This window comes from Staphylococcus sp. GDB20D11A (assembly GCF_016893255.1).
Lineage (GTDB): Bacteria > Bacillota > Bacilli > Staphylococcales > Staphylococcaceae > Staphylococcus > Staphylococcus aureus.
Genome location: NZ_JAFEPJ010000011.1, coordinates 57,672 through 115,342, shown reverse-complemented (window position 1 = coordinate 115,342; position 57,671 = coordinate 57,672). Strand labels below are relative to the sequence as shown.

Genomic DNA, 57,671 nt, shown 5'->3' with positions numbered 1-57,671 from the left:
ACAAAATATCGTAGCGATTAATTTTATAAACCATCAATTAGGATTTGATGTTTCATGGGGCGAGTGGTTCTTATATGCAGCGCCTTGGTCCATAGTTATGTCTATAGCTTTATATTTCATCATGATTAAAGTGATGCCTCCAGAAATTAATACAATAGAGGGTGGCAAAGATTTAATAAAAGAAGAATTGCATAAACTTGGCCCCGTTAGCGCACGTGAATGGCGTTTAATTGTTATATCGATGTTATTATTACTGTTTTGGTCAACTGAAAAAGTATTACATCCGATTGACTCTGCATCCATTACTATTATTGCTTTAGGTGTTATGTTAATGCCGAAAATTGGTGTCATGACATGGAAACATGTTGAAAATAAAATACCATGGGGAACAATTATCGTGTTTGGTGTAGGTATTTCACTAGGTAACGTTCTTTTGAAAACAGGTGCAGCTCAATGGTTAAGTGATCAAACTTTTGGTGTTTTAGGTTTAAAACATTTACCTATTATCGCGACAATTGCACTTATCACGCTTTTTAATATATTGATTCATTTGGGCTTTGCGAGTGCAACAAGTTTATCATCAGCGTTAATACCTGTTTTTATTTCGCTAACCTCTACGTTACACTTAGGAGACCAGTCTATAGGATTTGTTTTAATTCAACAATTTGTTATTAGTTTTGGTTTCTTATTACCTGTTAGTGCACCTCAAAATATGTTGGCTTATGGCACTGGTACTTTTACAGTTAAAGATTTCTTGAAAGCAGGTATACCATTGACAATTGTAGGGTATATTCTAGTGATAGTTTTTAGTATGACTTATTGGAAATGGTTAGGTTTGCTTTAATTAAAAATATAAATAAGAATCTAGGTTATTTTAAAGTGACAAAAAGCTTAATAAAATAAAAAGATAATTGAAGGGTGTTTTGTTTATGGCAATAGCTGTGTTATTAAATCGTATGTTTCGAACAGAACATAATCCGTTATTTGAATATATTTATCAACAAAAAGATGATATTGATGCTTGTTATTTCATTATTGCAGAAGAGGATATGAGTACAGCATCTGATTTGAAAGCACAATTTTATCGCGGTACTTTGCAGCGCTTTTACCAATCGTTGCACGCAGAAAAGCTCACACCTTATGTAATGTCTTATGACGATATCATTTCATTTTGTAAAGAAAACAATATATCTGAAGTAGTAGTAGCAGGAGATATCATGAGTTATCATCTTGAAGAATACGATATTTTACATCAACGTTCTCAATTTGATCAAGCAGAAATTACCGTTACATTAGTACGTGGTAATCATTATTTTAAAGCGAGTAAAACGATGAATAAACAAGGTGAACCATACAAAGTGTTTACAAGTTTTTATAAAAAATGGCGACCGTATTTGAGAATTAGAGATGTATATCACTACGACTTAAATGAGTTAATTGACATTGTAATTGCAGCTCCTAATAATTTAAAAGATGTCCAAATAGATGCTGGTTCATCACAAGCGCATGAACAAGAAAAATGGCAACAATTTTTAGAACATGATATACAGAATTATGAAAATGGCAGAGAATATTTACCAGAAATATTAACAAGTCAATTAAGCATTGCCTTAGCATATGGCTTATTAGATATTATTGAAATTTTCAATGATTTGTTATCACGATATGAAGAAGATGAGTCAAACTATGAAGCGTTTATTCGGGAGCTCATTTTTAGAGAGTTTTATTATGTTTTAATGACACAATATCCGGAGTCTGCACATCAATCTTTTAAACCGAAATATCGTCATATTAATTGGTCTGAAAATGAAGCGGATTTTAAAGCTTGGTGTGATGGTCAAACGGGATTTCCAATAATTGATGCAGCAATGATGGAATTGAGACAAACAGGTTTTATGCATAATCGTATGAGAATGGTTGTGTCTCAATTTTTAACAAAAGATTTATTTATAAATTGGACATGGGGAGAGGATTTCTTCAGAAAGTATCTTATAGATTATGATGCAGCATCAAATGTTCATGGTTGGCAATGGTCTGCATCTACTGGTACGGATGCGGTGCCGTATTTTAGAATGTTTAATCCAATTAGGCAGAGTGAACGCTTTGATCCTAAAGCATTATATATCAAAACATATCTTCCAGTTTTAAATCAAATTGATGCAAAGTATTTACATGACACACATCGAAATGAATCTGAATTATTTAAACAAGGGATTGAGTTAGGTCGTCATTATCCAAAACAAATAGTGGATCATCAAGAAAAGAGATCTCAAGTTTTAGCGACATTTAAAGCATTAGACTAATTGATCTGATTTGATGGTTCAACTAAAATAAAACAAGCTAACTAAGACATGTTTTGCCATAGTTAGCTTGTTTAAATTGTTCTATCGGAATATGTCAGTAAACATAGTGAAATATAGCAAGACATATTCCAAAAATGTAATGATATAAATATACTTTAGTCTTATTTTTATATGTTGAGGAACATCCCATTTAGGATATTGTCGTTCGAAATAAATCATTTGTTGAACAAAAACGCCTATACCTAGCGGAAATAACATCAGCAGAATACTTCTTGTGTAACTTAAACCAATATCATGCCATAGGTGTCCAATAATCATTTGAAGAACGATGATTGATATCATAAAAACGGTTATATCTAAAGTCACTTTTTCAATCTAACTCCTTTTCCAAATAATAAAATAGCTGCTTGCATCATAACCATAAAGCATACAAATATTGCTGTGTCGATTGTTAAACTTTTTAGAATGTGATTTAAGACGCGTATAGGTTCATTAAAGAAGTATACGGAATGTAAGCGTAAGAAACGTCCGATGTAAATGCCGAAGCCATTTAAAAACATAAGAATTACAACAATTATTCTATTAAGCCATGGATGCGAAGTAAGCGTTAAAATTTCAAAATAGATTAAAATCATTACATAAATTGCTAAAAAGACACCTAACAGTAAATAAGTAAAGTACTTCCATTCAAATAAGTTAAGCCCTGCATAAAAGTTAAATTGAAATTGGTTTAGATGAATTAAATCAGTTACCATATAAAATGTGTTAGGTAAAAGTAATACAAATATAAAGCTATATATGACGAAGAGCGGCCATTCATATTTTTTATTGGGTCTAAATAAACGCAAAAGTAGGCTTAGCTCAAAAGGTATATATGCTAAAAATAAATTTAATGTCATAAATTGATATATTTTATTCTCAAATAGTGACGCAATAAATAATACTAAAAAGTAAATTCTAGCGATGTATCGTGAATTCATAAATGATATACACTACTTTCTAATGAAAAAAGTTATTCATATTAATGTGGTAATTATAATTACATTCAAAACTTTATTTAAAGGTTTATTTACTATAGAAATGTCTAAACCAAAGTGCGAATGCATTTATAATTAAACACTTATGATAACGTTTGAGTTGATGTGTTTCAACTAAAAAGTAATGTCTTATTGTGGATCAAGTAAATTTAAACCAACTGAATCATTGAATGTACGTTGAATATCCATATCTGTAACGGTAAGCACAATTTCAGCAGTTGCAGAAACAATTGCTTTAGCGAGATGTCCGCTAAAAGTTTCATATGATTGCGTACCAAATGTTGCATGTAAATGTGCAAAATGTCCATTATCTAGACGAGAAATATTACCTAATAAGCTCGTCAATTCCAGTGGCTCAGTAATATGTTTTTCTTCATATTGTTTCGTTGTTAAATTGAAAAATTTTAAAATGACGTCATCACATGCACCAATGCCGCTGACAGATGTAAATGTTAAGTCTTGGTCATCTGCAAAGGTTGTTATACATTCAATGATGTCTTCTCCTTTTTCTAACACTAGTAGTATAGTATGATTACTTTTTTGCAATTTCATATGATCAATCCCCTTTATTTTAATATGTCATTAATTATACAATTAAATGGAAAATAGTGATAATTACAAAGAAAAAAATATTGTCAATTGTAGCAATATTGTAATACAATATAGAAACTTTTTACGAATATTTAGCATGAATTGCAATCTGTCGTGGAAAAGAAAAATAACAGCTTTAAGAGTGACAAGTAGAAAAAAGAGGTGAGCAAATGAATAAACAGATTTTGGTATTATATTTTAATATTTTCTTAATTTTTTTAGGTATCGGTCTAGTGATACCAGTCTTACCTGTTTATTTAAAAGATTTGGGGTTAACTGGTAGTGATTTAGGATTATTAGTTGCTGCTTTCGCCTTATCTCAAATGATTATATCGCCATTCGGTGGTACGTTAGCTGATAAATTAGGAAAGAAATTAATTATATGTATAGGATTAATTTTGTTTTCAGTGTCAGAATTTATGTTTGCTATCGGTCAGAATTTTTTAATTTTGATGTTATCAAGGGTTATCGGTGGTATGAGTGCTGGTATGGTTATGCCTGGGGTGACAGGTTTAATAGCTGACATTTCACCAAGCCATCAAAAAGCAAAAAACTTTGGCTACATGTCAGCGATTATCAATTCAGGATTCATTTTAGGACCAGGGATTGGTGGATTTATGGCAGAAGCTTCACATCGTATGCCATTTTATTTTGCAGGTGCATTAGGTATTCTAGCATTTATAATGTCAATTGTATTGATTCACGACCCTAAAAAAGTTTCGACAAATGGATTCCAAAAGTTGGAGCCACAATTGCTAACGAAAATTAACTGGAAAGTGTTTATTACACCAGTTATTCTAACACTTGTATTATCGTTTGGTTTATCTGCATTTGAAACATTGTATTCACTATATACAGCTGACAAGGTAAATTATTCACCTAAAGATATTTCGATTGCTATTACAGGTGGCGGTATATTTGGGGCACTTTTCCAAATCTATTTCTTCGATAAATTTATGAAGTATTTCTCAGAGTTAACATTTATAGCTTGGTCATTATTATATTCAGTTGTTGTCTTAATATTATTAGTTTTTGCTAATGGCTATTGGTCAATAATGTTAATCAGTTTTGTTGTCTTCATAGGTTTCGATATGATACGACCAGCCATTACAAATTATTTTTCTAATATTGCTGGAGAAAGGCAAGGCTTTGCAGGCGGATTGAACTCGACATTCACTAGTATGGGTAATTTCATAGGTCCTTTAATCGCAGGTGCGTTATTTGATGTACACATTGAAGCACCAATTTATATGGCTATAGGTGTTTCATTAGCAGGTGTTGTTATTGTTTTAATTGAAAAGCAACATAGAGCTAAGTTAAAACAACAAGATTTGTAATATCGCACATGGTTGTCATTCGATTAATGTATTTCGACAACTAAAGCATTACAAAATAAGCATCGATTTTCTTACAATTATAGTGAAGAAAAGTCGATGCTTTACATTTAAAAAGATTCGATTGACTAAATGTTCTACTCTTTATATTTAAATGTTATATGTAACAAAAAATGATTTTGAGTAATAAACATGTTACAAATATTACATTCTTTTTAAATTGCAATCCACATACCTAATTCATTAACGTTAATGTGTTAAGATGATAAAAAATGAGTAAGGAAATGTGGGTAAGGGGATGACAGTAAAAAATTTATTTTTAGGCTTTGTTGCTGTAATATTAACTGTTTGTTTAATTGGTTTATTAATATTAGCAACAAATGAAGTTGCGCTTGCTAAGGTACATAAAACGATTAATACGCTTAACGCGATAAATGTATCAACTGAAGATACTTATAAAAAGAAAATGGATATTCTCAATATTCATACTGCTAAAGCATCTGAAGTGAATGAAAATGTGAAAAAGCAAAATCATTTTAAGCATCGTGTGAATGCAAATAAATCAAATTCTTTTAACGAACAAGAGTGCCAAGTTATTGCTGATCGTTATGCAGATAAGCATATCAATGATAATTATGGTTTAGAAAGAATTTCTAAGACAAATCATGGATATAATTATGTTTATTCCAATGATAATTCAACTAGTAAGCAACATGTAAGTATTTCAAATCAAGGCATAATAACGAAATAATAGATGGAACAGTGTATTCTAATTGGATATACTGTTTTTATTTTGCAATATTTTAATTTAAAAAGGTGAAATCAACTTATAAAATGATGTAAATGTAATGTCAAAATCAACCAATCCGTAATGTATTTTAAAATGTTAATATAGTTCTGAAGAAGTATAAATGAGGTGTTGAAATGGCTAAAAATAAGAAAACGAACGCGATGCGTATGCTTGATCGTGCAAAAATTAAATACGAAGTTCATAGCTTTGAGGTACCAGAAGAACATTTATCTGGTCAAGAAGTTGCAGAACTCATACAAGCAAATGTTAAAACAGTATTTAAAACACTTGTTCTAGAAAATACAAAACATGAACATTTTGTATTTGTTATCCCAGTAAGTGAAACTTTAGATATGAAAAAGGCAGCTGCTTTGGTTGGAGAGAAGAAATTGCAACTTATGCCTTTAGATAATTTAAAAAATGTAACGGGATACATTCGTGGTGGGTGTTCACCTGTTGGTATGAAAACATTGTTTCCAACAGTCGTTGACCAATCCTGTGAAAATTATAGTCATATCAGTGTGAGTGGTGGGCTTCGAACAATGCAAATCACGATAGCGGTTGAGGATTTGATTACAATAACTAAAGGCAAAATTGGAGCAGTTATCCATGAATGATTAATAACAACAAAAAGTATGGGGCAAGATTAGGAGTGTGACAGAGATGAAATTTTTATAAAATTCATTTCTGCTACACTCCTTTTTGATTGAAATAGCATTTTACGATCATAAACAGTCATGATAATTGAGTATTTGAACATAAAAATGTAATTTTATCGTCACAATTTGATTGTTTGTGATTGTTTTTGGTAATTTATGATTGAAAAGTGAAAGCGTACTCATTATAATACAGAGTGAGATGGGGTGATGATGATAATTACAGAAAAAAGACACGAGTTAATATTAGAAGAACTTTCGCACAAAGATTTTTTGACTTTACAAGAATTAATAGATCGAACTGGCTGCAGTGCTTCAACAATACGAAGAGATTTATCTAAACTACAACAATTAGGGAAATTGCAACGTGTGCATGGTGGTGCAATGTTAAAAGAAAATCGTATGGTTGAGGCGAATTTAACTGAAAAATTAGCAACTAATCTCGATGAAAAGAAAATGATTGCTAAAATAGCAGCTAATCAAATCAACGATAATGAATGCTTATTTATCGATGCTGGTTCATCTACATTGGAGCTAATTAAATATATTCAAGCGAAAGATATCATTGTGGTAACCAATGGTTTAACACATGTAGAAGCTTTACTTAAAAAAGGTATTAAAACAATTATGCTAGGTGGTCAAGTTAAAGAAAATACACTTGCTACGATTGGTTCAAGTGCCATGGAGATATTAAGACGATATTGTTTCGATAAAGCTTTTATCGGGATGAATGGATTAGATATTGAACTTGGATTAACTACTCCCGATGAGCAAGAGGCATTAGTTAAACAAACAGCAATGTCATTAGCCAATCAATCATTTGTACTTATAGATCATTCTAAGTTTAATAAAGTATATTTTGCTCGTGTACCTTTGCTAGAAAGTACGACAATCATCACATCTGAAAAAGCATTAAATCAAGAATCGTTAAAAGAATACCAACAAAAGTATCACTTTATAGGAGGGACTTTATGATTTATACAGTGACTTTCAATCCTTCAATTGACTATGTCATTTTTACGAATGATTTTAAAATTGATGGTTTGAACAGAGCAACAGCAACATATAAATTCGCTGGGGGAAAAGGTATTAATGTCTCACGTGTTTTAAAGACATTGGAAGTTGAGTCAACTGCTTTGGGATTTGCAGGTGGATTTCCTGGGAAATTTATTATAGATTCATTAAATAACAGTGCAATTCAATCGAATTTTATTGAAGTTGATGAAGATACACGTATTAATGTGAAATTAAAAACAGGACAAGAAACAGAAATCAATGCACCGGGTCCTCATATAACGTCAACACAATTTGAACAACTGTTGCAACAAATTAAAAATACAACAAGCGAAGATATAGTTATTGTTGCTGGAAGTGTACCTAGTAGTATTCCAAGTGATGCGTATGCGCAAATTGCACAAATTACAGCACAGACAGGTGCTAAATTAGTAGTCGACGCTGAAAAAGAATTGGCTGAAAGCGTTTTACCATATCATCCACTATTTATTAAACCTAATAAAGATGAATTAGAAGTGATGTTTAATACAACAGTGAACTCAGACACAGATGTTATTAAATATGGTCGTTTGTTAGTTGATAAAGGTGCGCAATCTGTTATTGTCTCACTTGGCGGTGATGGTGCTATTTATATTGATAAAGAAATCAGTATTAAAGCAGTTAATCCACAAGGGAAAGTGGTTAATACAGTTGGTTCTGGTGATAGTACAGTTGCAGGCATGGTGGCTGGAATTGCTTCAGGTTTAACGATTGAAAAAGCATTCCAACAAGCAGTCGCATGCGGTACTGCCACGGCATTTGATGAGGACTTAGCAACACGGGACGCTATAGAAAAAATAAAATCACAAGTTACGATTAGCGTACTTGATGGGGAGTGAAAATAATGAGAGTAACAGAGTTATTAACAAAAGATACAATAGCAATGGATTTAATGGCAAATGACAAAAATGGTGTTATTGATGAGTTAGTAAATCAATTAGACAAAGCAGGTAAATTAAGTGATGTCGCGTCATTTAAGGAAGCGATTCACAATCGAGAATCACAAAGTACGACTGGTATCGGCGAAGGTATTGCTATTCCACATGCGAAAGTAGCCGCAGTTAAGTCTCCAGCTATCGCATTCGGTAAATCTAAAGAAGGTGTAGATTACCAAAGTTTAGATATGCAACCAGCTCATTTATTCTTTATGATTGCAGCGCCAGAAGGTGGTGCCCAAACACATTTAGATGCTTTAGCTAAACTATCTGGTATTTTAATGGATGAAAATGTACGTGAAAAATTATTACATGCATCGTCTCCAGAAGAAGTGTTAGCAATTATCGATCATGCTGATGATGAAGCGACAAAAGAAGAAGAGGCAGAAGCTGAAGCACAACAAGTTGCTGCTGTAGAAGCAAATCAAGACACTAATGGATCAAACGAGCCATATGTATTAGCTGTAACTGCTTGTCCAACAGGTATTGCACACACATATATGGCGCGTGATGCATTGAAAAAGCAAGCGGATAAAATGGGCATTAAAATTAAAGTTGAAACGAACGGTTCAAGTGGTATTAAAAACCATTTAACGGAACAAGATATTAAAAATGCAACAGGTATCATTGTTGCTGCTGATGTTCATGTTGAGACGGATCGCTTCGATGGTAAAAATGTCGTAGAAGTACCAGTAGCAGATGGCATTAAACGTCCAGAAGAATTAATTAATAAAGCATTAGATACAAGTCGTAAACCTTTTGTTGCCCGTGATGGTCAAAGAAAAGGTAACTCAAATGACAGTCAAGAAAAATTAAGTCCAGGTAAAGCATTCTATAAACACTTAATGAACGGTGTTTCTAACATGCTACCACTTGTAATATCTGGTGGTATTTTAATGGCAATCGTGTTTTTATTTGGTGCAAACTCATTTGATCCGAAAAGTTCAGAGTACAATGCGTTTGCAGAGCAGCTTTGGAACATTGGTAGTAAAAGTGCATTCGCGTTAATCATTCCAATTTTATCTGGTTTCATTGCACGTAGTATTGCAGATAAACCTGGATTCGCGTCAGGTCTTGTAGGTGGTATGTTAGCAATTTCAGGTGGTTCAGGATTTATTGGTGGTATTATTGCAGGTTTCTTAGCAGGTTACTTAACACAAGGTGTTAAAGCCATGACACGTAAGTTACCACAAGCATTAGAGGGATTAAAGCCGACATTAATTTATCCACTATTAACAGTGACAGCTACAGGCTTATTGATGATTTATGTCTTTAATCCACCAGCATCTTGGTTAAATCATTTGTTATTAGATGGATTAAACAATTTATCAGGTTCTAATATTGTATTATTAGGTTTAGTTATTGGCGCTATGATGGCGATTGATATGGGTGGTCCATTCAACAAAGCGGCATATGTTTTTGCAACAGGTGCGTTGATTGAAGGTAATGCTGCACCAATTACAGCTGCAATGATTGGTGGTATGATTCCACCGTTAGCAATTGCGACAGCGATGTTAATTTTCAGACGTAAATTTACAAAAGAACAACGTGGTTCAATTATCCCTAACTATGTGATGGGTATGTCGTTTATTACAGAAGGTGCGATTCCATTTGCAGCTGCCGATCCATTACGTGTTATTCCTTCAATGATGATTGGTTCAGGTATAGGTGGCGCAATTGCTTTAGGCTTAGGTTCTCGAATTACTGCGCCACACGGTGGTATTATTGTAATTGTTGGTACTGATGGTGCACACTTACTTCAAACTCTTATTGCACTTCTAGTTGGTACATTAGTTTCAGCATTAATTTATGGACTTATTAAACCAAAGTTAACTGAAACAGAAATCGAAGCTTCAAAATCAATGGACGAGTAGTTTTAATGATTTAAAGTGATTGTTAGCAAAGAGCTTCATATTAAGTTGTAAGTTCAATGAATATATGTTAGTTTTATATATCGTGTTAACGGTAGCTTATACAAAGCTGTAAAAACACTTTCTATTAATTCAGTTTTTATGAATTGATATGAAGGTGTTTTTATTTTTAGATAAATGAATGAAGAAATAGATACCACAAATTTATAGACTTTTTTAATATTTTGCAAAAAGTTATGCCAAACGAAGCAGATATAGTAAAATATGAGTGTCTTAAAGTGAAAATTTATAAATAAAGAAGGGTTTATACGTGTCAGAATTAATTATATATAACGGCAAAGTTTATACTGAAGATGGCAAAATCGATAATGGTTACATTCATGTGAAAGATGGACAGATTGTTGCAATTGGAGAAGTAAATGATAAAGCAGCGATTGATAATGATACGACAAATAAAATTCAAGTGATTGATGCAAAAGGTCATCATGTAGTGCCAGGTTTTATCGATATACATATTCATGGTGGTTATGGACAGGATGCAATGGATGGGTCATACGATGGCTTAAAATATCTATCCGAAAATTTGTTGTCTGAAGGGACGACATCATACTTGGCCACTACAATGACGCAATCGACTGATAAAATAGATAAAGCACTTATAAATATTGCTAAATATGAAGTGGAGCAAGATGTTCACAATGCAGCGGAAATTGTAGGTATACATTTGGAAGGGCCATTTATATCTGAAAATAAAGTTGGTGCTCAACATCCGCAATACGTTGTACGCCCATTTATCGATAAAATTAAACATTTTCAAGAAACTGCTAACGGACTAATAAAGATTATGACGTTTGCACCTGAAGTTGAAGGTGCAAAAGAAGCGCTTGAAACGTATAAAGATGACATTATTTTTTCAATTGGTCATACAGTGGCAACATACGAAGAAGCAGTTGAAGCTGTTGAGCGAGGAGCTAAACATGTCACGCACTTATATAATGCAGCGACGCCATTCCAACATAGAGAACCAGGTGTTTTTGGAGCAGCATGGTTGAATGATGCTTTACATACCGAAATGATTGTTGATGGCACACATTCTCATCCGGCATCGGTTGCAATTGCTTACCGTATGAAAGGTAATGAACGTTTTTATTTAATTACCGATGCAATGCGTGCAAAAGGTATGCCTGAAGGAGAATATGATTTGGGTGGTCAAAAAGTAACTGTTCAATCGCAACAAGCACGTCTTGCAAATGGTGCGCTTGCTGGTAGTATTTTAAAAATGAATCATGGGTTACGTAACTTAATATCATTTACAGGTGATACATTAGATCATTTATGGCGTGTAACAAGTTTAAATCAAGCCATTGCATTAGGTATCGATGATAGAAAAGGTAGTATTAAAGTAAATAAGGATGCAGATCTTGTTATTCTAGATGATGACATGAATGTAAAATCTACAATAAAACAAGGTAAGGTTCACACATTTAGCTAATAGATAATCATAATTAAATGTATGCAATAGATTTAATCTGTTAACATAAGCACTTTATATTATGATAAAATAGAGGCAATAACATTTTTTCTGGGGGTGTCTAAATGGGAAGGCGATAACATGTAGTTGTAATTTAAGTCATAGTGATAAATTTGAATGCGTGTTACCCATGAGTGACACATATAACATGGAGGTGAATCCCTAGAAATAGGGAATTAATTGGAAACTTCGACCATAATTAGTTTGATTATATTTATTCTATTAATTGCATTAACCACAGTATTTGTTGGTTCAGAATTTGCATTAGTAAAAATTAGAGCAACAAGAATTGAACAGCTAGCAGATGAAGGAAATAAACCTGCTAAAATAGTAAAAAAGATGATTGCTAATCTAGATTATTATCTTTCTGCTTGTCAGTTAGGTATAACAGTAACATCTTTAGGGTTAGGTTGGCTTGGTGAACCAACGTTTGAAAAGCTATTACACCCGATATTTGAAGCAATCAATTTACCAACTGCATTAACAACGACGATTTCGTTTGCAGTATCATTTATAATCGTTACGTATTTGCATGTAGTACTTGGTGAATTAGCGCCTAAATCTATAGCGATTCAACATACTGAAAAGCTTGCTTTAGTATATGCAAGACCATTGTTCTATTTCGGTAACATTATGAAACCATTGATTTGGCTGATGAATGGTTCTGCACGTGTTATTATTAGAATGTTTGGTGTAAATCCTGATGCCCAAACCGATGCAATGTCAGAAGAAGAAATCAAAATTATTATTAACAATAGTTATAATGGTGGAGAAATCAACCAAACTGAATTGGCATATATGCAAAATATCTTTTCATTCGATGAAAGACATGCAAAAGATATAATGGTACCTAGAACTCAAATGATTACACTAAATGAACCTTTTAATGTAGACGAATTACTAGAAACAATAAAAGAACATCAATTTACGCGTTATCCAATTACTGATGATGGTGATAAAGACCACATTAAAGGATTTATTAACGTCAAAGAATTTTTAACTGAATATGCTTCTGGAAAAACGATTAAAATAGCAAACTATATACATGAGTTGCCAATGATTTCAGAGACAACACGTATAAGTGATGCATTAATTAGAATGCAACGTGAACATGTTCATATGAGTCTTATTATAGATGAATATGGTGGAACGGCAGGTATTTTAACGATGGAAGATATTTTAGAAGAAATCGTTGGGGAAATTCGTGATGAATTTGATGATGATGAAGTGAATGATATCGTTAAAATTGATAATAAGACATTCCAAGTAAATGGTAGAGTACTATTGGATGATTTAACTGAAGAGTTCGGTATAGAATTTGATGACTCTGAGGATATTGATACGATAGGTGGATGGTTACAATCTCGTAATACCAACTTACAAAAAGATGATTACGTGGATACAACTTATGATCGCTGGGTTGTTTCAGAAATCGATAACCACCAAATTATTTGGGTGATGTTAAACTATGAATTTAATGAAGCGAGACCTACTATTGGACAGTCTGATGAAGATGAAAAATCAGAATAGATATTAATATATAAACCAACTAAGAATGATTTAATTCATTTTTGGTTGGTTATTTTTTTGACTAAAATTAATGAAAAGTGAAAATAGTATTGGAACTCAATATCTTTAATGATTTAATGAATGTTTTTTATTGAAAGCGATAATTCGTATTAATTGAGTTTGCTTAAAAATTTAGGGTAATGTAAAGATATAAAAGATACATAGATTGGAGAGATATAAAGATGTTGAATGAGATACAAATATTAAATAATGGATACCCGATGCCTTCAGTTGGGTTAGGTGTTTATAAAATCTCTGACGAAGATATGACTAAAGTTGTAAATGCTGCAATTGACGCAGGCTATAGAGCGTTTGATACAGCATACTTTTATGATAATGAGGCTTCACTAGGGCGAGCATTAAAGGATAATGGCGTCGATAGAGAAGATTTGTTTATAACAACGAAGTTATGGAATGACTATCAAGGTTATGAGAAAACATTCGAATATTTCAACAAATCGATTGAAAATTTACAAACTGATTATCTTGATTTATTTCTAATACATTGGCCTTGTGAAGCAGATGGTCTATTTTTAGAAACATATAAAGCTATGGAAGAACTTTACGAGCAAGGTAAGGTAAAAGCAATAGGTGTATGTAATTTTAATGTTCATCATCTAGAAAAATTAATGGCTCAATCAAGTATCAAACCAATGGTGAATCAAATTGAGGTACATCCATATTTTAACCAACAAGAATTACAAGAATTTTGTGATCGTCACGATATTAAAGTGACTGCATGGATGCCTTTGATGAGAAATAGAGGACTACTAGACGACCCTGTCATTGTTAAAATTGCTGAAAAATATCATAAAACACCAGCACAAGTTGTATTGCGTTGGCATTTAGCACACAATAGAATTATTATTCCAAAATCTCAGACACCTAAACGCATTCAAGAAAATATAGATATTTTAGATTTTAATTTAGAATTAACAGAAGTAGCTGAAATTGATGCTTTAAATAGAAATGCAAGACAAGGTAAAAATCCAGATGATGTGAAAATTGGGGATTTAAAATAACTGGATGTTAAATTTTACGTTTATGAATGCCTTTTAATGTGTACATTAAAATAAATGAGTTGGTTTTTACTATTTGATAAAACAACACTCAGGTACATTCAAAATCTTTTAAATAAAAAGGATGGACATAGATGAAAATTAGAGTCGTCATTCCTTGTTTTAATGAAGGGGAAGTCATTACACAAACACATCAACAATTAACTGAAATACTTTCACAAGATAGTAGTGTGAAAGGCTATGATTATAATATGCTTTTCATAGATGATGGTAGTACGGATACCACTATAGATGAAATGCAACATCTTGCCACAATAGATAGGCATGTCAGCTATATTTCTTTTAGTAGAAATTTTGGAAAAGAAGCAGCTATGATTGCAGGTTACCAGCATAGTACTGAATTTGATGCAGTCATCATGATAGATTGTGATTTGCAACATCCACCTGAATATATTCCGAAAATGATTGAAGGTTTTATGGAAGGCTATGATCAAGTGATTGCAAAGCGTGATAGAAGTGGTGAAAATTTTAGTCGCAAAACATTAAGCCATTTGTACTATAAGTTAGTTAATTGCTTTGTAGAAGAAGTACAATTTGATGATGGTGTTGGTGATTTTAGACTTTTAAGCCAAAGAGCTGTTAAATCCATTGCATCACTTGAAGAATATAATCGATTTTCAAAAGGGCTATTTGAATGGATAGGATATAATACTAAAGTGTTTACGTATCAAAATGTTGCGAGACAAAAAGGAGAATCTAAGTGGTCCTTTAAAAAGTTATTTAATTATGGTATTGATGGATTGATTTCCTTTAATAGTAAACCTTTGAGAATGATGATATATCTTGGATTATTTATTTTTTCAATAAGCGTGTTATATATTATATATTTATTCATCAATATTATGATTTCTGGTGTTAATATCCCAGGATATTTTTCAACGATTGCAGCTATTTTATTATTAGGCGGCATACAGTTAATTTCAATTGGTGTTGTAGGTGAATATATTGGCAGGATATATTATGAAGTTAAGGCACGTCCTAAATATATTATTCAAGCTACAAATCTTTCAAGTATTGAAAATGATGAGAAGGATACCCATAAAGTTTACTCTAAATAAACAATAAAAGAAGCCCTCATCAATGAGAGCTTCTTTTTAGTCTTTGCATTTTATTTTATAAATAAATCGGATTATGACGTAATGTCTAATTTGTGTAATGTCACAGTCATCGTAGTTCCTACATCTATATCACTGCTTACACTGATTTTTGCGTTATTTTGTTGCGCGAGTTCATTAGCTATATATAAGCCTAATCCAGAACCACCCGTTTTTGTATTACGCGAGTTTTCTACTCTGAATGTTCGTTCGAATATACGTTCTTGTAGTTCTGGTATAATGCCAATACCTTCATCGCTAATAGCAATGTCGATAGTATCTTGATCTTTATTTTCACTAATATTAATATCAATGCGACTACCAACATTTGAAAATTTTAGCGCATTATCAAGTAAGTTTGTTAAAATACGCTCAAGTGGCGTTCGATATTGATAAAATGCATCAATTTCGCTACAGAAATTCACTTCTAATGTGCGGTTTTCATGTTTGATACGTTGCTCATATGGTTGCAATATTGATACAAGTAATTGGTCTAGTTGTATTAATTCTGGGGGATATGTTTTACCTGTATTTAAAGTGATAATATGAGTCATATCATCAAATAATGTTGATAATCTGTTTGCTTGTTTAATTAATATGTCGTATGACTCTTTAATCTCATGATCCTTTGTGATTATACCATCACGTAGTCCTTCAGAATATGAAATAATGCTTGCTAAAGGTGTTTTTAAATCATGGGCTAAGTTTTGAATCAGTTCTGTTTTTTCTTGTTGTTCGGATTTAATTTGATTCATTTGTTGCGTAATTTCAGAAGCCATTTTATTAAAAGATTGATTTAATTCATAAATTTCTTTTGGTGAATTAAACGTTTTATCATTGCTTGCGTAATTTCCGTTAGCAAATTGCTTAGTTTTTATATTAAACTGCTTAATTTTTTGTATAAGTGGATTAATAAAAATACTACATATTAATAAGGTTAAACAGCTTGTAATTATTGTCGTTAAGGTCAAAGTTAGTGTCATATGGCCGTTAAACCACATTAAAATATATGCAATTGCTAAAATAGTTGAAGTTAATAGTATACTCGATACGACGCCAATAATGATTTGACTTCTAATTGATAACACCATTATCGGCTCCTTTCAAATTTATATCCTAATCCCCATACAGTTGTGATGGTATATGTTGTAAAGCTCTCTTTTTCTAATTTTTCTCTAATACGGTGTATATGGACATTCACGGTATTAGCATCTTCGTAATAGTCATATCCCCAAACTTTTTCAAGTAATTCTGATTTAGAAATAACTTCATTTTCTCTAGAAGCTAAATACCACAATAACTCAAATTCCTTAATACGCATAGGGACTTCGTGACCATTTACAGTCACAACTTTACTTAAGTTAATAAGTGTTAATTCATCAAACGACAGTTGTTCAACTGGTTGATGATGGTATTTCTTCATTCTTGTAAGTAAATTATTAATACGTAAAACGAGTTCCCTTGGACTAAATGGTTTTTTGACATAGTCATCTGCACCTAAAGTTAAGGCGTAAATGGTATCATGTTCTTGTGTTTTGGCAGTTAAATAGATAAAGGGGATATCTAATTTTTGCCTTTTCATTTCTTTGACAATGTCGTAACCATTAACTTCTGGCATCATGATATCAAGTACCATGATATCAATATCATTTGATAGTAAAGAAATTGCTTCTTTACCGCTAGTTGTCGTTGTTACTTTGTAACCTTCATATTCAAAATAGGTTTGACAAATGTCTACAATGTCTTGTTCATCATCCACGATCAGTAAGTGGGTCATCTATTTTTTCACCTCTGTTCTTACGACCTCTAAAGTAATTAATGATTTCTTTAAGTGAAATCTGTTTTAAAAATGAGTGACTCATTAGTAAAAGGATAAAGAAAGTTAATTGAAGAGGATACGTAAATATCATATCTGCTAAGATATAATTTATCATAACAAAGGCTCCAAAGAAACTAGCAGCATATGCAAAAACTCCAAAAATTAAACCTAATCCAATTGCAATCTCTCCGAGTGGGACAACAATATCAAATAATGACGTCGTATGTGCAACTATATTTGCGAAAAACCACTTATACCACTCTGGTGAATCAGTATTGTTAGCGATGACTGGTACTAAACCTTTCAGCGTAAATCCGCCCGTTAATTTTTCGTAACCTTGCATTAACATAACAATACCTGAACCCACGCGAATGATAAATGTAACGAGTAGCAATAATTTATTCATGATGTTCACATTCTTTCTATTTATTGTGTGTAATTTATATAAACATAAGATTAAGCAACATAATGCGATTTATAGTGTTATGTGAACAGGAAGTGTTTGAGCTCATGGGTTGCTTAAGCTAAACAAACCTCAAGCTCTAAAAAAATTTACTTATGTGCTCTACAATCTTATGGGATTTAATAGTTGTATATATATTGAAAAAAGGAAAGTATGATTTCTACAAGCTAGGGGGGCTGTGAAATCATACGCTTTCCATTGAGTAATGAGTGTAATGTATATTTTTAAAATTTGTAATGTATAGTAATAGTATGTTGTAAATAAAAGTTTAACTCAGAAATTGATTATTTTAATTTAGCGCCGCCGAAGATGACGTAAGCTTTTTTACAATAGATTGTTACTTCATCATATTTGCTTAAATCTACATTTTTAAGATCAAATGTTTGTTTTTCTTTATCGTAGTCAACCATTGCGATTTCTTTACCGTTTTTAATGTCACCATTTTTTGTTAGGTAGACGTATAAATCTGGACCTTTTGATGATTTGTAGTTAGTAAGCATTAATTTACCATTTTTAATCTCAGCTTTACCTTCAACAGTTTCACCGTTTTTAGAACTGAATGTACCTGTTAGATGTTTTGTTTTATCAGTTTTAACATTGCTATCTTCTGACTTTGTTTTTTGTTCAGTTTTGTTACCTTGATCTTGTGAATTAGAATTACCACAAGCGCCTAAAGCTAATGTTGTGATAACAGCACCAGCTGCTAAAAAATATTTTGTATTCATGCTAACTCCTCATTTCTTCAATTTGATAAGTTAAGTTTAAAATGAAGGCAAATAATATGCCATTAACTAATTCTTAACTTCGTTTAAATATCGCTTAACTAATATTGAAGAAAGAATAATTTGAAAATGAAAATAATTGTCTGATTTAAATAAATAGGAGTCAAAATAAGAGGAGGGCGGTTTTTTAAGTGAGAAAATATTTATCTAAACTAGTTATCACTATAAAACACTTCTGATATATCGAACTAATAATATCAGAAGTGTTTTATAGTTTTGGTATTAAAATTTATAAACCCTTTGCCACAATAAAAACAACAAGAAAATAAGATAGACGATTAAATACAAGTACCAATATGGTGTTAAAACCATCATAACGATAAATGAAATGTTAATAATGATAAGTCCTTTAATCATTAGTTTCTTTATTTTGTTATTATTTTCAGCAGTTTCATCTAAGTTATTAAATGTTGAAATAAACAACATAATACCACCAATGATGAAAATGGCAGGGGCTAAAAATGGAATAGACATATATATTGATTGTGTACTTGAAAAGTCGGTAACACGTTGCGTTAAACTGACAACAATCGTTAATATGATAGCAATAAATTTTTGGTCTGTAATGTATACAGGTTTTAATTTTTTATCAATGTAAAACTGTAGTATCGTCCAAATGATAAACATCGTTATAGTACACAGAGTAATAAAGTTATATTTATCAATTATGAATGTATTTATAAAGGCGTTTATAGTAATAGATAACAACATTGCACTTAATGATAAATGTTGCATTTGATGCCTATATAAATTGAATCCAGTTATAAGTACGACGATAGCAATATTAATTAATATATATACAATCATGATGGACTCCTGTTCGTTATACTTCAATCAACTATTATATCAATTAATATATTGTTATTCATTAGATATGACTTGTAAAAAGTAAAATAAGTTATCCTTTATACACCTTTTTTATTGCTCCAAAGTAATGTATGAAGTTGTGGTAACACATAAACGTGATTCATATCATTACTTTGCATAACTAAATCTACCAACTGCTCGTAGCGTTCTAACAACTTTTCGGTATGATTATCTACGCTGTCTGATAAATATGGGTTACCAACTTGTAAATAGAAGGGAATATCTGGATAACGGTGGTGTATCATTTTGGCAAAATCATAATCTTTATCGTCGAATACAACTACTTTTAAGTTTAATGAGGAAGGTACGCATTGTGTAATCACTTCATCTAACTTTTTTAAATCAGGTGTCATAGTTGAACTTGGTGGTTTTGGACTAATCGTTAAATCATCAATTTGTGTCATCCAAGGTTGGAATTTACTGCCTTGTGTCTCCAGTGCGCTGAAAATACCTTTATCTTGAAATAAGTCAACTAACTCTTGGATACCTTTAATTAATGCTGGGTTACCACCAGAAATTGTAACGTGGTTAAATAAATCGCCACCAATTCGTTTTAATTCATCATAAATTTCTTCAGCGGTCATGAGTTTTATATCGCTTTTAGCACTACCATCCCAAGTAAATGCAGAATCACACCAGCTACAGCGATAATCACATCCAGCTGTTCTCACAAACATCGTTTTTCTACCGATTACTCGACCTTCACCCTGAATGGTTGGACCGAATATTTCGAGTACAGGAATTTTAGCCATTAGTTACACCTGTTCCTTTGGTCTAAATACGACATAACTTGTTGGTGTTTCTCTTACAAATACTTGAATGCATTTTGGTTGGTGTTCGAGCGATGCCAAATTTTCTTTAACAATTTGATAAATTGTTTCCGCTACGATTTCAGTTGAAGGGATTTTGTTTTTAAAAGCAGGTAAGTTATTTAACAGTTGATGGTCAAATTTACCGTGTATCATCTTTTTCAAATGGCTAAAGTTCACTAAAAAGCCAGTGTCATCTAGTTTATCACCGACAATTGTTAAATTAACAAAGTAAGTATGACCATGGACATTTTGACAAATACCTGCTTCTTCACACGGAATGTGATGTGCAGCTGAAAAATTAAAATCTTTATTTAATTCGAATTGATATGGATGCGTTGTACTAGGATAGATTTGTTGTAACATTTTAAAGCGCTCCTTTACTTTCAAGATATTGATTTAGTCCACGTTGACGTAAATGACAAGCTGGACATTCACCACAGCCATCCCCAATGATACCGTTATAGCATGTTAATGTTTTTGTACGAATATAATCTAAAACTTCTAGTTCATCACTTAATTTCCACGTTTCTGCTTTGTTTAACCACATTAAAGGAGTATGAATAACAAAATCTTTGTCCATAGCTAGGCTTAATGTTACGTTCATTGATTTTATAAAACTATCGCGACAGTCTGGGTAGCCTGAAAAGTCTGTTTCACATACGCCTGTAATAATATGCTTAGCCCCAATTTGATAAGCTAGAGCGCCTGCAAACGACAAGAAAAGTAAATTTCTAGCTGGAACAAATGTATTAGGTATACCATCTTCATTATTAGTAATTTCCATATCATGTTGTGTTAATGCGTTTGGAGTAAGTTGTGATAATAATGACATATCTAAAACGTGATGTTTCATTCCTTGATCTTGTGCAATTTGTTTGGCGACTTCAATTTCAGTATCATGTCTTTGGCCATAATTAAACGTTACGAGTTCAACTTCTTTGAAATGTTTTTTTGCATAAAAGAGACATGTTGTACTGTCTTGACCACCACTAAAGACAACGATGGCTTTTTCATTATTTAATACACTTTCCATTTTGTAATTGCTCCTATCATTAATAATATTAATAAAGAGGTTAATGGCATTGATAAGCCCGTTTTTAATTTATAAAATAAAAAAAGCCTATCTCCATAAAAGATAGACGAAAGAAATGGGTTGCTCCTATAATATATATTAAAGGTTTACCAACGAATGTTTGAAATTTCAATGTCTAGTTTTTTATAGAGGGTTTCAGCTAGGAACCTCTGATATTCATTTATGTACGATGAATAGAATATACCATATATTAGTTAAAATCAAGGTCAGGATAATGACAATGCTTTTAAAGTTTTAGCTACATCCAATACATATTATAAAAATAAAACACATTTAGAACGGAGTATACAATGATTCTAGTCATAGATAATAATGATTCATTTACATATAATTTAATAGACTATATTAAGACTCAAACGAAACTAACAGTTCAAGTTGTTGGTATTGATAATCTGCTGATAGAAGACGTCATTAATATGAAGCCAAATGCAATTGTTATTTCACCTGGGCCGGGTAATCCGGATGATTATCCTATCTTGAATGAAGTGTTAGAACAATTTTATCAGCGTGTACCTATCCTAGGTGTATGTTTAGGATTTCAATGTATCGTGTCTTATTTTGGTGGAAATATCATTCACGGCTATCATCCTGTACACGGATATACTACACAGTTACGCCATACCAATGAAGGTATTTTTCAAGGACTGCCTCAAAATTTCAATGTAATGCGTTATCATTCATTAATTGCTGACGGAGCGACTTTTCCAAATTGCTTAAAGATTACAGCAAAAAACGATGAAGCGATTATTATGGCATTTGAGCATATTACATTTCCGGTTTTTGGTGTGCAATATCATCCTGAATCTATTTTGAGTGAATACGGTTATCGACAAGTTGAATTATTTTTATCGAAGGTAGGTGATTACTGTGAGAATAGAATATAATTATCGCTACTATTTAACTGAAAATGAATATAAGCAATACCATATTCAATTAAAGGGATTTATAAAGAAGTATGTTGCCACTAAATTGGCTGATGTGGGAGAAGTGATACACTTTGCACAAGCGCAGCAACGACAAGGTAGATATGTTTCGTTATATTTAAGTTACGAAGCGGCAAAGTATTTTAATCATGTTATGTGTACACATTCATTAGCTAAAGATGATATTTATGCAGTAGCTTATAGTTTTGAAAAAGCGGAAAGCATAAATTCAACATATGAACATCAAACTTCTTATGTATCAAAGCATCATTTTTCATTTGTTGAATCTTCTGAGGTTATGATGACTAATATTAAACGTGTCCAACAAGCAATTGTTGAAGGCGAAACGTATCAAGTGAACTATACGGCGCGCTTAACGGATAACATTTATTATCCTATTAGTACTTTATATGAACGATTAACTCAATTTAGTAATGGTAATTATACTGCGTTATTACAAACAGATGAAATCCAAGTAGCGTCTATCTCACCAGAATTATTTTTTCAAAAAGGACAGTTTAACAATGTCGATAACGTTATCATAAGCAAACCGATGAAAGGGACAATGCCTAGAGGTAAAACGGAAGCTGAAGATCAACAGTATTATAAAACATTGCAAACTTCTTCGAAAGATCGTGCAGAAAATGTCATGATTGTTGATTTACTAAGAAACGATATAGGGAGAATATCACAGAGTGGCTCAATTAAGGTGTATAAACTATTTTTCATTGAGACATATAAAACTGTATTTCAAATGACTTCGATGGTAAGTGGAACTTTAAAAACTAATACAGACTTAACTCAAATTTTAATATCGTTATTTCCTTGTGGTTCGATTACAGGTGCACCGAAACTGAATACAATGAAATATATTAAACAATTAGAAAGTTCACCTCGTGGTATATACTGCGGAGCAATTGGACTATTACTTCCAACTGAAGATGATAAAATGATTTTTAATATTCCGATTCGTACTATTGAGTATAAATATGGACAAGCGATTTATGGAGTCGGAGCAGGTATTACAATTGATTCTAAGCCAAAAGATGAAGTAAATGAATTTTACGCAAAAACCAAGATTTTGGAGATGTTATAATGCAATTATTTGAAACAATGAAAATTGATAATGGACATATCCCTAGACTTACTTATCATACTAATCGCATAAAATGTTCTTCCGAGCGATTAAACTTTAAATTTGATGAACATGCATGGCGAAATGAATTAAATGATGTAACAACAAAGTATCACAGTGGCCAATATAGACTTAAAATCGTATTAAATGCTGAAAGCAAATTTGAAACGATAGTGTCACCTTTACCTGAGAAAAGTAGTTTTACAGCAAAATTTCAAGTGTTGCCCAAAGCAGTTAATCCAACTTTTATAAATAATAAAACGACAGAACGAAAGCATTTAGCACACAATCATGAAACAGATTTAATATTGCTAACTTCAGAGGACGGCAAGGTCCTTGAATTTGATATTGGCAACATTGTCATTGAAGAGGATGGAAAATGGTACACACCAAGTTATAAAAATGATTTCTTAAAAGGATGCATGCGTGATTATTTAATAGATAGTGACAAGCTTGTTGAAAAAGACTTTAATAAAAACGAATTGATTTATAAATATCATAACAATGAGATACGTTTATTTTTGATAAATAGTTTACGAGAGGTTGCCGATGTCCACCTTTGCCTTTAAAATTAGTATGATAATAATGTAGAAAATGAAGTGAAAACAAATTTAAAAATTAAATGGGGCCAAATATGATTATTGTTTATATTGCGCTGTTGTTAATTCTTGTATACGTGAATTATCGATTAGTGAATCGATTGCTATCTGAAAATAGAATATATGTTGTTCGTTTGATAGCAACAATTACTACTGTTATAAGCTTTATCCTTGTATACGCATTAATTCGCGAACTCATGCCTTTTGTTGTGCGAGCAATGGATTTAATGTATCACCAGTAAATTTAGTGAGTAGGTAAAATGAACTATTCAATCGATTCTATAATTAAAAATCAAAGTAAAGTAACCAAATATTGAAGAGGTGTACAAATGAAAATATATAGTCAAGGTGACCAAGCCATTGTTGTCGCAATTGAAAAAGAAGTATCTAAAAGTTTAACCGAAGATTTATTAACACTTCGCTCATATTTAATTGAACAAAATTATCCATTTATTATAGAAATTGTGCCATCAGAATCAGACATGATGATTGTCTATGACGCAAGGGATATGATTAAACACCATAATATACAATCACCTTTTTTATACATGAAAGCACTAATTGAATCGATTCATTTAAACATAAAACATGATTTTAACCAGCAAGATTTGATTGAAATACCAATTGTGTATGGTTCGAAATATGGTCCGGATTTAGAATCACTTTTAAAACATTACAAAATCAAGCTAGAAACATTTATTGAATTACACTCTAAGGCGCAATATTTTGTTTCGATGATGGGATATTCACCTGGGTTTCCTTATTTAACTGGATTAAATAAGAAATTGTATATTAATCACACGAGTAAACAGAAAAAATTCATTCCAGCTGGTTCTGTAGTACTTGAAGGGAAAAAATGCGGTATTGTAACTACGGATACAATTAATGATTGGTTAGTTATTGGTTATACACCATTATCACTTTTTAATCCGAAAGAATCAGATTTCGCACGCTTAAAGTTAGGCGATAATATTAAATTTAGACCTATCAATGAAAATGAATTAGAAGTAGGAGCGTTTAAAGATGTCAATCATAATTGAAAAAAGTGGCTTATTCAGTAGCTTTCAGGACTTTGGTAGAAGGGGATATGAACATGATGGTGTAATTCCATGTGGTGCACTAGATACTTTAGCACATGAAATTGCTAATCGATTAGTTGCAAATGACAAGAATGAAGCAACTTTGGAAATGACTAATAAAATGGCAACGATTCGTTTTACAGAACCTACGCTGATTGCATTAGCAGGGGGTAATGTCAAAGCTTACACTGAGCATATGACTATATCTCCATATAAATTGTATTTGTTAGATAAAGGCGATGTTTTAAAATTTAGAGAAACAAGTTATACATCGCGAGTGTATTTAGCTGTGGGAGGCGGATTTGAATTAGATGCATGGTTAGGATCTAATTCAACCGACTTTAATGTAAAAATTGGTGGTTTTAAAGGTAGAACATTACAAGATGGCGATGAAATAAAGCTTAAGAGAGATTATACAGCTCGTCATCATAAGTTATTTGAAAACCTTGCTCACACGAAACAAACAGATTGGGGTATTGATGGATACGCCTTGTCATTTAATTATATGTCTGATGTATTTCATGTCGTTAAAAATAAAGGTACGGAAGATTTTAAAGAAGATGCCATTCAAAGATTTGTGAAACATGATTATAAAGTAACGAGCAAAGCAAATCGCATGGGGATGATGCTTGAAGGTGAAAAAATCAAAGCTTTTTATGAAGATATGCCACCGTATCAGACTGTCAAAAAAGGAACGATACAAATTAAGCGTGATGGCACACCTATTATCTTATTAAATGATCATTATACGCTAGGTAGCTACCCGCAAATCGGTACAATCGCAAGCTATCATTTAACGAAATTAGCACAAAAACCACAAGGATCACGTTTGAAATTTCAATTTATAGATATTTTAACGGCTGAAAAGAACCTTGTTAAGTATAGTAACTGGTTAAACCAATTATTCCATGGAATAGAATATAGAATGCAATTAGAAATGATGAAATAATATTTGGTACGTAGCTCATACTAGAGTCCGATGCAAATAATTTCCTCCTAATGTATAATGAAATAATACTGTGTTTTATCTGCGAAATGTATCATATTCTAATTCGTTTCACAGTAAAATGAAAAGATAAAGTGTGTTTTTACTTGAATTTTGACTAAAATTACTCTATATTTATTAATTGAGCTATGCTTATTATTACAATTTGATTACAAATTTTAAATTTGTTAATTGAATGATAATATTAAATAAAGAAACTTACACAAGCAAATATGAGTTGTAGCCCAAAATACTTGTTAAATCAAAGTTGAAAGCTACAAATAATGAAAATTATAAACTTGAATCTGAAAGTAATTACTATAATTATGACAATGTTAACTTTTAAACGCACTTATTAATTAACTACATAATGTTAATATCTAATTTATTCAAGTACTTTCGCAAGATTTATTATCTAAATAACGGGGGAAAGAATCATGAGTTCACAAAAAAAGAAAATTAGTCTTTTTGCGTTCTTCTTATTAACCGTAATAACGATTACCTTGAAGACGTATTTTTCTTATTATGTTGATTTTTCTTTAGGTGTTAAAGGTTTAGTACAAAACTTAATATTATTGATGAATCCTTATAGTTTAGTAGCACTGGTTTTAAGTGTGTTCCTATTCTTTAAAGGCAAAAAAGCATTTTGGTTCATGTTCATAGGCGGCTTCTTATTGACGTTCCTATTATATGCCAATGTTGTGTACTTTAGATTCTTCTCGGATTTTTTAACGTTTAGTACTTTAAACCAAGTAGGTAACGTAGAATCTATGGGTGGTGCGGTTAGTGCATCATTCAAATGGTATGACTTTGTTTATTTCATTGATACGTTAGTTTACTTATTCATTTTAATATTTAAAACAAAATGGTTAGACACAAAAGCATTTAGTAAGAAATTTGTTCCTGTCGTAATGGCGGCTTCAGTAGCATTATTCTTCTTAAACTTAGCTTTTGCTGAAACTGATAGACCAGAATTATTAACACGTACATTTGACCATAAATATTTAGTGAAATATTTAGGACCGTATAACTTTACAGTATACGATGGTGTTAAAACTATCGAAAATAATCAACAAAAAGCGTTAGCATCTGAAGATGACTTAACAAAAGTATTAAATTACACGAAACAACGTCAAACAGAGCCTAACCCAGAATATTATGGGGTGGCAAAGAAGAAAAATATTATTAAGATTCATTTAGAAAGTTTCCAAACCTTCTTAATTAATAAAAAGGTTAATGGTAAAGAAGTAACACCGTTTTTAAACAAATTATCAAGTGGGAAAGAGCAATTCACATACTTCCCTAACTTTTTCCATCAAACAGGTCAAGGTAAAACATCTGACTCTGAATTTACAATGGATAACAGTTTATACGGTTTACCGCAAGGTTCTGCCTTTTCATTAAAAGGAGATAATACGTATCAGTCATTGCCAGCAATTTTAGATCAAAAGCAAGGCTACAAATCTGATGTCATGCACGGTGACTATAAAACATTCTGGAACAGAGACCAAGTATATAAACACTTTGGTATCGATAAATTCTATGATGCAACATACTATGACATGTCAGATAAAAACGTTGTAAACTTAGGCTTGAAAGACAAAATTTTCTTTAAAGATTCTGCTAATTATCAAGCTAAGATGAAATCGCCATTCTATTCTCATTTAATTACATTGACTAACCACTATCCATTCACATTAGATGAAAAGGATGCAACTATTGAGAAGTCAAACACAGGTGATGCAACAGTTGATGGTTATATTCAAACAGCGCGTTATTTAGACGAAGCATTAGAAGAATATATTAATGACTTGAAGAAAAAAGGATTATATGACAATTCAGTGATTATGATTTATGGTGACCACTATGGTATCTCTGAAAACCATAACAATGCCATGGAAAAACTATTAGGTGAAAAAATCACACCGGCTAAATTTACAGATTTAAACAGAACTGGTTTCTGGATTAAAATCCCTGGTAAATCTGGTGGTATCAATAATGAATATGCTGGTCAAGTCGATGTAATGCCAACAATTTTACATTTGGCTGGTATAGATACGAAGAACTATTTAATGTTCGGTACTGATTTATTCTCTAAAGGTCATAATCAAGTAGTTCCATTCAGAACTGGTGACTTTATAACAAAAGATTATAAATATGTTAATGGTAAGATTTATTCTAATAAAAATAATGAACTCATAACTACTCAACCAGCTGATTTCGAAAAGAATAAAAAGCAAGTTGAAAAGGATCTCGAAATGAGTGACAACGTGCTTAATGGTGATTTGTTTAGATTCTACAAAAATCCAGACTTCAAAAAGGTAAATCCTTCGAAGTATAAATATGAAACAGGACCAAAAGCAAACTCTAAAAAATAATATCTAAACACGAACTCGGATTGATAAAATATCAATCCGGGTTTTTATTTTGTTCTTTTATATTATGTTTTCCATTATATGTGTTGATAAAAAGGTATATTATAAAGATCATTAGCATAGTCATCAAAGCCTTATCAATTTTTATTTATAGTTGAAGCAACAATATATTAAATTATGACACTTAACGGTATCGATTTCTTTTGATTTCAAAAAGGTGTATAATGTATAGAACTGATTTAAGTACGTAGAGATTTCAACAGAAGAAGGAAGATGGGTATGGAAGCATATAAAATTGAACATTTAAATAAATCTTATGCCGATAAGACTATATTCGATAACCTAGATTTATCAATTTCAGAAGGTGAAAAAATAGGTTTGGTAGGCATAAATGGTACAGGGAAAAGTACGTTGTTAAAAGTAATTGGTGGTATTGATGATGATTTTACAGCCAATGTTATGCATCCAAATCAATATCGAATTCGATATTCGTCTCAGAAACAGGACCTTAATGAAGATATGACAGTTTTTGATGCAGTATTAAGTTCTGATACAACAACTTTACGTATCATCAAGCAATATGAGCAGGCAGTACAAGCTTATGCGGATGACCAAAGTGATAAATTGTTCAAGCGAATGATGGATGCGCAAGATGCTATGGATCAACATGATGCTTGGGACTATAACGCTGAAATTAAAACAATCCTCTCAAAACTAGGTATACATGATACTACTAAATACATTAAAGAATTATCCGGCGGACAACAAAAACGTGTTGTACTTGCTAAAACATTAATAGAACAACCAGATTTATTGTTATTAGATGAACCTACGAACCATTTAGACTTCGAATCAATCAGCTGGTTGATCAATTATGTGAAGCAATATCCTCATACAGTTTTATTCGTAACCCATGATCGATATTTTTTAAATGAAGTTTCCACTAGAATTATTGAACTAAACAGAGGTAAGTTAGCGTCATATCCTGGTAACTATGAATCTTATATTGAAATGCGCGCTGAAAGAGAAGTAACAATTCAAAAGCAACAACAAAAACAACGAGCTTTATATAAGGAAGAACTTGCTTGGATGAGGGCTGGAGCTAAGGCTCGTACTACAAAGCAACAAGCTAGAATTAATCGATTTAATGACCTAGAAAATGAAGTTAACCAGCAATATAAAGACGATAAAGGTGAATTGAATCTTGCTTATTCAAGATTAGGTAAGCAAGTGTTTGAATTAGAAGACTTATCAAAGGCTATTAATGATAAAGTATTATTTGAACATCTGACGGAAATTATTCAAAAAGGTGAGCGTATTGGTGTTGTTGGGCCAAATGGAGCTGGTAAAACAACACTCTTAAATATTTTGAGTGGAGAAGACCAACAATTCGAAGGTAAATTGAAGACTGGGCAGACGGTTAAAGTAGCTTATTTTAAGCAAACAGATGAGACCCTGGATAGAGATATTCGTATGATTGATTATTTAAGAGAAGAAAGTGAGATCGCAAAAGAAAAAGATGGAACCTCGGTATCTATTACACAACTTCTTGAACGATTTTTATTTCCAAGTGCCACTCATGGTAAAAAAGTTTATAAATTATCTGGTGGAGAGCAAAAGCGTTTGTATTTATTACGTCTACTCGTACACCAGCCAAATGTTCTGTTGTTAGATGAACCGACAAATGATTTAGATACTGAGACTTTAACAATACTTGAAGATTATATTCATACTTTCGGTGGTACAGTGATTACCGTAAGCCATGATCGTTACTTCTTAAATAAAGTTGCACAGTCATATTGGTTTATTCATGATGGTCAGATGGAAAAGATTATAGGAACTTTTGAAGATTATGAAAGTTATAAAAAATCATTAGATAAAAATAAATCCACATTGAAGCAACAATCTAAATCTTCTACAATTGTACGTAAGAAAAATGGGTTATCATATAAAGAAAAATTAGAATATGAACAATTGATGAAACGCATAGAACAAGCGGAAGTAAGAATGGAAGAAATTGATGTGCTCATGATTGAGGCAAGTGCAGATTATGGGAAAATTAAAGAATTAAACGAAGAAAAAGAACAACTTGAAATTCAATATGATTTAGACATCACAAGATGGAGTGAGTTAGAAGAAATTAAAGAACAACAATAAGGGGTCAATTTATGATGCAACAAACATTATCGCATTACTTTGGGTATGAAACGTTTCGACCAGGACAAGAAGAAATTATTAGCAAAGTATTAGACCATCGTAATGTGCTTGGTGTCTTACCAACTGGTGGAGGTAAGTCTATATGCTATCAAGTACCAGGTTTATTGTTAGGTGGTACAACAATTGTAATAAGTCCACTAATATCATTAATGAAAGATCAAGTGGATCAATTAAAAGCGATGGGAATTCAGGCTGCTTTTTTAAATAGTAGTTTGACTCAAAAAGAGCAACAACGTATTGAAAAAGCATTATCAAATGGAGAAATTCAATTTTTGTATGTTGCACCAGAAAGATTTGAAAACCGATATTTTTTAAATATGCTTCAGCGTATAAAGATTCACTTAGTCGCGTTTGATGAAGCGCATTGTATATCTAAATGGGGGCATGATTTCAGACCGAGTTATAAAAACGTCATTTCTAAAGTATTTACGTTACCTCAAGATTTTACAATAATAGCGTTGACAGCAACTGCCACGGTTGAAGTACAGCAAGATATTAGAGAAAAGTTAAATATCGCTCAAACTGATCAAATTAAAACGAGTACTAAGCGTAGAAACTTAATTTTTAAAGTAAATCCTACTTATCAACGTCAAAAATTTATATTGGATTATATTAAAACACACGATGAAGATGCAGGTATTATTTATTGTTCTACACGTAAGCAAGTTGAAGAGCTTCAAGAAGCCTTAGAAAGCCAGAAAATTGAAAGTGTTATATATCATGCAGGTTTGAGCAATAAAGAAAGAGAAGAAGCGCAGAATGATTTCTTATTTGATCGTGTTAAAGTAGTCGTTGCTACAAATGCTTTTGGTATGGGTATTGATAAATCCAATGTACGTTTTGTTATTCATTATAATATGCCTGGAGATTTAGAATCTTATTATCAAGAAGCGGGTCGTGCAGGTCGTGATGGGTTGAAAAGTGAATGTATTTTGTTATTTAGCGAACGCGATATCAATTTACACGAGTATTTTATAACAGTCTCTCAAGCTGATGATGACTATAAAGATAAAATGGGCGAAAAGTTAACTAAAATGATTCAATATACAAAAACAAAAAAATGTTTAGAAGCAACAATTGTCCATTATTTTGAACCGAATGAAAAATTAGAAGAATGTGAACAATGTAGTAATTGTGTTCAACAAGATAAATCATATAATATGACACAAGAAGCTAAGATGATTATTAGTTGCATCGCTCGTATGAAACAACAAGAGAGTTATAGTGTTATCATTCAAGTGCTAAGAGGAGAGTCAACAGATTATATTAAGTATAAAGGTTATGATCAAATTTCAACCCATGGTTTAATGAAAGGTTACACAACATCAGAATTAAGTCACTTAATAGATGAATTAAGATTCAAAGGGTTCTTAAATGAAAATGATGAAATATTAATGTGTGATACTTCAATTAAAAAATTACTCAGTAATGAAGTAGAAGTATTCACAACACCATTTAAGCAAAAAGCGACTGAAAAAGTATTTATAAATACGGTTGAAGGGGTTGACCGAGTATTATTCAGTCAGTTGGTAGAAGTTCGTAAAAAATTAAGTGACAAATTAACGATAGCACCTGTAAGTATATTTTCTGATTACACGTTGGAGGAATTTGCTAAACGTAAGCCTGCTTCGAAACAAGATATGATTAATATTGATGGCGTAGGTAGTTACAAATTAAAACATTATTGTCCAGCATTTTTAGAAACGATTCAAAATTATAAAGCCAAAGTATAGTGAAGGCACCTAGTAAGCATTCCTTGTTTTACTGGGTGTTTTTTTGAATTCAAGGTAAAATAACACTATTTCTTAACTGTTGATTACCTATTATTCATTATTTTGTTAAAAAAGTTCAAGGATAAATCATTTAAATTTGAAAATTGTAATAAACGTGGTTAAATAGGGAATACATACATATAATCTCGGTTTTATGCTATGAGAAAAAAAGAGGTGGCAAAGTGATTAAGTTTAAAAATGTAACTAAGCGTTATGACAAACATGTTGCTGTCGATAACATTAGTTTCGATATTAATGAAGGTGAATTTTTTGTACTAATTGGACCTTCAGGTTGTGGAAAAACTACGACATTAAAAATGATTAATCGACTCATTCACTTAAGTGAAGGTTATATTTATTTTAAAGATAAACCAATAAGTGATTATCCAGTATACGAAATGCGTTGGGATATTGGATACGTATTGCAGCAGATTGCATTATTCCCACATATGACAATCAAAGAAAATATTGCACAAGTGCCACAAATGAAAAAGTGGAAAGAAAAAGATATAGATAAAAGAGTAGATGAATTACTTGAAATGGTTGGATTAGAACCTGAAAAATATAAAAACAGAAAACCTGATGAATTGTCAGGGGGACAACGACAACGTGTAGGAGTTATACGTGCGTTAGCAGCTGATCCACCAGTTATTTTAATGGATGAACCGTTTAGTGCATTAGACCCAATCAGCCGAGAAAAACTTCAAGATGATTTAATTGAATTACAAACTAAAATTAAGAAGACAATCATATTTGTTACACATGATATTCAAGAGGCGATGAAACTTGGTGATAAGATTTGTCTTTTGAATGAAGGTCATATTGAACAAATTGACACACCAGAAGGGTTTAAAAATAATCCTCAAAGTGAATTTGTTAAACAATTTATGGGTAGTCATTTAGAAGATGATGCGCCATGTGTTGAAGAGAACGCAATTATCCGTGACTTGGATATTATGAAACCAATCGATGAGGTTACATCTATGAGCGCTTATCCAATTGTTTATGACAATCAACAAATTGAAGTATTGTATCAATATTTATCAGAGAGCGAGCGTGTCATTGTCATGCAAGAAGATAGCATAGGTCAATATGTTATTGATAGGAAAGATATCTTCAAATATTTGTCCCAGAAAAAGGAGGTAGCTCAACATGACTAACTTTTTCGACATATTGAGTGAACGTAAGGGGCAACTATTTTCGACAATGATAGAACATATTCAAATATCATTTATCGCATTATTGATTGCAACTGCTATTGCGGTACCATTAGGTATTTTATTGACGAAGACTAAAACGATATCTGAAATCGTAATGAATATTGCTGCAATTCTTCAAACCATACCATCGTTGGCATTATTAGGTTTAATGATTCCTTTATTTGGTATCGGTCGTGTGCCAGCAATTATCGCACTTGTAGTGTATGCGTTGTTACCAATTTTAAGGAATACGTATACTGGAATTAAAGAAGTTGATCCATCACTCATTGAAGCGGCTAAAGGTATAGGTATGAAGCCATTTAGACGTTTAACTAAAGTTGAACTTCCAATAGCAATGCCTGTTATAATGGCTGGTGTAAGAACGGCTATGGTATTAATTATAGGTACAGCAACACTAGCAGCATTAATTGGTGCAGGCGGACTAGGAGATTTAATTTTATTAGGTATAGACCGTAACAATGCATCATTGATATTATTAGGTGCAATTCCAGCAGCCTTATTGGCAATTATATTTGATTTAATTTTAAGATTTATGGCTAAATTATCTTATAAAAAGTTATTGATGACGTTAGGTGTTATAGTGATGATTATTATACTGGCCATCGCTATTCCTATGTTTGCACAAAAAGGTGATAAAATTACGTTAGCTGGAAAGCTTGGCTCCGAGCCTTCGATTATTACAAATATGTATAAAATTTTAATAGAAGAAGAGACCAAAAATACTGTAGAAGTGAAAGATGGTATGGGCAAAACAGCATTTTTATTTAATGCTTTAAAATCTGACGATATAGATGGGTATTTAGAGTTTACTGGAACAGTTTTAGGTGAATTAACAAAAGAACCATTGAAGTCAAAAGAAGAGAAAAAAGTTTATAAACAAGCTAAGCAAAGTCTTGAAAAGAAATATCAAATGACTATGTTAAAACCAATGAAGTATAACAATACGTATGCTTTAGCTGTAAAACGTGATTTTGCTAAACAACATAATATACGTACAATTGGTGATTTAAATAAGGTTAAAGATCAACTTAAACCAGGATTTACATTGGAATTTAATGATCGTCCAGATGGTTACAAAGCTGTTCAAAAGGCTTATAATTTAAATTTAGATAACATACGTACAATGGAACCTAAGTTGAGATATCAAGCGATCAATAAAGGTAATATTAATTTAATAGATGCATATTCAACTGACGCTGAATTAAAACAATATGATATGGTTGTGTTAAAAGATGATAAGCACGTATTTCCACCATATCAAGGAGCACCATTATTTAAAGAAAGCTTTTTAAAGAAACATCCAGAAATTAAGAAACCGTTAAACAAACTAGAAAACAAAATATCTGATGAAGATATGCAAATGATGAACTATAAAGTAACAGTTAAAAATGAAGACCCATATACAGTTGCGAAAGATTATTTAAAAGCAAAAGGGTTAATCAAATAACGACCAACGCCACATAAGATGAGGGGCACGCCATTATATCTTATGTGGCGTTGTTATATTTAAATCTATAATTATGTTCAATTTAAACATGCAATAATGATTAAAAAATATGACATGTTAAACACAATGTAAGTTATTATGATGTGAAAATAGTAGCATTGCATTTTAGAAACATAGAGCGATATAATGAATATAAGTTTTTTAAAATTTCAGTTAATTCTAAGGAGGTTGTTTTTATTATGAAAGAACAACTTAATCAACTATCAGCATATCAGCCTGGTTTATCTCCAAGGGCATTGAAAGAAAAGTATGGCATTGAAGGAGATTTATATAAACTTGCATCAAATGAAAATTTGTATGGACCATCGCCTAAAGTTAAAGAAGCGATATCAGCACACTTAGATGAGTTATATTATTATCCTGAAACAGGATCACCGACATTAAAAGCGGCGATTAGTAAACATTTAAATGTAGATCAATCACGCATTTTATTTGGTGCGGGATTAGATGAAGTTATATTAATGATTTCTAGAGCAGTATTAACGCCAGGGGATACTATTGTTACAAGTGAAGCGACATTCGGTCAATATTATCACAATGCGATTGTTGAATCAGCTAATGTGATACAGGTACCTTTAAAGGATGGTGGCTTCGATTTAGAAGGTATTTTAAAAGAAGTTAATGAAGATATGTCATTGGTATGGTTATGTAATCCAAATAATCCTACAGGTACATATTTTAATCATGAGAGCTTAGATTCGTTTTTATCTCAAGTACCTCCACATGTACCAGTAATTATAGATGAAGCTTATTTTGAATTTGTGACAGCAGAGGACTACCCGGATACACTTGCTTTGCAACAAAAATATGACAATGCATTCTTATTACGTACATTTTCAAAGGCGTATGGATTAGCGGGTTTACGTGTAGGATATGTGGTAGCAAGCGAACATGCGATTGAAAAATGGAACATCATTAGACCACCATTTAATGTGACACGTATATCTGAATACGCAGCAGTTGCAGCACTTGAAGATCAACAATATTTAAAAGAGGTAACACATAAAAATAGTGTTGAACGCGAAAGATTTTATCAATTACCTCAAAGTAAGCATTTCTTACCAAGTCAAACGAATTTTATATTTGTAAAAACAAAGCGGGTAAATGAACTTTATGAAGCACTTTTAAATGTAGGGTGTATTACGCGACCATTTCCAACTGGTGTTAGAATTACAATTGGTTTTAAAGAACAAAATGATAAAATGTTAGAAGTTTTATCAAACTTTAAATACGAATAGTAAGTGGGGAGTGGGACAGAAATGATATTTTCTCAAAATTTATTTCGTCGTCCCACCCCAACTAGCATTGTCTGTAGAAATTGGGAATCCAATTTCTCTGTGTTGGGGCCCATCCCCAACTTGCACATTATTGTAAGCTGACTTTTCGTCAGCTTCTGTGTTGGGGCCCCTGACTAGAATTGAAAAAAGCTTGTTACAAGCGCATTTTCGTTCAGTCAACTACTGCCAATATAACTTTGTAGAGCATTGAACATTGATTTATGTCTCAAGCTCAATGCAGTGTGAATTATGAGGTGAGAGTATTCAGTGTAAAAAGCAACAATAGATGATATTGTTTTGTATCAATTGCTTTTTTGCTATACTGAATCAATACTGATATTTTGAGGAGAAGATTAAAATGACCCGTAAATCAATCGCGATTGATATGGATGAAGTATTGGCAGATACATTAGGAGAAATCATTGATGCTGTCAATTTTAGAGCGGATTTAGGTATTAAAATGGAAGCTTTGAATGGTCAAAAACTTAAACATGTTATTCCTGAACATGATGGATTAATTACAGAAGTATTGAGAGAACCAGGCTTCTTCAGACATCTTAAAGTGATGCCGCATGCACAAGAAGTTGTGAAAAAATTAACTGAACATTATGATGTATATATTGCTACAGCAGCAATGGATGTACCAACATCATTTAGTGATAAATATGAATGGTTACTAGAGTTCTTTCCATTTTTAGATCCTCAGCATTTTGTTTTTTGTGGTAGAAAAAACATCGTTAAAGCTGATTATTTAATAGATGACAATCCTAGACAGCTTGAAATTTTTACTGGTACACCGATTATGTTTACAGCAGTGCATAATATTAATGATGATCGATTTGAACGCGTAAATAGCTGGAAAGATGTTGAACAGTATTTTTTAGATAATATTGAGAAAGAAAAATAAATCACTTGAAGCCTTTCATATAGCAAATAAAATGCATATACTGGGGCCCAACATAGAGAAATTGGAATGCCAATTTCTACAGACAATGCGAGTTGGGGTGGGGCCCCAACAAAGAGAATTTCGAAAAGAAATTCTACAAACAATGCAAGTTGGGGTGGGCCCCCAACATAAAGAAATACTTTTTCTTTAGAAATTAGTATTTCTTATGCATGAGTGTAACTCATGCAATCCTATTTTTAAGTACACATTAGCTGTGACTAATGATAAAGAATCGCTACATAATCAACCATTAGTCGTTCTTTATCATTTCTGTCCCACTCTCAGTAAATGTTAGTCTATCTCATTATTATAAATCGGATGAATGTGTTAATCTATGGCAGATTACACGTCATCCGATTTTTTATAGAATTTGAAAAAGACGCATAAACCACTATGATTTAAAATACAATATCAATCATTTTAGTGGCATGCGCCAAAATTATATGTCTGTTTTTGAAACAGGGTAATAGCTTAAAGCTAATAACAGTGAATATAATGTACGTTGAATCTTATGATTACACTTTAAACCTAATATAATATCCCGTTAAGATCATTCCGGATGCTTACAAATCATTGACAGTAAGTAACTGAATGGCATTTGGTATAATCTCAATATCAATAGGTGTTTCTAATGAAATTTCGCCATCAATATCAACTTTCATTGCTGGATCTGTTGTAAGTGAAATCTTTTTACCAGGTATATGCTCAATACCTTGAGTAATTTCATTCCAATTCATGCTATCACGCTTTTTAAAAATATCATTTAAAATACTGAAACTTTGTTCATTAAAAATGAAAGTGTTCAGTTCACCATCTTGAGGAGACAAATCAGTCAATGGTATACGACTACCACCAATGAATGGACCATTTGCTGATAGTATCATGGTCGTTTCGCCAGAATATGTCTTATCATCAATTGTTAATTGATAATTAAATTGTGTTGGATTTAGCAGTGTTTTGACAGTTGATCCAATATAACTCAATTTACCAAATATATCTTTTGAACCATCTTGTACGTTTTCAGCGTTTTGAACAATTAGACCTAAGCCAACAAAGTTGAGTGCATATTGATTATTTATTTTAATTACATCGTATGTACCAACTTGTGCAGAAATCATTTGTTCACTAGCTTGTTTATGATTAGGTGCTATATTTAGCGTCTTTGTAAAATCATTAAAAGTACCGCCTGGTAAAATTCCAATAGGAAGTTGAAGGTCATGTGTCATAACACCATTTATAAGTTCGTTAACCGTGCCATCACCGCCAAGAATAAATAATATATCTACATCTTTTGCATAGTTTTTAGTTTTGATTTCTTGGCAATATTTAATAATGTCACCTTCGTTTTCACTCAATTGAATAGAAAGATGCTTACAAATTGAACTTAATGCTGTTGTAACTTCCCCAATACCTTGATTAATATTTTTTAATCCACTGTGTTCATGGTAAAAGAGGACACCATGTGTATATTTATTTTCCATAGTTTAGCCTACTTTCTAAAAATTGGTTCATTAAATATATATACCCACTTTTAATTGTTAATACCAAAAATATGTTTTTAAATAGAGAAAATGGTAATAACTGACATTGATGTCTATAGTGGAATGTGAAAATATAATTACTAATTAGATTGTTTAGTTGTCTATAACGAGCATATTAAGCTTTTATTTATACTGATATCTTGAATTTAATTAATAGAAACCTATAAAAAAACAGTAAGCCATTTAAATGACTTACTGTTTTTTGAATTAGGCCAACAATATTAACGTATACCTTTCATCGCTTTGATGATTAAAGGTGAGAATGCTAATACAATTGTTGTAACAATAATTGCAACAACACCTAGGAAAATAAAGTAATTTGTTTGACCTAGTGGTTCTATTAACTTAACTAAAGTACCATTGATTGCTTGTGCAGAAGCGTTAGTTAAGTACCAAATACTCATCATTTGGGCATTAAATGCTTTAGGTGCTAACTTAACAGCAGCACTATTACCCGTTGGTGATAAGCAAAGCTCACCGATAACACAAATAATGTAAGATAAAATAACCCAGTTAACTGAGAAGTTTGATGAACCTGATGCATAACCTACAATACCAATTAGTATGTATGACGCACCTGCTAAGAACGTACCAATTGCAAATTTTACTGGCAGGCTAGGTTGTTTAGTTCCAAGCTTTTGCCATAAAAGTGAAATAATTGGAGCTAATAATAAAATAAATAATGGGTTAATTGATTGGAAGATCGCTTCACCAAAGTTTGTTTTCCAACCAAATAAGTTTAATTTCATATCTGAATGTTCAATTCCATAAATGTTTAATACATTAGACCCTTGTTCTTGGATAGCCCAGAACACCATTCCAAGAATAAATAATGGAATAAATGCTTTAACGCGAGAACGTTCAGTATCAGTGACATCTTTACTTCTAATAATTAAAGTGAAGTAAATGATTGGTAATGCAATACCTAATACTAAAACAGTATTACTAACTAAGTTAAATGATAATGAGTTAGTTAATGCACCAATAACGATAATTAAAACAATTGCTAAAACAACACTTCCGATAATAAGACCATACTTTTTCTTTTCAGCTGGTGTCAATGGGTTAGTAGGTTTCATACCAACGCTACCTAAGTTTTTGCGGTTGAAAAGTACATACCATACTAAACCTAATGCCATACCAACTGCTGCAATCAAGAATCCGCCGTGGAAGTTTTTAACATTAACAAAGTGTTGCAAAATAATAGGTGATAATAATGCACCCATATTAACTGACATATAGAAAATAACAAAACCTGCATCCATACGTCTATCATTTTCAGGATATAAACGGCCAACGATATTTGAAATGTTTGGCTTCATTAAACCTGAACCAATAATGATGAAGAACATTGATGTGAATAAGCCGATTAATGCAAATGGTAAGCTTAAACAAATATGTCCGATAATAATAAATACGGCACCTAATAAAGTAGCGCCTCTAGTGCCCGTAATTCTGTCAGCAATCCATCCGCCTGGTATTGATGTCATATAGATTAATGAACCATAAACTGACATAATTGACATAGCTGTTGTTTTATCAATTCCAAGGCCATTATCTGTTACGGCAAAGTACATGTAGAAAATGAGTAGGGCACGCATGCCATAATAACTAAACCTTTCCCAGAACTCTACAAAGAAGAGTACGCCTAGTCCTCGAGGATGCCCGAAAAATCCTGTTTGAGGTATGTCTTGAATTTGATTTCCATGGGAGTTTTGTTGTGTCATTTATACATCCCATCCTTTCTTCCCCTAATACAATAGTTTAAGTAAATTTGATTGTGCCTTATCAACTAAATATTCCACAAATCACAAAAAAATAAAAATATTGAGAATATTCTGTTATTAAGCGCGCACAATTAATTAGAGATAATATAAAAATATACTTATTGACGTTAAAGTGCAATAGGTTTCTATAAAAATGTTGTTTAATTCGTGTACTAATATTCTTTTGGTGTACTTTGGTATAAAATGTTATTTTAATGTAACCTATTATGTATGCTAAATGAAAAACACACCAATAAGTTAGGAAAATCAACTTATTGGTGTGTTTATTAAATGATACATTTAACGATTATCTATTTTTTCGGGATATAAATCATGATTCATTAAACGATGCTCAGCCATTTTTTCATATTTAGAATTTGGACGTCCATAGTTTGTATAAGGATCAATAGAAATTCCACCACGTGGTGTGAACTTGCCCCAGACTTCAATATAATGTGGGTCCATAAGCTCTATCAAATCATTCATAATAATATTCATACAATCTTCGTGGAAATCACCGTGATTTCTAAAACTAAATAAGTATAATTTCAAAGATTTTGATTCAACCATTTTAACATTTGGAATATATGAAATATAGATAGTTGCAAAATCTGGTTGCCCAGTAATCGGACATAATGATGTGAATTCTGGACAGTTGAATTTTACGAAATAGTCACGACCTTGATGCTTATTATCAAATGATTCTAATACATCAGGACGGTAGTCAAAATTGTAAGTATTGTTTTGATTTCCTAATAAAGTTATATCTTGTAATTCATCTTGTTGACGGCCATGTGCCATATAAAGCGCTCCTTTAAATTTATTTTTTTATTATTTTGGCGTCTCGGCGTGCTTTTTCAAACATGTAATAACTTGCACCGATAATAACGACGTAACCTAATGTTGCATAGAAATCTGGAGATTCTCCGAATAGAATAAATCCAAGTATTGCTGTGAAAATTATAGATGCATACGTGAAAATAGAAATATCTTTTGCTGCTGCAAAACTATATGCTAATGTAACACCAATTTGACCCACAGCGGCAGCTAAGCCAGCCCCTAATAGGTAAAGTATTTGCATTTGACTCATTGGTTCATAGGTATATGCAGTGAGAGGTATTAAAACGATGACAGAAAATAAGGAGAAGTAAAATACTATAGTATATGGTGCTTCTCTTGTACTAAGTGCTCGAACACATGTATATGCTGATGCTGCAAAAATACCTGAGAATAAGCCAGCTAATGATGGAATCATAGATGATGAAAATTCAGGTTTCACTATTAAAAGCATACCTAAAATAGCAATTATCATTGCTGTTATTTGATACTTCCTTACCTTTTCATGTAAGAAAACAATGCTTAATAAAATCGTCCAGAAAGGATTGAGTTTCATTAATGAATCGGCATCACTAAGTACCATATGATCAATGGCATAAATATTTAACAATACACCAATAAGTCCAAGTGTTGATCGTGTTATTAATAAGGGTTGACTTGAAAGTCTGCCAAACATTGGCTGATGGTATTTATATATAAAAAATAATGGAATAAACATTGCTACTAAGTTTCGTGCTAATGATTTTTGAAAAACAGGAAGGTCACCTGCAAGTCTGAAAAACACTGACATAAAACTGAAACCAATAGCCGAAATTAAAATGGCAATGATACCTTTTACTTTAGGATTCAATTTTATCGCCTCTTTTATATAAAATTAACGTATTTATATTAGCATAAAACAACATGTTGTGCATAAATAGTTGAAATTTACTATAAAAAGACTATAATAGACTGTACCGAACAAACGTTCTGTGTTTATTTGTCGGAATAATAGGGCATTACACTTTTATGAATGTTTGTGTTATTACATAAAACAAATATCAATTCAGTATCAAGCTAATAAGCTTTTTCTTGATTTCTGTTGATACAATTGAGATTGACACAGATTTAAAAAAATCAAGTGATATCTACTAAAAAAATTTTTTAAATTTGTTCAAGTTTTTCTAATTTAGTATTGGTGCCTAGTTGGAACGTTTTACGAACATTCGATTAGAAAATGGCACTTTAAATCATAGTGTGTCTTATGTATAATGAAACACATAATATAGTGTTGGTGAAACGAAAAAGACACAATATCTTGTGTTTTGTATGCAAATGCTTTATTTATGAAGAAATTACATTTAAAAGTAATTTAACACAGAAATTTAATAGTTATTATCAATTAATAGTCATATTTTTAGAAAATGTACTGAGCAAATGGAAGATATCCAATGATGTAAACACTACATATAGTGATTTTTATACATTCAACCCATATAAGCTACTATTTTCTCAAATATAAATCTATGCAATTGGTTTACATTTGAGAAAATAAGTAGCTTCATTATAGTTAATACAATGCTGAGATAACCATAGTAACCATGTTGTTAAAGCATTTTTTAATTGTAATGACTACTTTATTTAAAAGGGTTGAAGAAAGAAGGTGATCCAATGAAAATAATATATTTTTCATTTACTGGAAATGTCCGTCGTTTTATTAAGAGAACAGAACTTGAAAATACACTTGAGATTACAGCAGAAAATTGTATGGAACCAGTTAATGAACCGTTTATTATCGTTACTGGCACTATTGGATTTGGAGAAGTACCAGAACCCGTTCAATCTTTTTTAGAAGTTAATCATCAATACATCAGAGGTGTGGCAGCTAGCGGTAATCGAAATTGGGGACTAAATTTCGCAAAAGCGGGTCGCACGATATCAGAAGAGTATAATGTCCCTTTATTAATGAAGTTTGAGTTACATGGAAAAAACAAAGACGTTATTGAATTTAAGAACAAGGTGGGTAATTTTAATGAAAACCATGGAAGAGAAAAAGTACAATCATATTGAATTAAATAATGAGGTCACTAAACGAAGAGAAGATGGATTCTTTAGTTTAGAAAAAGACCAAGAAGCTTTAGTAGCTTATTTAGAAGAAGTAAAAGACAAAACAATCTTCTTCGATACTGAAATCGAACGTTTACGTTATTTAGTAGACAACGATTTTTATTTCAATGTGTTTGATATTTATAGTGAAGCGGATCTAATTGAAATCACTGATTATGCAAAATCAATCCCGTTTAATTTTGCAAGTTATATGTCAGCTAGTAAATTTTTCAAAGATTACGCTTTGAAAACAAATGATAAAAGTCAATACTTAGAAGACTATAATCAACACGTTGCCATTGTTGCTTTATACCTAGCAAATGGTAATAAAGCACAAGCTAAACAATTTATTTCTGCTATGGTTGAACAAAGATATCAACCAGCGACACCAACATTTTTAAACGCAGGCCGTGCGCGTCGTGGTGAGCTAGTGTCATGTTTCTTATTAGAAGTGGATGACAGCTTAAATTCAATTAACTTTATTGATTCAACTGCAAAACAATTAAGTAAAATTGGGGGCGGCGTTGCAATTAACTTATCTAAATTGCGTGCACGTGGTGAAGCAATTAAAGGAATTAAAGGCGTAGCGAAAGGCGTTTTACCTATTGCTAAGTCACTTGAAGGTGGCTTTAGCTATGCAGATCAACTTGGTCAACGCCCTGGTGCTGGTGCAGTGTACTTAAATATCTTCCATTATGATGTAGAAGAATTTTTAGATACTAAAAAAGTAAATGCGGATGAAGATTTACGTTTATCTACAATATCAACTGGTTTAATTGTTCCATCTAAATTCTTCGATTTAGCTAAAGAAGGTAAGGACTTTTATATGTTTGCACCTCATACAGTTAAAGAAGAATATGGTGTGACATTAGACGATATCGATTTAGAAAAATATTATGATGACATGGTTGCAAACCCAAATGTTGAGAAAAAGAAAAAGAATGCTCGTGAAATGTTGAATTTAATTGCGCAAACACAATTACAATCAGGTTATCCATATTTAATGTTTAAAGATAATGCTAACAGAGTGCATCCGAATTCAAACATTGGACAAATTAAAATGAGTAACTTATGTACGGAAATTTTCCAACTACAAGAAACTTCAATTATTAATGACTATGGTATTGAAGACGAAATTAAACGTGATATTTCTTGTAACTTGGGCTCATTAAATATTGTTAATGTGATGGAAAGCGGAAAATTCAGAGATTCAGTTCACTCTGGTATGGACGCATTAACTGTTGTGAGTGATGTAGCGAATATTCAAAATGCACCAGGAGTTAGAAAAGCTAACAGTGAATTACATTCAGTTGGTCTTGGTGTCATGAATTTACACGGTTACCTAGCAAAAAATAAAATTGGTTATGAGTCAGAAGAAGCAAAAGATTTTGCAAATATCTTCTTTATGATGATGAATTTCTACTCAATCGAACGTTCAATGGAAATCGCTAAAGAGCGTGGTATCAAATATCAAGACTTTGAAAAGTCTGATTATGCTAATGGTAAATATTTCGAGTTCTATACAACTCAAGAATTTGAACCTCAATTCGAAAAAGTACGTGAATTATTCGACGGTATGGCTATTCCTACTTCTGAGGATTGGAAGAAACTACAACAAGATGTTGAACAATATGGTTTATATCATGCATATAGATTAGCAATTGCTCCAACACAAAGTATTTCTTATGTTCAAAATGCTACAAGTTCTGTAATGCCAATCGTTGACCAAATTGAACGTCGTACTTATGGTAATGCGGAAACATTTTACCCTATGCCATTCTTATCACCACAAACAATGTGGTACTACAAATCAGCATTCAATACTGATCAGATGAAATTAATCGATTTAATAGCGACAATTCAAACGCATATTGACCAAGGTATCTCAACGATACTTTATGTTAATTCTGAAATTTCTACACGTGAGTTAGCAAGATTATATGTATATGCGCACTATAAAGGATTAAAATCACTTTACTATACTAGAAATAAATTATTAAGTGTAGAAGAATGTACAAGTTGTTCTATCTAACAATTAAATGTTGAAAATGACAAACAGCTAATCATCTGGTCTGAATTAGCAGATGATTAGACTGCTATGTCTGTATTTGTCAATTATTGAGTAACATTACAGGAGGAAATTATATTCATGATAGCTGTTAATTGGAACACACAAGAAGATATGACGAATATGTTTTGGAGACAAAATATATCTCAAATGTGGGTTGAAACAGAATTTAAAGTATCAAAAGACATTGCAAGTTGGAAGACTTTATCTGAAGCTGAACAAGACACATTTAAAAAAGCATTAGCTGGTTTAACAGGCTTAGATACACATCAAGCAGATGATGGCATGCCTTTAGTTATGCTACATACGACTGACTTAAGGAAAAAAGCCGTTTATTCATTTATGGCGATGATGGAGCAAATACACGCGAAAAGCTATTCACATATTTTCACAACACTATTACCATCTAGTGAAACAAACTACTTATTAGATGAATGGGTTTTAGAGGAACCTCATTTAAAATATAAATCTGATAAAATTGTTGCTAATTATCACAAACTTTGGGGTAAAGAAGCTTCGATATACGACCAATATATGGCCAGAGTTACGAGTGTATTTTTAGAAACATTCTTATTCTTCTCAGGTTTCTATTATCCACTATATCTAGCTGGTCAAGGAAAAATGACGACATCAGGTGAAATCATTCGTAAAATTCTTTTAGATGAATCTATTCATGGTGTATTTACCGGTTTAGATGCACAGCATTTACGAAATGAACTATCTGAAAGTGAGAAACAAAAAGCAGACCAAGAAATGTATAAATTGCTAAATGACTTGTATTTAAATGAAGAGTCATACACAAAAATGTTATACGATGATCTTGGAATCACTGAAGATGTGCTAAACTATGTTAAATATAATGGAAACAAAGCACTTTCAAACTTAGGCTTTGAACCTTATTTTGAGGAACGTGAATTTAACCCAATCATTGAGAATGCCTTAGATACAACAACTAAAAACCATGACTTCTTCTCAGTAAAAGGTGATGGTTATGTATTAGCATTAAACGTAGAAGCATTACAAGATGATGACTTTGTATTTGACAACAAATAATAATAAAAATTAAAAAGACCTTCACATGAAAGGGCAAAGCGATGACATTCGCTTCCGACATGTTGAAGGTCTTTTCTCTATGCTTAAAAACGTATGCACATTTTGAAAAAGTAAAAATGGCATTTAATGATGTCAATGAGGCTAGAAAGTATACAAGATATTGCATTACAAAAGGGTGTTCTATTTTACTTTAAGTAAACAAAATACGCATTCTGAAAAATTAAATTTCAGTTTAATTGCAAATATCAATAAAATTGACACTAAATTATTTGAAAGGCTATTGAAATTAGGGTAAAAAAACGCTACTATTAATGAGAAATATTATCAATGATAATGATTATCATTAATTTAAAGGGAGAAAAATTTGTAATGAAGTATTTATTAAAGGGAAATATTTTGCTTCTATTACTAATATTGTTGACAATTATTTCGTTGTTCATAGGTGTGAGTGAACTATCAATTAAAGATTTACTACATTTAACTGAGTCACAGCGGAATATTTTATTCTCAAGCCGAATACCAAGGACGATGAGTATTTTAATTGCTGGAAGTTCGTTGGCTTTAGCAGGCTTGATAATGCAACAAATGATGCAAAATAAGTTTGTTAGTCCGACTACAGCTGGAACGATGGAATGGGCTAAACTAGGTATTTTAATTGCTTTATTGTTCTTTCCAACCGGTCATATTTTATTAAAACTAGTATTTGCTGTTATTTGTAGTATTTGCGGTACGTTTTTATTTGTTAAAATCATTGATTTTATAAAAGTGAAAGATGTCATTTTTGTACCGCTTCTAGGAATTATGATGGGTGGGATTGTTGCAAGTTTCACAACCTTCATCTCATTGCGCACGAATGCTGTTCAAAGCATTGGTAATTGGCTTAACGGGAACTTTGCCATTATCACAAGTGGACGCTATGAAATTTTATATTTAAGTATTCCTCTTTTAGCATTGACATATCTTTTTGCTAATCATTTCACGATTGTAGGAATGGGTAAAGACTTTACTAATAATTTAGGTTTGAGTTACGAAAAATTAATTAACATCGCATTGTTTATTACTGCAACTATTACAGCATTGGTAGTGGTGACTGTTGGAACATTACCGTTCTTAGGACTAGTAATACCAAATATTATTTCAATTTATAGAGGTGATCATTTGAAAAATGCTATCCCTCATACGATGATGTTAGGTGCCATCTTTGTATTATTTTCTGATATAGTTGGCAGAATTGTTGTTTATCCATATGAAATAAATATTGGTTTAACAATAGGTGTATTTGGAACAATCATTTTCCTTATCTTGCTTATGAAAGGTAGGAAAAATTATGCGCAACAATAATAAAAAAATAATGCTTTTAATTGCAGTAACGTTATTAATTAGTATGCTGTACTTATTTGTAGGTATTGATTTTGAAATATTTGAATATCAATTTTCAAGTCGTTTAAGAAAGTTCATATTAATTATTTTAGTAGGTGCTGCCATTGCAACTTCAGTGGTGATTTTTCAAGCGATTACAAATAACCGTCTATTGACACCATCAATAATGGGATTAGATGCAGTTTATTTATTTATCAAAGTATTGCCAGTCTTTTTATTTGGAATTCAATCGGTATGGGTTACTAATGTATATTTGAACTTTATATTAACACTTATAACGATGGTGTTATTCGCACTAATCCTATTCCAAGGTATCTTTAAAATTGGACATTTTTCAATTTATTTTATCTTACTTATTGGTGTCCTTTTAGGAACATTTTTTAGAAGTATTACAGGTTTTATTCAATTGATTATGGATCCTGAGTCATTTTTGGCGATACAAAGTAGTATGTTTGCAAATTTTAATGCATCTAATTCGAATTTAGTTACATTCTCAGCAGTGCTATTAGTAATATTATTAGTCATTACAATTTTACTATTGCCTTATTTAGATGTATTGCTTTTAGGTCGTGCTGAAGCAATTAATCTGGGGATATCGTATGAAAAATTAACGCGAATTCTACTTGTAATAGTCTCAGTTTTAGTTTCTGTGTCAACTGCATTAGTAGGACCAATTACATTTTTAGGTTTATTAACTGTAAATCTAGCGCATGAACTAATGAAGACGTATGAACATAAGTATATTTTAATTGCGACAATTTGCTTGAGTTGGATTAGTTTATTTAGTGCGCAATGGGTAGTTGAAAATGTGTTTGAAGCTACGACAGAAATGAGTATACTTATTGATTTGATTGGTGGAAGTTATTTCATTTATCTATTAGTTAGAAGGAGAAATGCGCAATGATTCAAGTTGGAAATTTAACTAAAACTATAAATAATCAAATGATATTGGAAGATATTAGCATAGATATCGAAAAAGGTAAATTGACTTCTTTAATTGGACCTAATGGTGCGGGTAAGAGTACTTTACTTTCAGCGATTTGTAGGTTAATTCGTTTTGATAACGGTGAAGTGAAAATAGATGGACGGCTCATGTCTGATTATAAAAATAATGACTTGTCGAAAAAAATATCTATATTAAAACAAACAAACCATACTGAAATGAATATTACGGTAGAGCAGTTGGTAAACTTTGGACGATTCCCTTATTCTAAAGGTCGTTTGACGAAAGAGGATCATGATATTGTCAATGATGCGCTAGATTTGTTGCAACTACAAGATATCAGAAATCGTAATATTAAGTCATTATCTGGTGGACAACGTCAGCGTGCATATATTGCAATGACAATAGCACAAGATACTGAATATATTTTGCTAGATGAACCATTAAATAATTTAGATATGAAGCATGCTGTTCAAATTATGCAAACGTTAAAAATGTTAGCGCATAAAATGAATAAAGCGATTGTCATTGTATTACATGATATTAACTTTGCGTCCTGTTATTCAGATCAGATTGTAGCATTGAAAAACGGACAACTAGTTAAATCAGATTTGAAAGATAATGTCATTCAAAGTAATGTTTTAAGTGATTTATATGACATGGATATTCAAATTGAACATATAAGAAATCAAAGGATTTGTTTATATTTTAAGGATTGATAATTTGGAGACACTTTAAAGGGGTGATGCGCCAATTAAAGAAGGGTTAAACGTAAAGCATTTATTTATATTTCACATCAAGCACACAGATTAAGCCAAAAGAGGAGAATATTATATTATGAAGAAAACAGTCTTATATTTAGTATTAGCAGTAATGTTTTTATTAGCGGCATGCGGTAACAATTCTGATAAAGAACAATCAAAATCAGAGACTAAAGGTTCTAAAGATACAGTGAAAATTGAAAATAACTATAAAATGCGTGGCGAGAAAAAAGATGGTAGTGACGCTAAAAAAGTTAAAGAAACTGTTGAAGTACCAAAAAATCCTGAAAATGCAGTTGTGTTAGACTATGGCGCATTAGATGTAATGAAAGAAATGGGCTTATCAGACAAAGTAAAAGCATTACCTAAAGGGGAAGGCGGTAAGTCATTACCGAATTTCTTAGAATCATTTAAAGATGATAAATATACAAACGTTGGTAATTTAAAAGAAGTGAATTTTGATAAAATTGCTGCGACGAAACCCGAAGTAATCTTTATCTCTGGACGTACAGCTAATCAAAAGAATTTAGATGAATTCAAAAAAGCTGCACCTAAAGCGAAAATTGTTTATGTTGGTGCAGATGAAAAGAACTTAATTGGTTCAATGAAACAAAACACTGAAAATATCGGTAAAATCTACGACAAAGAAGTCAAAGCTAAAGAATTAAATAAAGATTTAGATAATAAAATTGCTTCAATGAAAGATAAAACGAAAAACTTCAATAAAACTGTTATGTATTTACTAGTTAACGAAGGTGAATTATCAACATTTGGACCTAAAGGTCGTTTTGGTGGATTAGTTTACGATACATTAGGATTCAATGCAGTTGATAAAAAAGTAAGTAATAGCAATCATGGACAAAATGTTTCTAACGAATATGTTAATAAAGAAAATCCAGATGTTATTTTAGCGATGGATAGAGGTCAAGCGGTAAGTGGTAAATCAACTGCGAAACAAGCATTAAATAATCCGGTATTAAAAAATGTTAAAGCAATTAAAGAAGACAAAGTTTATAATTTAGATCCTAAATTATGGTACTTTGCAGCTGGATCAACTACAACTACAATTAAACAAATTGAGGAACTTGATAAAGTTGTAAAATAATTTTAAAAGAGGGGAACAATGGTTAAAGGTCTTAATCATTGTTTCCCTCTTTTCTTTAAAAAAGGAAATCTGGGACGTTAATCAATGTCCTAAACTCTAAAATGTTCTGTTGTCAGTCGTTGGTTGAATGAACATGTTCTTGTAACAAGCTCATTTCAATACCAGTGGGCTCCAAACATAGAGAATTTCAAAAAGGAATTATACAGAAGTGGTGCTTTATCATGTCTGTCTCACTTCCTATAATGTTTTGGCTATGTTGTTTAAATTTCAAAATAAATATGATAGTGATATTTGCAGCGATTGTTAAATCGAGATTGGCAATTAGGACAACGCTCAACCATCATATATTCATTGATTGTTAATTCGTGTTTGCATACACCGCATAAGATTGCTTTTTCGTTAAATGAAGGCTCAGACCAACGCTTAATGGCGTGCTTTTCAAACTCATTATGGCACTTATAGCATGGATAGTATTTATTACAACATTTAAATTTAATAGCAATAATATCTTCTTCGGTAAAATAATGGCGACAGCGTGTTTCAGTATCGATTAATGAACCATAAACTTTAGGCATAGACAAAGCTCCTTAACTTATGATTCCTTTGGATGTTCACCAATAATACGAACTTCACGATTTAATTCAATGCCAAATTTTTCTTTGACGGTCTTTTGTACATAATGAATAAGGTTTTCATAATCTGTAGCAGTTCCATTGTCTACATTTACCATAAAACCAGCGTGTTTAGTTGAAACTTCAACGCCTCCAATACGGTGACCTTGCAAATTAGAATCTTGTATCAATTTACCTGCAAAATGACCAGGCGGTCTTTGGAATACACTACCACATGAAGGATACTCTAAAGGTTGTTTAGATTCTCTACGTTCTGTTAAATCATCCATTTTAGCTTGTATTTCAGTCATTTTACCAGGAGCTAAAGTAAATGCAGCTTCTAATACAACTAAGTGTTCTTTTTGAATAATGCTATTACGATAATCTAACTCTAATTCTTTTGTTGTAAGTTTAATTAACGAGCCTTGTTCGTTTACGCAAAGTGCATAGTCTATACAATCTTTAACTTCGCCACCATAAGCGCCAGCATTCATATACACTGCACCACCAATTGAACCTGGAATACCACATGCAAATTCAAGGCCAGTAAGTGCGTAATCACGAGCAACACGTGAGACATCAATAATTGCAGCGCCGCTACCGGCTATTATCGCATCATCAGATACTTCGATATGATCTAGTGATAATAAACTAATTACAATGCCACGAATACCACCTTCACGGATAATAATATTTGAGCCATTTCCTAAATATGTAACAGGAATCTCATTTTGATAGGCATATTTAACAACTGCTTGTACTTCTTCATTTTTAGTAGGGGTAATATAAAAGTCGGCATTACCACCTGTTTTAGTATAAGTGTATCGTTTTAAAGGTTCATCAACTTTAATTTTTTCATTTGGGATAAGTTGTTGTAAAGCTTGATAGATGTCTTTATTTATCACTTCTCAGTACATCCTTTCTCATGTCTTTAATATCATATAGTATTATACCAATTTTAAAATTCATTTGCGAAAATTGAAAAGAAAGTATTAGAATTAGTATAATTATAAAATACGGCATTATTGTCGTTATAAGTATTTTTTACATAGTTTTTCAAAGTATTGTTGCTTTTGCATCTCATATTGTCTAATTGTTAAGCTATGTTGCAATATTTGGTGCTTTTTTGTATTGAATTGCAAAGCAATATCATCATTAGTTGATAAGAGATAATCAAGTGCAAGATAAGATTCAAATGTTTGGGTATTCATTTGAATGATATGTAGACGCACCTGTTGTTTTAGTTCATGAAAATTGTTAAACTTCGCCATCATAACCTTTTTATTATATTTATGATGCAAACGATAAAACCCTACATAATTTAAGCGTTTTTCATCTAAGGATGTAATATCATGCAAATTTTCTACACCTACTAAAATATCTAAAATTGGCTCTGTTGAATATTTAAAATGATGCGTACCGCCAATATGTTTTGTATATTTTACTGGGCTGTCTAAGAGGTTGAATAATAATGATTCAATTTCAGTGTATTGTGATTGAAAACAATTAGTTAAATCACTATTAATGAATGGTTGAACATTTGAATACATGATAAACTCCTTTGATATTGAAAATTAATTTAATCACGATAAAGTCTGGAATACTATAACATAATTCATTTTCATAATAAACATGTTTTTGTATAATGAATCTGTTAAGGAGTGCAATCATGAAAAAAATTGTTATTATCGCTGTTTTAGCGATTTTATTTGTAGTAATAAGTGCTTGTGGTAATAAAGAAAAAGAGGCACAACATCAATTTACTAAGCAATTTAAAGATGTTGAGCAAAAACAAAAAGAATTACAGCATGTCATGGATAATATACATTTGAAAGAAATTGATCATCTAAGTAAAACTGATACAACTGATAAAAATAGTAAAGAATTTAAGGCACTACAAGAAGATGTTAAAAACCATCTCATACCTAAATTTGAAGCATATTATAAGTCAGCAAAAAATTTGCCTGATGATACAATGAAAGTTAAGCAATTAAAAAAAGAATATATGGCGCTTGCAAATGAGAAGAAGGATGCGATATATCAATTAAAAAAATTCATAGGTTTATGTAATCAATCTATCAAGTATAACGAAGACATTTTAGATTATACGAAACAATTTGAAAAAAATAGATACAAAGTTGAATCAGAAATTAAATTAGCTGATAATAAAAGTGAAGCAGCTAATCTTACGACAAAATTAGAACATAATAATAAAGCGTTAAGAGATACTGCGAAAAAGAACCTAGATGATAGTAAAGAAAATGAAGTAAAAGGCGCGATTAAAAATCACATTATGCCAATGATTGAAAAACAAATTACCGATATTAACCAAACTAATATTAGTGATAAGCATGTTAATAATGCAAGGAAAAACGCAATAGAAATGTATTACAGTCTGCAGAACTATTATAATACACGTATTGAAACAATAAAGGTTAGTGAGAAGTTATCAAAAGTCGATGTAGACAAGTTGCCGAAAAAGGGTATAGATATAACTCACGGCGATAAAGCCTTTGAAAAAAAGCTTGAAAAATTAGAAGAAAAATAACTATAATCATTTTTCAAAGTTAAAAATTTTGAATTTATGGTTAACATGTCAACTTACTATGTGTATAATGGTAAACATTGATATTAACTATATGTATAAAAATGTCACGCAGATGCTATTTAAATGTGATAAATATTTTTAGAGGTGAATAGAGTGGCTATAAAGCTAAGTTCAATTGACCAATTTGAACAGGTTATTGAGGAAAATAAATATGTTTTTGTATTAAAACATAGTGAAACTTGTCCAATATCGGCAAATGCGTACGATCAATTTAATAAATTTTTATATGAACGCGATATGGACGGTTATTATTTGATTGTCCAACAAGAACGCGATTTGTCAGATTATATTGCTAAAAAAACGAACGTTAAACATGAATCACCTCAAGCATTTTATTTTGTAAATGGTGAAATGGTTTGGAATCGAGACCACGGTGATATTAATGTGTCGTCATTAGCACAAGCAGAAGAATAATGAAACTATAGGGTTGGAACATATTGCCTTACACTACTAGACGTGAATAGCACAACTTAAATTCGTGTGAATCAGAGTAGTTTGGCTATAATGATGTTCTGACCTTTTATTTTATATAACCTTTAGAAGCAGTTAAGTTAGTACTTTTTTACAAACATATGTATAATGTATTCGAGTATTTTTATTGAAAATATTTTGGAAAACGACGAATCCGATAAAAAAATTTAAACATGATTTGTAAGTTAGTTTAATAGGAAATATATGCTAAACCAGAAGAAGCATATTGTTATTTACTGGGATAATTAATAATCATGTCATGTTAAATGTTCGCATATAATCACGAGATAAAATCTGAAATTTAAGATTAATCTTTTATGAATAAAAAACGTATCACAACAAATAATAAAGTAAGGTGGTCAAGGTTATGAAAGTATTAGTAGCCATGGATGAGTTTCATGGAATTATTTCGAGTTATCAAGCTAATAGATATGTTGAAGAGGCAGTTGCAAGCCAAATTGAAACTGCAGATGTAGTTCAAGTACCATTGTTTAATGGAAGACATGAATTATTAGATTCTGTATTTTTATGGCAATCTGGGCAAAAGTATCGTATACCAGTACATGACGCAGATATGAATGAAGTTGAAGGTGTTTACGGACAAACTGATACAGGGATGACCGTTATCGAGGGGAATTTATTTTTAAAAGGTAAAAAGCCAATTGTTGAACGAACAAGTTATGGTTTAGGAGAAATGATTAACCATGCATTAGATAACGACGCAAAACATGTTGTAATTTCATTAGGTGGGATTGATAGTTTTGATGCTGGTGCAGGTATGTTACAAGCATTAGGTGCTCAATTCTATGATGACGAAGGACGTGTCGTAGATATGAGACAAGGTGCTGGTGTAATTAAATATATTCGTCGTATGGATATGTCGAACTTACACCCTAAAATGGAAACAGCAAGAATTCAAGTAATGTCGGATTTTTCAAGTCGATTATATGGTAAGCAAAGTGAAATCATGCAAACTCATGATGCGCATCAGTTGAATCATAATCAAGCAGCAGAAATCGATAATTTAATTTGGTATTTTAGTGAGTTATTTAAAAGTGAATTGAAAATTGCAATTGGTCCAGTTGAACGTGGTGGTGCTGGTGGTGGAATTGCAGCAGTCTTGAATGGACTGTATCAAGCTGAAATATTAACCAGTCATGCATTAGTAGACCAACTAACACATTTAGAAAATTTAGTTGAACAAGCGGATTTAATTATTTTTGGAGAAGGATTAAATGAAAATGATCAGTTGCTAGAAACGACAACATTGCGTATTGCAGAACTTTGTCATAAACATCAAAAGGTTGCCATTGCAATTTGTGCAACTGCTGAAAAGTTTGATTTATTTGAATCACAAGGGGTTACAGCAATGTTTAATACATTTATCGATATGCCGGAAACTTATACTGACTTTAAAATGGGATTACAAATTAGGCATTATACTGTTCAGTCTTTAAAACTGTTGAAAACACATTTTAATGTTGAGGTTTAGTAAAGAAGGACTAAATTGGTGATGCTGTCATGATGGTTAATAACATTTATGATGGTTAGCAAAACAAATTAGAAGATCGAAAGTATACGTAAAAAATATGAAAAATCACGCTATCATTGCACTGAATGTTAGCGTGATTTTTTTTATTAATTAAGCCTGAGTTGAACTAGTATATAATCGTTTGTTTTTAGTGATTTTCAGCGATATCTTCTACAATTCCAATGATTACTTGTACTGCTTTTTCCATAACATCAATGGATGCATATTCATATGGGCCGTGGAAGTTACCGCAACCTGTAAAGATGTTTGGAGTTGGTAATCCCATAAATGACAATTGTGAACCATCTGTACCACCACGAATAGGTTCAGTGTTTGCTGGAATATCTAATTTAGCAAAGACACGTTTAGGTATATCAATAATATGAGGCAATGGTAATATTTTTTCTGCCATATTGAAATATTGATCCGATATATCAACTTTAACTGGATAATTTTCAAAATGGGCATTGATATCGTCACGTATTTCTAAAATACGTTTCTTACGCAATTCGAATTGTTTTTTATCATGATCACGAATAATGTATTGCAAAGTTGCTTTTTCAACAGTTCCTTCAAAGTTCATTAAGTGATAAAAGCCTTCGTATCCTTCTGTTCGCTCCGGAACTTCACTATCAGGTAGCAAACTATCGAATTGTTCACCTAAACGTATTGCGTTTACCATTGCATTTTTAGCTGAACCAGGATGAACATTCACACCGTGGCATGTAATAACCGCTTCAGCAGCGTTAAAGCTTTCATATTGTAATTCTCCATATTGACTACCATCCATAGTATAAGCAAAATCAGCATTGAAGCGGTCAACATCAAATTTATGTGGACCACGACCGATTTCTTCGTCTGGTGTAAATCCAATGCGAATGGTACCATGTTTAATTTCTGGATGTTCTTGTAAATAACAGATAGCTTCCATAATTTCCACAATACCCGCTTTATCGTCTGCACCTAGTAACGATGTACCATCAGTTACCATTAATGTATGACCAACAAAACTGTTAAGTTCTGGAAATACTTTAGGATCTAAGACACGTTTAGTATTGCCTAGTTTGTATGGCTTACCATCATAGTTTTCAATAATTTGCGGTTTAACATTTGAAGCATTGAAATCAGGTGATGTATCAACATGCGCCATAAATCCAACTGTTGGGACGTCTGCATCGATGTTACTTTCTAATGTAG

Annotated in this window: 56 protein-coding genes (2 of these 56 cut by a window edge); 36 read left to right on the top strand and 20 right to left on the bottom strand. The window is 31.8% G+C overall.

The features are described from left to right. Both JV528_RS08365 and JV528_RS08360 read left to right on the top strand, forming a co-directional pair. On the top strand, nucleotides 1–844 hold the 3' portion of the coding sequence (locus tag JV528_RS08365; protein WP_001288102.1) for an SLC13 family permease. The gene continues 710 nt to the left of window position 1, outside the view; the window shows 844 of its 1,554 coding nt (coding positions 711–1,554); the start codon falls outside the window, past its left edge; the stop codon is at nucleotides 842–844. Between the two features lie 85 nt (nucleotides 845–929). After that, nucleotides 930–2,303, top strand: a complete 1,374-nt coding sequence (locus JV528_RS08360; protein ID WP_000952051.1) for a cryptochrome/photolyase family protein — start codon at nucleotides 930–932, stop codon at nucleotides 2,301–2,303. An 81-nt stretch (nucleotides 2,304–2,384) separates the two neighbouring features. Here JV528_RS08360 and JV528_RS08355 read toward each other — a convergent pair whose 3' ends face one another. From JV528_RS08355 to JV528_RS08345, 3 genes are all read right to left on the bottom strand, one after another. Beyond that, a complete protein-coding gene (locus JV528_RS08355; RefSeq protein ID WP_115305746.1) occupies nucleotides 2,385–2,645 on the bottom strand; it encodes a hypothetical protein in 261 nt (86 codons plus the stop codon). Nucleotides 2,646–2,665: 20 nt separating this feature from the next. Next, nucleotides 2,666–3,283: a DUF1361 domain-containing protein gene (locus JV528_RS08350; RefSeq protein ID WP_001088758.1), complete on the bottom strand. Its 618-nt coding sequence runs from the start codon at nucleotides 3,281–3,283 to the stop codon at nucleotides 2,666–2,668. Nucleotides 3,284–3,469: 186 nt separating this feature from the next. Beyond that, nucleotides 3,470–3,892 (bottom strand): PPC domain-containing DNA-binding protein, encoded by a 423-nt coding sequence (locus JV528_RS08345; RefSeq protein ID WP_000776002.1) that lies wholly within the window; start codon nucleotides 3,890–3,892, stop codon nucleotides 3,470–3,472. A gap of 209 nt (nucleotides 3,893–4,101) precedes the next feature. Here JV528_RS08345 and norA point away from each other — a divergent pair, with 209 nt between their 5' ends. From norA to csbB, 10 genes are all read left to right on the top strand, one after another. Then, nucleotides 4,102–5,268: a multidrug efflux MFS transporter NorA gene (gene norA, locus JV528_RS08340; protein ID WP_001041327.1), complete on the top strand. Its 1,167-nt coding sequence runs from the start codon at nucleotides 4,102–4,104 to the stop codon at nucleotides 5,266–5,268. A gap of 295 nt (nucleotides 5,269–5,563) precedes the next feature. Continuing rightward, on the top strand, nucleotides 5,564–6,016 hold the full coding sequence (locus JV528_RS08335) for a hypothetical protein (protein WP_000216729.1): 453 nt from the start codon (nucleotides 5,564–5,566) through the stop codon (nucleotides 6,014–6,016). 173 nt (nucleotides 6,017–6,189) lie between these two features. Next, a complete protein-coding gene (gene ybaK / locus JV528_RS08330) occupies nucleotides 6,190–6,672 on the top strand; it encodes a Cys-tRNA(Pro) deacylase (RefSeq protein ID WP_001107242.1) in 483 nt (160 codons plus the stop codon). A 249-nt stretch (nucleotides 6,673–6,921) separates the two neighbouring features. Then, a complete protein-coding gene (locus tag JV528_RS08325; RefSeq protein ID WP_000972699.1) occupies nucleotides 6,922–7,686 on the top strand; it encodes a DeoR/GlpR family DNA-binding transcription regulator in 765 nt (254 codons plus the stop codon). Beyond that, nucleotides 7,683–8,603, top strand: coding sequence for a 1-phosphofructokinase (pfkB, locus tag JV528_RS08320; protein WP_000640748.1), 921 nt, complete (start codon nucleotides 7,683–7,685; stop codon nucleotides 8,601–8,603). The genes JV528_RS08325 and pfkB overlap by 4 nt, the downstream gene beginning before the upstream one ends. Before the next feature lie 5 nt (nucleotides 8,604–8,608). Beyond that, nucleotides 8,609–10,573 carry a PTS fructose transporter subunit IIABC gene (locus tag JV528_RS08315; RefSeq protein ID WP_001266561.1) on the top strand — a complete coding sequence of 655 codons (1,965 nt, stop codon included), beginning with the start codon at nucleotides 8,609–8,611 and terminating at the stop codon, nucleotides 10,571–10,573. A gap of 307 nt (nucleotides 10,574–10,880) precedes the next feature. After that, a complete protein-coding gene (nagA, locus tag JV528_RS08310) occupies nucleotides 10,881–12,062 on the top strand; it encodes an N-acetylglucosamine-6-phosphate deacetylase (RefSeq protein WP_001292254.1) in 1,182 nt (393 codons plus the stop codon). Between the two features lie 219 nt (nucleotides 12,063–12,281). Next, on the top strand, nucleotides 12,282–13,631 hold the full coding sequence (locus JV528_RS08305) for a hemolysin family protein (RefSeq protein WP_000450258.1): 1,350 nt from the start codon (nucleotides 12,282–12,284) through the stop codon (nucleotides 13,629–13,631). A gap of 221 nt (nucleotides 13,632–13,852) precedes the next feature. Continuing rightward, the gene (locus JV528_RS08300; protein WP_000931237.1) at nucleotides 13,853–14,692 is read left to right on the top strand and encodes an aldo/keto reductase; all 840 of its coding nucleotides are present in this window, start codon (nucleotides 13,853–13,855) and stop codon (nucleotides 14,690–14,692) included. A 131-nt stretch (nucleotides 14,693–14,823) separates the two neighbouring features. Further along, complete coding sequence (gene csbB / locus JV528_RS08295; protein ID WP_000702789.1) at nucleotides 14,824–15,807, top strand: lipoteichoic acid-specific glycosylation protein CsbB; 984 nt, start codon at nucleotides 14,824–14,826, stop codon at nucleotides 15,805–15,807. A 71-nt stretch (nucleotides 15,808–15,878) separates the two neighbouring features. On the opposite strand, the gene saeS is transcribed toward csbB, so the two are convergent. The 8 genes from saeS to queC form a co-directional block, all read right to left on the bottom strand. After that, nucleotides 15,879–16,934, bottom strand: a complete 1,056-nt coding sequence (gene saeS, locus JV528_RS08290) for a two-component system sensor histidine kinase SaeS (RefSeq protein ID WP_000244415.1) — start codon at nucleotides 16,932–16,934, stop codon at nucleotides 15,879–15,881. Continuing rightward, on the bottom strand, nucleotides 16,934–17,620 hold the full coding sequence (saeR, locus tag JV528_RS08285) for a response regulator transcription factor SaeR (RefSeq protein ID WP_000149344.1): 687 nt from the start codon (nucleotides 17,618–17,620) through the stop codon (nucleotides 16,934–16,936). The genes saeS and saeR overlap by 1 nt, the downstream gene beginning before the upstream one ends. Then, nucleotides 17,595–18,068, bottom strand: a complete 474-nt coding sequence (locus JV528_RS08280; protein ID WP_001037806.1) for a DoxX family membrane protein — start codon at nucleotides 18,066–18,068, stop codon at nucleotides 17,595–17,597. The genes saeR and JV528_RS08280 overlap by 26 nt, the downstream gene beginning before the upstream one ends. A 341-nt stretch (nucleotides 18,069–18,409) precedes the next feature. Continuing rightward, nucleotides 18,410–18,850 carry a DM13 domain-containing protein gene (locus tag JV528_RS08275; RefSeq protein ID WP_204254819.1) on the bottom strand — a complete coding sequence of 147 codons (441 nt, stop codon included), beginning with the start codon at nucleotides 18,848–18,850 and terminating at the stop codon, nucleotides 18,410–18,412. A gap of 279 nt (nucleotides 18,851–19,129) precedes the next feature. Continuing rightward, nucleotides 19,130–19,714, bottom strand: coding sequence for a hypothetical protein (locus JV528_RS08270; protein ID WP_000637684.1), 585 nt, complete (start codon nucleotides 19,712–19,714; stop codon nucleotides 19,130–19,132). A 98-nt stretch (nucleotides 19,715–19,812) separates the two neighbouring features. After that, on the bottom strand, nucleotides 19,813–20,526 hold the full coding sequence (queE, locus tag JV528_RS08265) for a 7-carboxy-7-deazaguanine synthase QueE (protein WP_001062977.1): 714 nt from the start codon (nucleotides 20,524–20,526) through the stop codon (nucleotides 19,813–19,815). A 3-nt stretch (nucleotides 20,527–20,529) separates the two neighbouring features. Then, nucleotides 20,530–20,949: a 6-carboxytetrahydropterin synthase QueD gene (gene queD, locus JV528_RS08260; protein ID WP_000941336.1), complete on the bottom strand. Its 420-nt coding sequence runs from the start codon at nucleotides 20,947–20,949 to the stop codon at nucleotides 20,530–20,532. 1 nt (nucleotide 20,950) lies between these two features. Further along, nucleotides 20,951–21,619 (bottom strand): 7-cyano-7-deazaguanine synthase QueC, encoded by a 669-nt coding sequence (queC, locus tag JV528_RS08255; RefSeq protein ID WP_000446724.1) that lies wholly within the window; start codon nucleotides 21,617–21,619, stop codon nucleotides 20,951–20,953. 350 nt (nucleotides 21,620–21,969) lie between these two features. Between queC and JV528_RS08250 the strand changes: the two genes are divergently transcribed. From JV528_RS08250 to JV528_RS08190, 13 genes are all read left to right on the top strand, one after another. After that, nucleotides 21,970–22,563, top strand: a complete 594-nt coding sequence (locus tag JV528_RS08250) for an anthranilate synthase component II (protein ID WP_204177168.1) — start codon at nucleotides 21,970–21,972, stop codon at nucleotides 22,561–22,563. Further along, the gene (locus tag JV528_RS08245; RefSeq protein WP_001217799.1) at nucleotides 22,547–23,698 is read left to right on the top strand and encodes a chorismate-binding protein; all 1,152 of its coding nucleotides are present in this window, start codon (nucleotides 22,547–22,549) and stop codon (nucleotides 23,696–23,698) included. Before JV528_RS08250 ends, JV528_RS08245 begins: the two co-directional genes overlap by 17 nt. After that, a complete protein-coding gene (locus JV528_RS08240) occupies nucleotides 23,698–24,306 on the top strand; it encodes an aminotransferase class IV (protein ID WP_001175780.1) in 609 nt (202 codons plus the stop codon). Before JV528_RS08245 ends, JV528_RS08240 begins: the two co-directional genes overlap by 1 nt. 65 nt (nucleotides 24,307–24,371) lie before the next feature. Next, nucleotides 24,372–24,578: a hypothetical protein gene (locus JV528_RS08235; protein ID WP_014532582.1), complete on the top strand. Its 207-nt coding sequence runs from the start codon at nucleotides 24,372–24,374 to the stop codon at nucleotides 24,576–24,578. A gap of 87 nt (nucleotides 24,579–24,665) precedes the next feature. Next, nucleotides 24,666–25,376 carry a 5-oxoprolinase subunit B family protein gene (locus tag JV528_RS08230; protein WP_000708692.1) on the top strand — a complete coding sequence of 237 codons (711 nt, stop codon included), beginning with the start codon at nucleotides 24,666–24,668 and terminating at the stop codon, nucleotides 25,374–25,376. After that, nucleotides 25,360–26,364: a 5-oxoprolinase subunit C family protein gene (locus JV528_RS08225; RefSeq protein ID WP_000022323.1), complete on the top strand. Its 1,005-nt coding sequence runs from the start codon at nucleotides 25,360–25,362 to the stop codon at nucleotides 26,362–26,364. The genes JV528_RS08230 and JV528_RS08225 overlap by 17 nt, the downstream gene beginning before the upstream one ends. Before the next feature lie 473 nt (nucleotides 26,365–26,837). After that, nucleotides 26,838–28,778 carry a polyglycerol-phosphate lipoteichoic acid synthase LtaS gene (gene ltaS / locus JV528_RS08220; RefSeq protein WP_118848067.1) on the top strand — a complete coding sequence of 647 codons (1,941 nt, stop codon included), beginning with the start codon at nucleotides 26,838–26,840 and terminating at the stop codon, nucleotides 28,776–28,778. A gap of 270 nt (nucleotides 28,779–29,048) precedes the next feature. Continuing rightward, nucleotides 29,049–30,932, top strand: a complete 1,884-nt coding sequence (locus tag JV528_RS08215) for an ABC-F family ATP-binding cassette domain-containing protein (RefSeq protein ID WP_078061093.1) — start codon at nucleotides 29,049–29,051, stop codon at nucleotides 30,930–30,932. 11 nt (nucleotides 30,933–30,943) lie between these two features. Next, nucleotides 30,944–32,725, top strand: coding sequence for a DNA helicase RecQ (gene recQ / locus JV528_RS08210; RefSeq protein WP_000983671.1), 1,782 nt, complete (start codon nucleotides 30,944–30,946; stop codon nucleotides 32,723–32,725). Between the two features lie 221 nt (nucleotides 32,726–32,946). Continuing rightward, nucleotides 32,947–33,924, top strand: a complete 978-nt coding sequence (locus JV528_RS08205) for an ABC transporter ATP-binding protein (protein WP_000589243.1) — start codon at nucleotides 32,947–32,949, stop codon at nucleotides 33,922–33,924. Beyond that, nucleotides 33,917–35,431 carry an ABC transporter permease/substrate-binding protein gene (locus JV528_RS08200; protein ID WP_000180995.1) on the top strand — a complete coding sequence of 505 codons (1,515 nt, stop codon included), beginning with the start codon at nucleotides 33,917–33,919 and terminating at the stop codon, nucleotides 35,429–35,431. Before JV528_RS08205 ends, JV528_RS08200 begins: the two co-directional genes overlap by 8 nt. A 239-nt stretch (nucleotides 35,432–35,670) precedes the next feature. Continuing rightward, nucleotides 35,671–36,729, top strand: a complete 1,059-nt coding sequence (hisC, locus tag JV528_RS08195) for a histidinol-phosphate transaminase (protein WP_000663023.1) — start codon at nucleotides 35,671–35,673, stop codon at nucleotides 36,727–36,729. Between the two features lie 397 nt (nucleotides 36,730–37,126). After that, nucleotides 37,127–37,675 (top strand): 5' nucleotidase, NT5C type, encoded by a 549-nt coding sequence (locus JV528_RS08190; protein ID WP_000197263.1) that lies wholly within the window; start codon nucleotides 37,127–37,129, stop codon nucleotides 37,673–37,675. A 602-nt stretch (nucleotides 37,676–38,277) separates the two neighbouring features. Here the strand turns inward: JV528_RS08190 and JV528_RS08185 are convergent. The 5 genes from JV528_RS08185 to JV528_RS08170 form a co-directional block, all read right to left on the bottom strand. After that, the gene (locus JV528_RS08185; protein ID WP_000429015.1) at nucleotides 38,278–39,195 is read right to left on the bottom strand and encodes a diacylglycerol/lipid kinase family protein; all 918 of its coding nucleotides are present in this window, start codon (nucleotides 39,193–39,195) and stop codon (nucleotides 38,278–38,280) included. A gap of 281 nt (nucleotides 39,196–39,476) precedes the next feature. Beyond that, nucleotides 39,477–40,982, bottom strand: a complete 1,506-nt coding sequence (locus tag JV528_RS08180; protein WP_000193751.1) for a peptide MFS transporter — start codon at nucleotides 40,980–40,982, stop codon at nucleotides 39,477–39,479. Between the two features lie 61 nt (nucleotides 40,983–41,043). Next, nucleotides 41,044–41,292: a hypothetical protein gene (locus tag JV528_RS14850; protein WP_072358030.1), complete on the bottom strand. Its 249-nt coding sequence runs from the start codon at nucleotides 41,290–41,292 to the stop codon at nucleotides 41,044–41,046. 29 nt (nucleotides 41,293–41,321) lie between these two features. Then, a complete protein-coding gene (queF, locus tag JV528_RS08175; RefSeq protein WP_000930020.1) occupies nucleotides 41,322–41,822 on the bottom strand; it encodes a preQ(1) synthase in 501 nt (166 codons plus the stop codon). A 19-nt stretch (nucleotides 41,823–41,841) separates the two neighbouring features. After that, complete coding sequence (locus JV528_RS08170; protein WP_204177170.1) at nucleotides 41,842–42,708, bottom strand: DMT family transporter; 867 nt, start codon at nucleotides 42,706–42,708, stop codon at nucleotides 41,842–41,844. Between the two features lie 800 nt (nucleotides 42,709–43,508). Here JV528_RS08170 and nrdI point away from each other — a divergent pair. From nrdI to JV528_RS08130, 8 genes are all read left to right on the top strand, one after another. After that, nucleotides 43,509–43,907: a class Ib ribonucleoside-diphosphate reductase assembly flavoprotein NrdI gene (gene nrdI, locus JV528_RS08165; protein WP_000692523.1), complete on the top strand. Its 399-nt coding sequence runs from the start codon at nucleotides 43,509–43,511 to the stop codon at nucleotides 43,905–43,907. Next, the gene (nrdE, locus tag JV528_RS08160; protein WP_000855505.1) at nucleotides 43,870–45,975 is read left to right on the top strand and encodes a class 1b ribonucleoside-diphosphate reductase subunit alpha; all 2,106 of its coding nucleotides are present in this window, start codon (nucleotides 43,870–43,872) and stop codon (nucleotides 45,973–45,975) included. Before nrdI ends, nrdE begins: the two co-directional genes overlap by 38 nt. 117 nt (nucleotides 45,976–46,092) lie before the next feature. Beyond that, the gene (gene nrdF, locus JV528_RS08155; protein WP_000562498.1) at nucleotides 46,093–47,064 is read left to right on the top strand and encodes a class 1b ribonucleoside-diphosphate reductase subunit beta; all 972 of its coding nucleotides are present in this window, start codon (nucleotides 46,093–46,095) and stop codon (nucleotides 47,062–47,064) included. Between the two features lie 175 nt (nucleotides 47,065–47,239). Continuing rightward, a complete protein-coding gene (locus tag JV528_RS08150; protein ID WP_014532584.1) occupies nucleotides 47,240–47,359 on the top strand; it encodes a hypothetical protein in 120 nt (39 codons plus the stop codon). 74 nt (nucleotides 47,360–47,433) lie between these two features. After that, entirely contained in the window at nucleotides 47,434–48,405 is a 972-nt protein-coding gene (locus JV528_RS08145; RefSeq protein WP_000876318.1) for an ABC transporter permease, read from the top strand. Further along, entirely contained in the window at nucleotides 48,392–49,348 is a 957-nt protein-coding gene (locus JV528_RS08140; protein WP_001245577.1) for an iron chelate uptake ABC transporter family permease subunit, read from the top strand. The genes JV528_RS08145 and JV528_RS08140 overlap by 14 nt, the downstream gene beginning before the upstream one ends. Further along, complete coding sequence (locus tag JV528_RS08135; RefSeq protein ID WP_000616871.1) at nucleotides 49,345–50,106, top strand: iron ABC transporter ATP-binding protein; 762 nt, start codon at nucleotides 49,345–49,347, stop codon at nucleotides 50,104–50,106. The genes JV528_RS08140 and JV528_RS08135 overlap by 4 nt, the downstream gene beginning before the upstream one ends. A 118-nt stretch (nucleotides 50,107–50,224) precedes the next feature. Then, the gene (locus JV528_RS08130; RefSeq protein ID WP_000754440.1) at nucleotides 50,225–51,253 is read left to right on the top strand and encodes a ferrated catecholamine ABC transporter substrate-binding lipoprotein SstD; all 1,029 of its coding nucleotides are present in this window, start codon (nucleotides 50,225–50,227) and stop codon (nucleotides 51,251–51,253) included. Nucleotides 51,254–51,513: 260 nt separating this feature from the next. Here the strand turns inward: JV528_RS08130 and JV528_RS08125 are convergent, their stop codons facing one another. From JV528_RS08125 to JV528_RS08115, 3 genes are all read right to left on the bottom strand, one after another. Next, entirely contained in the window at nucleotides 51,514–51,828 is a 315-nt protein-coding gene (locus JV528_RS08125) for a CHY zinc finger protein (protein WP_001127269.1), read from the bottom strand. Nucleotides 51,829–51,845: 17 nt separating this feature from the next. Continuing rightward, nucleotides 51,846–52,769, bottom strand: coding sequence for a UDP-N-acetylmuramate dehydrogenase (gene murB / locus JV528_RS08120; RefSeq protein WP_000608440.1), 924 nt, complete (start codon nucleotides 52,767–52,769; stop codon nucleotides 51,846–51,848). A 126-nt stretch (nucleotides 52,770–52,895) separates the two neighbouring features. Beyond that, nucleotides 52,896–53,414, bottom strand: a complete 519-nt coding sequence (locus JV528_RS08115) for a GrpB family protein (RefSeq protein ID WP_000287202.1) — start codon at nucleotides 53,412–53,414, stop codon at nucleotides 52,896–52,898. A gap of 119 nt (nucleotides 53,415–53,533) precedes the next feature. On the opposite strand from JV528_RS08115, the gene JV528_RS08110 reads away from it, so the two are divergent. The 3 genes from JV528_RS08110 (at nucleotide 53,534) to JV528_RS08100 (ending at nucleotide 56,435) form a co-directional block, all read left to right on the top strand. Beyond that, entirely contained in the window at nucleotides 53,534–54,412 is an 879-nt protein-coding gene (locus tag JV528_RS08110; RefSeq protein ID WP_000724895.1) for an EMYY motif lipoprotein, read from the top strand. A 153-nt stretch (nucleotides 54,413–54,565) separates the two neighbouring features. Beyond that, nucleotides 54,566–54,886 (top strand): bacillithiol system redox-active protein YtxJ, encoded by a 321-nt coding sequence (gene ytxJ / locus JV528_RS08105; RefSeq protein ID WP_000985617.1) that lies wholly within the window; start codon nucleotides 54,566–54,568, stop codon nucleotides 54,884–54,886. Nucleotides 54,887–55,310: 424 nt separating this feature from the next. After that, nucleotides 55,311–56,435 (top strand): glycerate kinase, encoded by a 1,125-nt coding sequence (locus tag JV528_RS08100; protein ID WP_000866748.1) that lies wholly within the window; start codon nucleotides 55,311–55,313, stop codon nucleotides 56,433–56,435. 187 nt (nucleotides 56,436–56,622) lie between these two features. Here JV528_RS08100 and pepT read toward each other — a convergent pair whose 3' ends face one another. Then, nucleotides 56,623–57,671 carry the 3' portion of a peptidase T gene (gene pepT / locus JV528_RS08095; RefSeq protein ID WP_204254818.1) on the bottom strand. The gene runs 178 nt beyond the window's last position, so the window shows 1,049 of its 1,227 coding nt (coding positions 179–1,227); the start codon falls outside the window, past its right edge; the stop codon is at nucleotides 56,623–56,625.

Bases quoted from the DNA above. Each gene is read 5' to 3' on its own strand.
- JV528_RS08360 (WP_000952051.1), top strand. From the start codon at position 930: ATGGCAATAGCTGTGTTATTAAATCGTATGTTTCGAACAGAACATAAT.
- JV528_RS08355 (WP_115305746.1), bottom strand. From the start codon at position 2,645: ATGATATCAATCATCGTTCTTCAAATGATTATTGGACACCTATGGCAT.
- JV528_RS08350 (WP_001088758.1), bottom strand. From the start codon at position 3,283: ATGAATTCACGATACATCGCTAGAATTTACTTTTTAGTATTATTTATT.
- JV528_RS08345 (WP_000776002.1), bottom strand. From the start codon at position 3,892: ATGAAATTGCAAAAAAGTAATCATACTATACTACTAGTGTTAGAAAAA.
- norA (WP_001041327.1), top strand. From the start codon at position 4,102: ATGAATAAACAGATTTTGGTATTATATTTTAATATTTTCTTAATTTTT.
- JV528_RS08335 (WP_000216729.1), top strand. From the start codon at position 5,564: ATGACAGTAAAAAATTTATTTTTAGGCTTTGTTGCTGTAATATTAACT.
- ybaK (WP_001107242.1), top strand. From the start codon at position 6,190: ATGGCTAAAAATAAGAAAACGAACGCGATGCGTATGCTTGATCGTGCA.
- JV528_RS08325 (WP_000972699.1), top strand. From the start codon at position 6,922: ATGATGATAATTACAGAAAAAAGACACGAGTTAATATTAGAAGAACTT.
- pfkB (WP_000640748.1), top strand. From the start codon at position 7,683: ATGATTTATACAGTGACTTTCAATCCTTCAATTGACTATGTCATTTTT.
- JV528_RS08315 (WP_001266561.1), top strand. From the start codon at position 8,609: ATGAGAGTAACAGAGTTATTAACAAAAGATACAATAGCAATGGATTTA.
- JV528_RS08300 (WP_000931237.1), top strand. From the start codon at position 13,853: ATGTTGAATGAGATACAAATATTAAATAATGGATACCCGATGCCTTCA.
- csbB (WP_000702789.1), top strand. From the start codon at position 14,824: ATGAAAATTAGAGTCGTCATTCCTTGTTTTAATGAAGGGGAAGTCATT.
- saeS (WP_000244415.1), bottom strand. From the start codon at position 16,934: ATGGTGTTATCAATTAGAAGTCAAATCATTATTGGCGTCGTATCGAGT.
- saeR (WP_000149344.1), bottom strand. From the start codon at position 17,620: ATGACCCACTTACTGATCGTGGATGATGAACAAGACATTGTAGACATT.
- JV528_RS08280 (WP_001037806.1), bottom strand. From the start codon at position 18,068: ATGAATAAATTATTGCTACTCGTTACATTTATCATTCGCGTGGGTTCA.
- JV528_RS08275 (WP_204254819.1), bottom strand. From the start codon at position 18,850: ATGAATACAAAATATTTTTTAGCAGCTGGTGCTGTTATCACAACATTA.
- JV528_RS08270 (WP_000637684.1), bottom strand. From the start codon at position 19,714: ATGATTGTATATATATTAATTAATATTGCTATCGTCGTACTTATAACT.
- queE (WP_001062977.1), bottom strand. From the start codon at position 20,526: ATGGCTAAAATTCCTGTACTCGAAATATTCGGTCCAACCATTCAGGGT.
- queD (WP_000941336.1), bottom strand. From the start codon at position 20,949: ATGTTACAACAAATCTATCCTAGTACAACGCATCCATATCAATTCGAA.
- queC (WP_000446724.1), bottom strand. From the start codon at position 21,619: ATGGAAAGTGTATTAAATAATGAAAAAGCCATCGTTGTCTTTAGTGGT.
- JV528_RS08250 (WP_204177168.1), top strand. From the start codon at position 21,970: ATGATTCTAGTCATAGATAATAATGATTCATTTACATATAATTTAATA.
- JV528_RS08240 (WP_001175780.1), top strand. From the start codon at position 23,698: ATGCAATTATTTGAAACAATGAAAATTGATAATGGACATATCCCTAGA.
- JV528_RS08235 (WP_014532582.1), top strand. From the start codon at position 24,372: ATGATTATTGTTTATATTGCGCTGTTGTTAATTCTTGTATACGTGAAT.
- JV528_RS08230 (WP_000708692.1), top strand. From the start codon at position 24,666: ATGAAAATATATAGTCAAGGTGACCAAGCCATTGTTGTCGCAATTGAA.
- JV528_RS08225 (WP_000022323.1), top strand. From the start codon at position 25,360: ATGTCAATCATAATTGAAAAAAGTGGCTTATTCAGTAGCTTTCAGGAC.
- ltaS (WP_118848067.1), top strand. From the start codon at position 26,838: ATGAGTTCACAAAAAAAGAAAATTAGTCTTTTTGCGTTCTTCTTATTA.
- JV528_RS08215 (WP_078061093.1), top strand. From the start codon at position 29,049: ATGGGTATGGAAGCATATAAAATTGAACATTTAAATAAATCTTATGCC.
- recQ (WP_000983671.1), top strand. From the start codon at position 30,944: ATGATGCAACAAACATTATCGCATTACTTTGGGTATGAAACGTTTCGA.
- JV528_RS08200 (WP_000180995.1), top strand. From the start codon at position 33,917: ATGACTAACTTTTTCGACATATTGAGTGAACGTAAGGGGCAACTATTT.
- hisC (WP_000663023.1), top strand. From the start codon at position 35,671: ATGAAAGAACAACTTAATCAACTATCAGCATATCAGCCTGGTTTATCT.
- JV528_RS08190 (WP_000197263.1), top strand. From the start codon at position 37,127: ATGACCCGTAAATCAATCGCGATTGATATGGATGAAGTATTGGCAGAT.
- JV528_RS08185 (WP_000429015.1), bottom strand. From the start codon at position 39,195: ATGGAAAATAAATATACACATGGTGTCCTCTTTTACCATGAACACAGT.
- JV528_RS08180 (WP_000193751.1), bottom strand. From the start codon at position 40,982: ATGACACAACAAAACTCCCATGGAAATCAAATTCAAGACATACCTCAA.
- queF (WP_000930020.1), bottom strand. From the start codon at position 41,822: ATGGCACATGGCCGTCAACAAGATGAATTACAAGATATAACTTTATTA.
- nrdI (WP_000692523.1), top strand. From the start codon at position 43,509: ATGAAAATAATATATTTTTCATTTACTGGAAATGTCCGTCGTTTTATT.
- nrdE (WP_000855505.1), top strand. From the start codon at position 43,870: ATGAAAACCATGGAAGAGAAAAAGTACAATCATATTGAATTAAATAAT.
- nrdF (WP_000562498.1), top strand. From the start codon at position 46,093: ATGATAGCTGTTAATTGGAACACACAAGAAGATATGACGAATATGTTT.
- JV528_RS08145 (WP_000876318.1), top strand. From the start codon at position 47,434: ATGAAGTATTTATTAAAGGGAAATATTTTGCTTCTATTACTAATATTG.
- JV528_RS08140 (WP_001245577.1), top strand. From the start codon at position 48,392: ATGCGCAACAATAATAAAAAAATAATGCTTTTAATTGCAGTAACGTTA.
- JV528_RS08135 (WP_000616871.1), top strand. From the start codon at position 49,345: ATGATTCAAGTTGGAAATTTAACTAAAACTATAAATAATCAAATGATA.
- JV528_RS08130 (WP_000754440.1), top strand. From the start codon at position 50,225: ATGAAGAAAACAGTCTTATATTTAGTATTAGCAGTAATGTTTTTATTA.
- JV528_RS08125 (WP_001127269.1), bottom strand. From the start codon at position 51,828: ATGCCTAAAGTTTATGGTTCATTAATCGATACTGAAACACGCTGTCGC.
- JV528_RS08115 (WP_000287202.1), bottom strand. From the start codon at position 53,414: ATGTATTCAAATGTTCAACCATTCATTAATAGTGATTTAACTAATTGT.
- JV528_RS08110 (WP_000724895.1), top strand. From the start codon at position 53,534: ATGAAAAAAATTGTTATTATCGCTGTTTTAGCGATTTTATTTGTAGTA.
- JV528_RS08100 (WP_000866748.1), top strand. From the start codon at position 55,311: ATGAAAGTATTAGTAGCCATGGATGAGTTTCATGGAATTATTTCGAGT.